Raw genomic sequence first — 45398 nt, 5'->3', positions numbered from 1 at the left:
GTGAGATTGGCGAGGTGGTGGGCCTGCGGTTTTCCGCGGTGAGTAAGGCGGGTTTGCAGATTGAGCGATTGATGGCGGTTGATAAAAAAATAAACTTCTATGTCAAAAAGATAATTTCTAATTTCGAGGGCTGACCCCAATTCCTGTAAAAAAACAGAATAGGTCGCGTATCTCCTTGTAAGGCTTGACAGCGCAATTATTATTGTGGATAATACCTTTAGAATGACGAAGAAACAAAACCAAAAAAATATTTTAGTAATCTCATCATGCTTATTATTATTGTTATTATTCGTGAATAGTTGCCCCCGGCAGACGCCGCCGCGCGAGCGCCTGGTTGAATTTTTAGACTCGCTCATGGCAAAGAATTACCAGTCCGCTTACGACCACTGCGCTTTCAAGGACCGCTACACCAAGAGCGCGGATGAATTCATCGCCGGATTCAAGCAACACGATGACGAGGTTAGTTCAAACGGGATCGAGGGATCCGTCATTTTCTACAACATCGATAGCACGCATGCTCAAAAGGATACTTTTCTGGCTTTTACAAAGATAACCGCGCTGGATCTGGGAGCCAGCCCGTATCGCAATCTGTTTTTTTCGGTGTTATCCGAGCCGATCACGGACAGCGTGAAGAATAGAAAAAGTGCATATGTCTACGCCGTAACCTATGAGGGCGTGATATGTCTGATAAAAGAACACGAAGGCTGGGGGGTTTACGCGCGCTGGGAAGAACAGCGCCTGCGCGATGCCGAGGAATCCCGTGTCCGGGTTGAATATATCAAGAACGGCTTGAAGATCTCAAACAGGAAAATTAGCGTCTATCCGGACGCCAGGGCATACCTGACCGCGGTCCTTAAAAATACCGGCATCAGAACTGTGCTGGACGCGGAACTGATGATCGTCTGCCTTGATAAAGACGGTAAACCCTGCGATATCCTGACCGAGCATCCAGTGAGGAAACACGCCGCGCCATTGCTTCCCGGTAAAACAAGGAAGTTCAAGGTAGACCTGTCATCAGCGCCCGGTGAATGGGCGAAGGCCGTCGACGTGAAGATCGTTAACTGTTTCCTTGGAGAATAGAGAAGGCAGAAATTAGAAATTAGCAGGTAGTATGTAGATAACAGTAAGTAGTAAGTAGTTAAAACTAAAAAGACCAGATCAGGTAGACGCCATCTTTATCGTATGCTCGCTCAGCTTTTTGATTATGTTAAGGTTCACCTTTGATTTTATCTGTTCCATCTGTGACGCGTCCATAACAAAATACTTTAATATGATGTCCACCGCACCCGGTATGAAGCCGCTGGGCGAGACCTGGGGCGAATCGCCGGTTCCCACTGTTTCCGTGATCGCCTCTCTTATCAGGCGAACGGATTTTTCGATGTTTTCGTGCGTTTCGGTGGTTGAGATGTAGACATGGGAAATGACCAGTTTTTTCGGGATCACCGGCTGCTGCATGACCCTGGGTTTTGGTTTGGAGAGCATCCATACCGTGATCAGGTAGAAAATAATACCGCAGAAAAGACTCAGCACCAGGGCTTTCACCAAGTCGATGTACATTAAAATGATGATGATCGTGTAGATGATGCCGATGCCGGCCTGGATCATCCGCGCGCCGCTCGCGGTAAAGCTTTTGACCGTTTTGAGGAGCATTGCCGGCAGGAACTGCGTGAGCAAGACGCCCAGCGTGATGAACAGGATTATGGTCCTGGATGGCTCCAGAGCCATTTTGAGCAGCGAGGGAAAAGACAGGTAATCATAACCGATACCGTACCCGATGCACATGATGAACATGAGTAATGCCGGTGTTAATGCATCAACGATCCAGGATATGCGCGGATTTTTATCTTCGATAATGTTGCTCAGGGAACTGGTGATTACCGATACCATATAGGCCAGAAATATGGCCGCACACTGGATCAAGAAAAAGTATAAACTTCCTGTTGAAAAAAGCTGTTCAAAGGACTTTATCATATCTCCTCCTGTACTTGTTATTCTTCTTAAATTATATCTGAAATTATCAACATGTCAATCCGGAGAACCAAAAACCATAGGCGACATGCATCAAGCAGTCTTCTCGCAATAAAGGTTATTGGATTTCTTCCACATTATTGTAAGGAACAGTTATTTTTTCACCATCATCACAGATAAAAATGGATAACCAGGTTTTGATGCCTGAGCCAGTTTCCCCTTGAAATAGAAGGTCTTTAACTTCGCCGACGCTGCCATAGTATTTACCCCATGTCACCCTGAATTTCTTTTCTCTCTCGTGTAGCTTATGATACTCGCGTGCAGACGGGAAAATTATTTCAGGCCTGACGACACCTGCCCTCAGCCGGGTCGTACCATTCAATATCACATTTCGCCCCAGGCTGGCCTGGATCATAGTTTGGCAATCTTCAGAAATCCGCATTTGGCCAAAACCTTCGATGACCACTAAGGTAATATCATTCTTGAGTAAAATATCAACTTCCTCATAATCAATTGTACCCGTTATGATGCCGGCCGGCCGGTTTTTAATGATTTCCTCAATATCACGGGCTGCTAAATAATCCGCGTAGATAATATTTCCTTTCACGTCACCACTATCGTTTTCTACCAGTTTACCCCAGGAAATTCCACCAATACCATATGCACATTCCAGCACATATCCGCCAAATTCAATATCAATCCCATACCCGGTGATTAATCGCTTAACTTCACCCCAATAAAGCGCTTTCAATTCAACTATCGGCAGGTCCTTCTGTATCCATATTTTCCCTTCGTTATAGTCGATTTTGACAATAGTACCATTACAGGGTGATACAATTTTATTGGTATAAAACGGTATCATTGGCATCACTGGTTTACCGACGATCGTCTCGCCATATTGCACCCTGTCACCTTCTTTTTTGTGAATAAGAGGTTTTAAAATTTTGGTAGTCTTTGGATACTCGCCTTTAATGTCGATAATGACTGGGATCTCAGGTCTTTCCAGCTTTTCTCTAATGATAACCATGCCCAGTTGTGTCTCAATTCTTTCCAATATCCCGTCTACCGGTGATCTGATTTCCTTAGACTCCATAACTAGTTTCTTTTCCGCGATCAATTCTTGCCATTTGATATTTTCGCCTTCTTTTTTAAGCAGATATTCAGTGATTTCCTCCGGTCGTACTTTTAAATGCTCCGCGACATTTATGACGCAAATTCCTCCTAATCTGCAGGTAGTTCGCAGGATGGTTGTATCGGGTTTTACGCTTTCGCCTTCTTTAACAACTATTTCACCTGGAAAAGGAGAGACTCGGGTTTTCCTTATTTGAAGATTATAATATAGTGACATTTTCTTCGAACAATTTAACAGCTAAGGGTTCATCAACTAAAGACAGCACTCCGAGATGAGGAAGCACAAACAGGTTGTCAATGGCGATCGCGGTGCCTGATGCGACAGGCAATGCTTTTTGGATGATTTGTTTTATTCTTTTTTTACTTGGGTGATGCGCGATAAAACCACCGCTGGCGATAATGACGTCGTAGTCCATTTTGATTAGGTTCCGGTGCAAAATAAAGGCCGCATTTATGATATTTTGCGCGATCGCTTCCTCCATTTTTAACTCCCTTTCGGTTTCTGATATTGAGGTTGGTCTGATGAATCTATTACCTAGAAAGTTCAATACTTCTGTTTTGCCATAGGTTTTATCCAAACAAGACATTATTTTTTTCAAACCACAATGGTTCAGAACATAAGGGAGCGAGTAGGTCATACCCAGGTTGGCAGCTACGCTTCGCCTGCAAATATCACCCGCGATCGAAAAACAATCGGTCGTCGCTCCGCCCATATCAAAAGCAAATATTTTCTTCTTTTTGTATTTCGAAAACAACGACAGGGTCTTTTCAACCGCGATCGGCGTGGGTAAAGGCGATAAAAGAGCTCGTTTACTAAGGTTTCCATAACCCGGCGCCGCCGACATTACATGGCTTATGAACAGATTAATAATGGCTTCCTTGGCCGGAGCAAAATTCTCAACGCCTTCAGCAGGGCTGATGTTCGGCACAACCTCTAAAGCGAATTGATCACCCAGTGCTCTTTCAACAAAAGGCAGTGCTTTTGAATTGCCCGCGTAAATAATGGGCAACCTGCCGACTTCAAATTTCGCGTTTATTTTCGACATTTTGATCAACTCTGCCATTTCGACCAATGAATTTATTGCGCCATTCTCAAAACCACCGGCAAATAGTATCAAATCCGGTTTTGCCTGGTCGAGACATTGGAGTCGCTGTAAAGGGGTGCGGCCATCATCAAGGGCAAGGGTATCAATGACGATCGCACCGGCATTCAATGACAGGTTGAAAGCGCTTTTTGCCGTATAGTTATTTGTTATGCCGACGGCTATTATCTGTAAACCGCCCCCAGCACTGCTTGAGAATAGAAAATCGCAGTCATTTACTTCATCTTTGATCTTGTGTTTGATTAAATCGGTTGCTAACCGAACGCCGATCGCCACATCCTCAATCGGTTTTTCAACCGTTGTTTTTGCTTCTTCGCGAGCCACTATTTTACTGTCCTTGATGAATAAAACCTTGGTCGTTGTGCTGCCAACATCCGCAATAAGAAATGTTTTCATTGAATTCTAGCCTCCGATCATTAAACTAGTAAGTATTTATAATAGACAAATCATAAAAAGTCAATAACCATATAAGATCGGAGCATCACCAGCATCTTTTTGCCATCGCCTATTGACAAAGTCTGGAATCGACTTAAAATATAGACGTTGTCTCAATGCTGTTTTGGCAATTTTATTAATCGAAAGAAGGAGGAGTTATGAAAATATTAGCGTTCATTGCAGGCGTATTAGCTGCAGTATGCTTGGTGTTGTCGGTTATCGCCCGCCTGTTTTTTCTGGATAAGGCGATATTTGGTTTGAGCGCGCTTTCCTACCTGAGGTCGGCAAGTACAATGATTCTCTTCGCGATCGCGTTCATGATGTTTGAATTCTTAAAGAAAAAGAAAGAATAATAGGTGGAAAAAATGGGCGGTCGTTCAGACCGCCCATTTTATTATCGGCAGACAGCTATCGACCGCCCTTTGTTTATTTGACGACCAGGAATTTCCTTGTATATTGCCCGCCGGCCTCGAGGCGATAGAAATATATGCCTGATTCAAGCCCCAGCGTGAATGTCCGGCTGTGGGTTCCAGCGTGCATCCTTTCGCTGATCAGTGTTTCGCGTACTTTACCTGAAACGTCCAGGACCGTTAGCTTGACCGGGGTCTCGACGGCGAGAGTGAATTCAACGTTTGCTTTGTCACGGATGATCGCGGGCGCCTTGAATATGTCTCTTCCCGCGGGCATCAGTACCGACCTTTCATTGACGCCGGTTATGTCCTCGGTAACAACCCGGACGCCATAGGCGAAATTATACCCCCATGTGCTGGCCGGCACCCATCCGGTTCCCGGATCATCCATGTCGTTAAGATACATGTGTTCATCGAACAGCATGGTATTGAATGCCAGGTACCAATCAGAACCCGAACCTTGAACAAAGTGATTGTAGCATATTCCAATCCAGAAAGTGTCGGGCAACACGATGCTGGAGTCGGACAGGTCGAAGTAACTCCATACTTCCGCAGCTGGCATTACAGCGTTCATATCTCTGTAAAGGTGGGGCCCCTGGTGCATCGGGTACAGGGTTCCGCTCTCGTTATTCCAGACATAAAGGCGAAAATCATACGAGGGATCATTGATCAAATTGAAATATAACATGATCCCTACGATCTTCTGGTTTACCAGCCCGAACGAGCTGAGGATGAAATGATCCGCAAAGCCATACGCGCTTTCGGGATCGGGATTGACGACGCCGGTGGAGGTATAAAATCCCAGACCGTCGTCAAAAGTTCCGTCATCGTACATCAACGTATCACCCCTTGAAGCCATGGCCAGCGAAACAGCCAATAATAGTATCAACAAATATTGTATTTTCATATATCTCTCCTTTATTAATAATATACTAATTTTTTATAATCTGTCAATATGGCATGTTGACAAGTTCATTAAAATATAGATAATTCAACATGAGCGTGAACGTCGAAGAATACTGGGGCGTTATCGAAAAACCATTTCTAAACACACCGGACACAAAATATATCTTTGAATCGGACGATTTCGTCGAAGCCATGGGCCGGGTTCTTTATAATCTTGAGGAGGTTCGCGGCGGAATAACGATGATCGTCGGCGAGATCGGCTGCGGCAAGACAATTCTCGTCCATGCGCTCCTTGAAAAGCTGCCCAAGACGCGATTTCTGACCCTGCGGTTGATCAACCCCACGCTGTCGCCTAATCAGCTCCTGGCTGCGATGGCATCCGGATTCGGGGTCGAAAATGTGCCGCGCTACCGCAGCCGGCTGCTACTTGCATTATCCGGACTGCTCGTTGAGAAGAACCAGGCCGGGATCATGCCGGTCCTGTTGATCGACGAAGCACAGGCGATGCCGACCAAAGTCCTCGAAGAGATACGATTACTGCTTAATTTCGAGGATGCCAAGAAAAAAATGCTGCAGATCGTGCTTTTCGGCCAACCGGAACTGAAAAAACGGATCAAGGACATCGAACAGTTGAACCAGCGTATCAATATTCGTTATCATCTTAAAGGATTGAACGAACAAGAAACGGTCGCATATATTAAACACCGCTTGTCCATCGCCTTGGCCAAACGCGAGATTTTCTCCAAACCGGCATTGAAGCTGGTGTTTTCGTATTCCCGCGGGATCCCGCGGCTGATCAATACGATCGCCACCAATTCGATGTATGCCGGCTGCATGATGAACAAGACCATTGTTGACGAGGAAGTGGTTGAGGAAGTTTATAAGGATATCGGTGACTGATGACTTTGCGGTACCGGCAGTTTTATAAACCAGAAGAAAAAGAACCGGGCAAAAAACAATTGCCGGATACTGGTACTGATAAAGGCGACAAGGAAACACCGCCCCCGGTAACGCCGCCGGTAGACTCGAACACCGCAGACCGACCGGTGCCGATGCAGGAATCGATCGCGGTCCTGGAACGGGAAGTACGGGTAAAAGATTTCTCGGAGCGCAGTTTCGCGGTATTCACCGTCGGGAAGGAATGGTATGCCGTGGACCTGGACGCGACCCTGGAGATCCTGCATAGTTTCGATGTGGTCGCGGTCCCGCATCTGCCTGAAATATTCAGCGGCGTCACTAACCTTCGCGGCGAATCAGTCCCCGTTGTAGACCTTAAGAAATTGATGGGTGCACAGCAGGCACCGGATAGTATCAACGTCTGCCTGATCATGCTTTTTGGATCGACAAAGATCGGTTTTCTGATCGATTCCGAGGTGGAGATCGTCAATGCCGCACAGGGTAAGTTCTATCCTCTACCCGATTGCTTCACCAAGGACGAAGCGCGATTCCTGGAGGCGGTTTTCTGGATGAACGACCGCTTCATCGGGTTGCTCAAACCGGGACAAGCCCTGGAAGTGCTGACGAAGTGGGAACCTCCCGAAGACACTCAGCACGCGGAAAGCGCGGGCAAAATTGATGCGCCGGGGGGTTGAGAGGAGGACGTGACATGAAAAGGGAAAAAATCATCTGCGCAGTGCTCAGCTTTATTTTAGAGGTCCTGCTGCTGCTGGTAATGACAAGATCGATGGCATTGGACGGTAAGTTCTATGTTTATTATGGTGTCACGCTGTTCCTCGTACTGTTTTATAATGTGTTTCTCGGCCAGGGGGATACCCTGCCTGTATTTTTATCGATCATTTTTTTCAGCACGCTCTTTGCGACGGTCGCGGCCGGCGTCCTGGTCGGCGTCCTTACCGGAAGTCTTGCCTGGTTGTTCCTATACGGCTTCCTGGTCGGCGTGCTGGTTGCCGTCATCATTTACCATTTAAAACATCTGGTTTTCACGGTAGATACGGACAAGGGATTTGACCTGCCGGTAGAACTGGCTTTGACCTTTTTCTCATTGTGCGCCTATTGCGCTATCGCGTATATTCCCCTCAAGATCAATGAGGCCGTCATCACCGTGGTGGGCATGCTCGTGGTATCGTTCGTTGCCGGGATGATGATCGCGATGCCGCTCAAAAAGTCGCTCAGATTACTGAACGATGCCGTTGCCAAGGGGACAGATCCCAAGGATTGGCCGGCGGTGCATACATCGCTCGTCCGCGACTTTTTCACCAACTTAAAGAAAGCCCTGACCGACGTCAAGGGTTCGTACCATGAGATCGGTACCCTGGGCGGTAACATCAAGACTTCGTCCGAGGACCTTTCATCCGCCTCCGAAGAAATGAACGCGTCGCTGGAGGAAGTTTCGTCCACGATCCAGCATATCGCCAAGGGCGCGCAGGAACAATCTGAATCCATAACCGCCATCGCGCACGCCATCGAAGAACTGAACAATCTGACGACATCGATATCATCGCAGGTGAAGATGGCTTCGGTTTCGTCGCGCCGGACGACCGATTCGGCCAAGCAGGGCATGGGTTTCTCGACCAAGGTCGCGAAGAACTTGAAAGAAATATTCGACCAGACAAAATCCATTGAGAAGAAAATGACCGAACTCCGGGACCAGGCCACGGAGATCAAAAAGGTGCTGGATATCATCGGCAGTATTGCCGAACAGACGGACCTGCTGGCGCTTAACGCAGCGATCGAAGCAGCGCGCGTAGGCGAACAGGGTAGAGGGTTTGCCGTGGTCGCCGATGAGATCAGGAATCTTGCCAACGAGACCCAGCGGTCGTCATCGACCGTGGAGAACCTGATCTCGGAGATCAATAAGTCATCGCAGGAGCTAAATAACCTCCTGGATCTGGAACGCGATAAGATCACCGATGCCAATGACCTGGCGACGCAGACCGAAGAGGAGTTTACGGGTATTTCAAAAGCGGTCGAACTTGTGACAGACATGATCATGCGTATCAATGAAGCAGCTTCCAATCAGGCTGCGAATACTAAAGAGCTCGTGAAACAGGTGGAACAGGTGGCCCAGGTCGCCGGTGATACGGCCGCGGCATCGGAGCAGGTGTCGGCGGCGGTCGAGCAGCAAACCGCGTCCATGGAGGAGTTCACTTCGACCGCGCAGGTGCTGGCATCGGTCGTGACCAAGCTGGAAGGGCTTGTCAAGCAAAAGAAGGAACAGGACAAGTGAAATATCTTCTTAAATATACGGTGGGCGGGATCGGATTAGCGACGCCGATCGACGAGGTCAAGGAGATCGTCAGGCCCAAGGCCATAGAGAAGCAGGAGACCGGTGCCAAATATATTATGGGATATTTCAACCTGCGCGACGAAAAAGTGTATTTATACGACCTGCCCGCGTTCCTGGGTATCAGCGCGGACAGCGTTTTCGAGGTAATAATCGCCAACATCGAAGGCAGTAGTATCGGTTTTAAAGTCACCCGGGTGCATGGCATAATAAATACCGAGCAGCTCATGCCTTTCCCGGAGATCGTGAGGGTTAAGGATTATTTCCGCGGCGTGGTCAGGGATAACGGCTCGTTTTTGCAGGTCCTGTCGTTCAAGAAGCTCATGACCGGCTCGCGTCTAACGTCGATCCGCAAATTATTGAAACAGTAAAGGCGGCAGCAGAAGCAGCTTTAAGCTTTAAAAAATGACCAGCCCCGCATGCATCGCGGGGCTGGTTTGTTTCCGGTATTCGCTTTGCTTATTACCTGCCGATTATGACCTTCGCTGATTCGCTTTTGCCGTTAGCTGACAGGCGGAGAAAATAAACGCCCGGCGTCAGGTTGCTTGTGTTCCAGGTCGCGGTGTTCAAACCCGTTTGCTGGTGCGATTCGACCAGCGTCGCTACGCGTGAACCTGCAATATCATAAACCGTCAATGATACTGGACTGGCAGACGGCAACTGGTATGATATGACGCGGTTGCCTCTGCTAAGCATAGTGGCGGCGTTAACAAAACCGAACTCGCCGGCAACCTGCTTCTGTCCTTCCTCGACACCCGGCACGCCATGATCCCTGAGATAGACTGCCGCAACGATGTCATCCGGCGTTCCCTGAACCAGCAGAAACAGCACGTCGGAATTTCGGAAGTTGGAACCATAACACAGACCGCCGGCGATGCCCGCAGTGATCAACGTGAAGTTGGACGGGGCATAGGTAAGGCCGGTGAATGCCATGGTTGCGGGATCCATCTGGGTAAGCTGGTCGGCGAATGTTCCTCCGGCCGGATCCTGACTGTGCCACCAGACCCAGTTCGAATCTGAATCATAAGCGCAGCCGTACATGTTCAGCGTGTTCGCTACGTTCATGAGATTCGAGGAGGTCTTGTTGAACATATAGCAGTCGCTAGCAAAATTGGCGGTGAAGAATACTTCCTGATCATTGTCGTATCCCAGGGCGCGATTCGGGTTCTGCGGTCCGGCAAAACCGCCGTAATAGGTAAGCGCAGCGCCATCAAGACTGAACTTGGCGACATTTCCGTCCACGCTGCCGTACAGCGTATCCATGACACCACCGCCCGGACCATTCACGCCGTCCCAGGCCAGATCACGCCAGCCCCAGCCCGTGGAATAACCAGGCTGGTCATAAGTATGGATGAGCGTGCCCAGAGTGTCCACGACGTAGACTTTATTGGGATCGGTGGCGGTCGCTCCACCGGTAATATAGAAGCACTCGCCATCCCATTCGATCCCCAGCAGCTGATTGTCATTACATATTAGCTGCACGTCGAGTTCATATATCACGTCGCCCGGAGCGCGGGTCCCGGCCGGTTTGTAAGTTTCGTTGCTCACCGGCGTTTTCTGCACTACATCCTGCAGCGGGTTGATCACGTCGGCATCCGGCACCGTGGCCCAGAGGACCGTCGCGCAAAGAATAATACTGCACAGTACTGCATATTTTTTCATTTTATCTCCTTTTTATTTTTTTGTCATTTCTTGCATACTAATCACGACCTCGTTCATTTTTTGTTTTTCCTCCTTCCCCTGGTTTTCCTATGTCTAAATGATAATATGAGACAACAGCGATTATTATCATATTATACACTATATTTTTAGAATGTCAACCCCGTTAGAAGTAACTGCATAACGCTTATGACGACTCCTATATATTTACGGTTGTCCGAGCAATGTCGATCCGATTCTATATCCTGCGGGAATTGCTTCTAACGGGTTCAACCCCGTTAGCGATAGGAAGTGCCTTTGGCTCTTCCGTCGCTAATGTTGATGGTAATCCGATGGTTACAGCATGATGATTTTACATACGAGTGTATATTATTGGTTGTGGTGTGGATCTCTAACTGGGTCAACCCAGTAAAGTGTGTCTGCCGTATATGATCAATTGATTTTTAAGCTAAGACTACTAAGCTGAGTAATTACATGCCTTGCAGAGGTTTTCTCTTTACTGGTATCACTTTATGACGACAAATTTGAATGCGGATTTCCAGTCAAGAGACTCGACCTGCAAAAAATAGACACCGGAGGCCAACGATTCTTTATGGATTCTTTCAGAATGCGAGCCTTTTGAGCGATTAAATTGTCGTTTGGAAACAACTCTTCCCGCGACATCGATCACGGATATTTCTACCGGCGAATCCTTAGATAGACAGTAAGTAAATTCAAAAAATGCTTTTGTATTTTTGACAGCGAGGTTCGGAATTACAGAGATACTCTGCGTTTCCTCAACACTCACACCGTAATATTTGTAAATATGCAGTCCAAGATGCCATTGGGAGACATAAATATAGCCGTTAGCGTAGAATAAACGTAAGGCCCAGTATACTCCTTCCATTGTCGGACAAAAATAATGGCCGGTTTCAGTTGGATTATAGGGATCGGAACAATCGATGACTCGCGCTAATTGATAACCCGAGCGGCTTAAGTAAACCAAATTGTCTTCTGAAAATACGTCATCGGCATTATAAGGATAATATCCAATGAGATGTGGATCTGCTGGATTGCTGACATCGACTATATATAATGAATCATTCCAACTTGCTATGTACACGCGGTCATTACTCAACCATAAATTACCATCGCAAGCACCTTCATAACTGCAAATAAATGGCATATGCGGATCATTAATATTAATGATCCAAAGTTGTGCGCCATGATAATAACTATAACCGGATACGTAAAGATAATTATCACAACCAATTATTTTATAGCTTGATTCGGTGGAATCACAAAAACCAATTTCGTATGGATTTGTTGGATCTGATACATTGATTACCCGTATGCCCACTTGGGGATCGAAAAACGAAACATATGCAAAAGTATCTTTTACAAAAATCCCTCGAGCACCCCAATAACTCGGAAATAAATAATAACCCACTCTGATTGGATTTGCCGGTGCGCTGACATCGACGATATGCATGGCGCCGGAATCGTCGGTTACATACGCGTAGTTGCCCTGTACCCAGATATGCCGGATATCGGTATTAAAAGCCAGCCGGCCGATCTCAGCGCAGTTCTGGGGATCGGACACATCCACAATGGACAGAAATTTCTGGATCCCCGAATATTCGCCCAGATAGGCGTAATTACCTTTAACAAACAGACTGCCGTTACAACCAGAGGTTTGATAATGACTGATTTCATAAACATCCTGAGGATCATACACATCAAAAATCCTGAAACCACCCAGTACCTGCGCCATGTAAACATAACCACCCTTACCGGCGATACCAGCGCTGCTGTAATAATATCCATATCCGGGCAGGAGCACGCTATCGGTTCTTACGGGCGATGCCGGGTTGGATATATCGTAAACGCCCAAGTATATCCTATATAACGCCGGATTGGCAAAAGTCCGATATAAATAATTACCATTGACCGCTACAGAAGCACCGACACCCTCAAGGATATGACCAACATGAGTGGGAAGCCAGGATAGGGAGATATCGTAGATATCGGTGAGGTCATTAAAGTAGTTGGGGATATATAAGTAGTTGCCATAAATCGTTATACTAAAACACTGGCCGACTATCAATTCATAGCAAACAAACGGCTGCTCCGGGTTTTGGACGTTGATGACATACATGGTGCCGCCAAAGCCCGTGCAATAGATGTAATCATCTTTTCCGGCAAGGCAATTGAAATAAGATGTTGTGGCTGTGCTGCAACTGTTTACCTGATAGGGAGCCGTGGGATTGGCGACATCAACAATGCGCAAGATGGGACCATCGATGACATAGGCATAACGGTTTTTGACCCAAACGCCCCATACCGCGTAGGTGCCCCAGTAATCGCCGGTGAATTGTGGTGATTGAGGATTGCTAACATCATAGATCATCAGCCGTTCTTCGGAAGCGACATACAGGTAATTATTGCTGAAAAAAGATTTAGGCCGGTCATTCTGACCGTTGATGCGGGCGATTTCACACGGATTCTGGGCGTTATCTATGTTCATGATGATAATCGAAGCGCCCGAAGTCAGAAAACAGTATTTATGATTGTTAATGACGCCGAGTTCCACGTTATCGGCGCAACCGACGGGCCAGCCGCCAGCCCACCGGACATTCAAGGAATCGCGAGCATAAAGCAGATTCGGGATTATGCATAAACTCAGTGACGTAACGAAACAGAGGAACCATAAAGAATGGGGCTGTTTAATAGCCTTTTTTTGGTTACGGCTAATTCTGTCAAACAGCCCCATGTTAAAATCTCCTTTTTCTTTATTATCGGATGACCACAGCCTTTTTAACCATGGTCGTGTTAGGTGTCTCAAGCTTAATAAAATAGATGCCGCTGGGAACGCGATTGCCTTCTGTATCGCGTGCATTCCATTTATTGTGATAAATGCCAGGTTCACAGGTACCCTGCTCAATGGTTTTAATGAGACTGCCGGTCGAGTTGTAGACGGCTATTTTTATCGGGGATGCGTCCGGTAAATTGTACGTAATGAATGTATTATCGCGTAGAGGGTTCGGTAGACAGGTAATATTGAGGGTTGATGGAATATGTATGGTTTTCATTGACTGGGGACCGCCGCCCGTAGGTTTTGGCGTAGCAAAGAAGAGCATGCCGCCCATTGTCACATTGTCACCATTTGTTGATTCAAGCGCTAGATCAAGCGCGTCGTTTACGATTAATGATTCCGGTATAGTGAAGGTTCGATTGATGATTTGATGCGATGGCAATGTTACTATTATTGGATTTTGCATGCCCAATTTTATCCGGCAGGGAACCGGATGTCCAGCCTCATGATATAGTGATAGTTGAGCCTTCCAATGCGAGCATTTTCCCAGACCATCGATGCGATACTGCAATAGGCCGGAACTCATATCCACTGTTTTTGCGGGTTCCGCACCATACTCGTTAAAACCAGTTCTGGCGATTAGAACTGGTGCTGGCACTGAGTCTCCGAGATCATAGGCAAACGATGCGACGCCATCGCCTTCCCGGGATAGAATGACTTGCCGGTTATAGGCGACGACTTTATTGGTTTGTCCTTGTGTCCATTCGACAAAGGCAAATGGGTGGACCCAAACGATTTGCGGTACTTCATCTGGCAAATAGGAATAGCCGAACAACTTTGCCGGTGGCGACCAGATAATGTCGGGCGCGGTGAGATGGGAGTAGTAGATCTCATGGTCATCGTTGATTTGTTCCTGCCAAACAATCACGTTGTTAGCAATGCAGGGCGATGATGAATTGCCAAGGGTTGTACAGATTCTCTTTGGTTTGCCAAAACCCGTTATACCACCGACTGCATACCAAATATCGCTGCTATTCACATAAGTAAGGTAGGCAGTAGTACCCAATACTTCTAGGCAAGGCATAGTGCCGGTGAAGCTCAATGCCTGGGTGTACCATATACCCAGGTCGCGGTATCCGAAATACTGCGTGCTGCTATTGGGACGGTTCCATGCCACCATAGGCATGTCGTATTTGGTCGTACCGATAGTGGGTGATAACTGGACGCCTGGATTTGGCGTGCCCGCATAACTATCGAGCATGTGCCAGCTGACGCTACCCGGGTTGTCGTATGGGAATTCACCATACCAGAGCTGCCAGTTCTGGTAGTCGTTGTACTGCTTGCCATAGACGATATGAATATGATTGGCCTGATCACATGATATCGCTGGGTATAGATAGCCATTGCCTTGATAGGTTTCCTCTTTGACCATTGTAGGATCGGTCCATTCATTGTAAGAATATTGCGAATACCAGATACGGGATGTTACTTGCGAGCCATTGACCAAATTCTCAAGCCAGCAAACAACTGGCAAGCCGGCAGTTGTCACGCTGGCTGCAGGCCATTTACCACTCCCAAGGTATTCTTGAGACTCACGGTACGTCCAATATTTTCCACTATCTTCGCTCGATGCCATATAGACCATACCATCCTTCTGCCAGAATGCCCATAATTTATCGGCGCCATATACTATGCGCCGAGCATTGTTCTTACCGGTGGCTTGATCATCGACTAATCTGTCCAATGTGCAGACCCACACAAGGGGTGTCCATGGACCACACTTGCCATCTCTGCGCATTGCAGCTACGCGGGCATCAAGATAACGCCCTTTAGCCCAAGGGAGGAGATAATTAGTGCGCATAATGGGCGCTTTATTGGCTATCCATCGTGGATCTTCCGGCGGACATACCCAATAGGCAGCGACTTTGGACACTTCGCTGTTTGCAGGAGGTTGCCAGATCATGCGAAAACCGCCAAAGATAGGATCATCAGGCATTTGGAGATTTAAGCATTGCTGCATATCTGGTAATCCCGTTGGCGAAGGTGGATCCGTTTCTGTACCACCGATATCTGTGGCTTTCATAAACTGGCCCTTAGTGCCTACGGTCCAGCGTTGCACACCTGAAGGCACTTCCAGGGTAAAACCGATACCCGTAAGCCAGTACGTAGAATCATTCGCGTATGGCAGCAGGAGATAACGCTCCCACCATTTCAGTATACCTTGGGGATTATCCGGGTCCCAGCGCAGGATAATACCGTCACCTCCTGAAAAAAAGTAATGCCAACGCTCAGGCGGCGGATCATATAGATAACATTGCCCAGATGTACCAGTGAACCACCACCACTTGCTGTTGACTGTATCGGCATTGGGATTGACATTGTGAATCGTATAATAAGGTGGCGGACCTTCATTCCATTTTGCGATATTACCATAGTTGAACCCGATCATGCCAGCATAGTAAGCCCGGCAGTCATTGTGTGGCACCGAAAGAGGGGTTAGTGCGCCATGGTAGACTCCGTAATCAGTGATATAATAGTCACGGGGAAAGCTATTATCAGGATATGAACTGGGATTCAAGCAGGGTTCCCAAGAAGAGCCGAGATTCGTGGTTCGGTAGATTTTACCCGAATTGTCACCGCAAACCATGAAGCCATCCATAGTCCAAGTACCGTCATACCAGTCAGATTCATCGTCTGGATAGGGATGAGTCTGCGGTGTTATCCACTGCCCTGTTGTCACGTCATAGAACAGGATCATGCCGTTGCCACCGGTAACCATCAGATGGCCTGCAATGTCATCCATGCTGATGGATATTACTGGCGTCGTGGACAAGCCAGGCTGATTATAGGGATAAGGTAGGGAAATTTCATAGAAATCCCCATAGTATGCCGCCCGGTAGCAAAACCTGCCTTTGTATATATCTGGCTGGTTGTTCTTATAGCCACCAAAGTAGACTTTGTTATCGGGATAGTAGCGTGTATTCAGCGCATGCCACAGGTAGTTCTGGTTGAGCACATCAGGTATTGGCCAGATCTCAACCCGGCGTCTTTCGATTCTCCCCTTTGATGTGCTATTATTGAAGCCTACTGACCAGCAGTCATCAAAGTCGTTTGGCGTAAATACTGCGCTATGCCACTCATAATTGGCATTTTGTTCGCCAAAAGGCGTCCACACTTGCGCCCATGAACAAAGTACTAGAGCCTGGATACAGAGCAAATATTTTGTCATTTTACACCTCCTGCACGTATTGATTTTTAGTTTTTAACTTGGAGTTACATCCTTCCAAAACATATATCCTGTTGTGATACTTATTTGCCCCAAGGAAGTCGGACAACCTTCCTCGGGGCATTTCAAACATATCTTATAAAATGGGAATAATGTAAAATTTTATCTGAATTATCAAGATAAGATAAGATAAGATAAGATAAGATAAGACAGTATTCATATATCTATTATTATTATATAATCTTTTGTCATATTGTCAAGGTCAAGGTGTGCAAATCGTTACAAACCCCTTGCAAAAATTTAAATTCTGAGTATACTCGCGGCAATAGGAGGTAAATTGAAAATCCATCTGGGGGTTATAATGGCAGTATTATATGCTGCCATAGTAGTGTTCGCGCACGGTCAGAATCTTTTAGAGAACCCGGGGTTCGAGACCTGGGCAGGGGGTATGCCGTCTTATTGGCTGCGCGACGATTCGATCTTCATTAAGCAGGATAACAATCGGGTGCACTCGGGCACATACAGCGCCCGGGACAGTCTGGTCACGCAGAACCAGGACCGGGCCGACTTTTACCAGGGCGCGTTCGCGGCCAGTTCCAACACGCAATACACTTTTTCAGCGTATGTGTATGACAACGATCTTGCCGGCAGGATCAGGCAAATGGTTTCCTGGCATACGGCCAGCGGGTGGAGCCACGATTTTTCGACCACATACTCGTCGAACGCAGCTGCATGGCAAATGATGAGCATGACCGCCCTCTCGCCGCCCGGGACCGATTCAGCGCTGGTATCATTCAGGGCTTACGACAGTTCAGCCGCCTGGGATGGCCATGCCGTTTTCAATATCGACGATGCATCTTTCACACCCGCCGCCGTACAACCCCCGATAATACTGCGGGCATGGCACAAGCCGACAAATCCGGCATCGGGATCATCAGTGCAAGCCTTTTGTGTGGTATATGACGATGGAACGATCACCAGCGATACATTGTTTTATGGCATCAATGACCTGTCTGTCCTTTACCGGGTCACACATACAGCGGTAAACGGTGACACTTTTAAATACCAGATCCCGGGCCAGCCGGCCGGCGATACGATCCGCTATTTTATCAAATACCGGGACGACGATGCACTAGTCGCCTTTTCGGATACGAACAGCTGTTTGTCAGGCGTGATCAATGTGCGCCTAAATGAGGTTTATTACGACGCGCCTGGCGAGGATTCCGGGTGTTTCATCGAACTGTATGGTCCGGCCGGGTTCAGTCTGGATCATATGACAATTGCCGGTGTCAACGGGACTAACGGCGAGGACTACGCATTGATCTTCCTTGATCTTCATTCCATGCCATCCGATGGGTTCTTCGTTCTCGCCCAAAACCAGTGGGTGCTCAACGCCGACACAGTGACAACGGAAGCTGATCTCCAGAACGGACCTGACAATCTGGTGCTGCGGTGCGGCAGCGTTATTATTGATGCACTCGGGTATGGCGCGCCAGGCGGCTGGGTATTCACCGGTGAGTGGCTGCCAGCGCACGATGTTTCTGAAGGCCATTGCCTTGGTCGTTATCCGGATGGCCACGATACCGATGATAATTCGCTCAATTTCATCGATTATGACACCATCACGCCGGGTTTGCCGAATGCCGCAGCGGGTGTGTTGGAAGCAGAAAATGACAAGGTCAATGGTAATAATGACAGGCCATTATTACGTCAGAGTGTATTTATCCCGGGAAATACAGCTTTGCGTGATCTGATAAATGGCCACGGTTTTTATCCTGTGGAAATTTTTGACTGTCAGGGCAGGTTGGTTATGATCGGCAGCAAACCATCGGATAAGATAAATCTTGAGTCCGGAGTTTATTTTGTGGTTTTAAGTGACCGTAAAAATCCCGGTCTGAAGTTCGTGGTGATCAGATAGAAAGGCATCTGAAATACAAATCCCCCTATATCCCCTTTTTTAAAGGGGCGACATAAAAATGGAAAATTCACCAATAACTGGTGTCCCTATGGGAGAAGAAGGGGGATTATAATTACAAATAGTTACATGTCAAAGGCGTACAGCACGACGCCGGCGCAGAATTTTTTCGCGGCGCTGGTGTAAGCGCCGGCCAGCCGGATACGGTCAAGGACAATATCCAGGCCGGCGTGCCAGTTAAAGTCAACGTCGGTGCAGAAATAAGCCTGGAATTTCTGAGTTGCGCGCAGGGCTCCCCCGAAATAGTACCAGAACGTGTCCTGCACGCCTTCATAGGATACATCTAAACTTAAAAACATGAATTCCTGGTAAGGTTTGATTGTCAGGCCGCTGGTCATGACCTTGCGCTCGCCGCCCAGGTTGGTTTTATACCCGAGCATCAGGGTCTGACTGGGTGCGCAAATGACCCCGACCGTATTGCTCGACGTATCCTTGAACAGGTAGGAATATCCCAGGGCGAACGCGCCGGGCAGTTTGATACCAACATCAACTTCATAGTGTATTACCGAATCAAGCTTGACCACGCCGATACCCAGGCCTCTTAGGGAGATGCCGGCGCGCAGCGTGTCGATATGAAATTCACCCATAAATTCGGGACCTGATTGCAACCCAATACCGGCCGGGTTGGCAAAAACACTGGCTGAACCATGCGCAAGAGATGTAAAATTCGCGTCATAGAACGGGCTGGGCGGACTGATACAGACTACGTACAATGTCATTATAACCGTTGATATCACTTAACCTCCTGTCTTTTAAAAACTCTTACGGGTTAATTCCATTTCTTTGCTTCTCTGCATCTTTTCATCCCTGCATCTTCTCGTCATGGCGGATATCCGACCTTTTCCAGAAAATTGTCACGGTATGATAAGTTGGGGATGAGATAGAAAAACACGGTATTATAAAGACCAAGTTTCTGTGAGACCCAAAGGTTGCGCCGGATTATCGAATCCCAGGAATAGAACCGGTCGCGGAGTAGTTCCATCCAGGTGTATAAATCCTGCGGTTTTACCTGGCCTACTTTCACAACCGGCATCCAGCGGTCGAACATCGACAGATCGCGGGCGATCAAACCCTGTTTTTCGAGCGCCATGAATGATGGTGTGCCGGGAAGTGGAGTTTGAGCTTCAACTTCGATGAGATCGACTTTTATGCCATTGAGAAATCGTGTCAGCTGTTTGTAGAATGATTCGGTTTCGCCTTCGTATCCCAGTCTGATGCGGCAGCAGGCAATCATTCTGTTGCTGTGTATCATGTGGATTTCATGACTTTTTTGCCGTCCGAAATCCTTTGATTGGATATTTTTTACGAGGTCGGCGCCCAGCCAGTCAGGTTTCAGGTAAATGATCCTTACCCCGCATTCGCGCAGATCAGGCAGAATTTGCCGATTATTATACAGATCGCCGGAAGTCTGGATAACCCACATTTTTTTGTAGCGCCAGGTCCTGGACAAAATGGTCATGGCGAAGTTGATATCGATCAAAAAATCATCATCAAGAATGAAAATTGCTTTTCGTCTTATCCGGGCGACTTCTCGTATGATGTGCTCGATTTTCCATTGTTGATGGTTGCGATACATCGCCATTTCAGGGCAATAGTCGTCAAATGGCGGTTTGCAGTAACAGCCATAAGTAGTGCGAAGCTGGGACATGAAGGTGGAAAAACCATACTTATCCTCAAGGCTGCGGCACGTATCGAAATGAACCGGGGTTTCAGATTCATAGCAGGGTTTGACCTGCTTTTTCTCTATATCTTTGATGATGGTTTCAAAAGCAGATACGATATCACCGCGGACCGCGATTTTAGAAAAGTCGTTTGTTTGTTTTGGAAACAGGGTAGGGTATAGTCCGTAACTGATAGTTATCGGTTTATTTCTGGCGCCGCTGTCGCCGCCACCGGACCAGTTCTTGTCCAGCATTGAGCTCACGTATCGGTTCAGATAAAGCGGTACGTTGGTCACCACGATATCAGGTTCGAACTGCGGTTTTTCTTCAATGCGTTCATCATAATAATAAAACTCGTGGTGTTCCTTTGCGACGCTGGCGAGCCTTAGAGCGTCATAGCATGGCCGGCGAAAAAAATCATTGCCTTTTATCGCTTCCGGCAGAGCAAACCTCTTGGGTTGGGCAACAGGGTAGTAAAACAGGATTTTCATACTAACGGATGTCGCGAATGACAGCGAATTGTGCGAATTGTGTTTGCGTGATGCGTGGAGTCATTCGTTTTATTCGCGATTATATTATCTGGTAATGTCATTGAAGGTGACATAGACAATGATCAGCAGGATGATCGCGTAGCCGATCTGCTGTATAACCAGCCTTGTCTTTTGCGAAAATCTTTTTTTGCGCAGCGCTTCCACGATGCCCATTATGATATGACCGCCATCAAAGGCCGGCAGCGGGAACAGGTTCACCAGGCCCAGGTTGATCGAAATGATGCCGATAAGGCTGAGCAGGTTCTCAAAACCCCAGCGTGCTGATTCACCGCTTAATTTAAATATAGCGATGGGGCCGCCCAGCGCCCGGCGCGAAATCTTGCCAATGATCAGCTGCCACAGTGTCCGCAAAGTTAGCCAGAGCAGCTCACCGCTTCTCTGGCAACCCATAAGCACTGCGTACGGTGCGGCGATATGCCGGCGGCTCAGAGGCATCAGCGCACCGATCTGGCCGACGGTATCATTGGCCAGCGGATCATAGAAAGGCAGGGGCGTAATGCTGGCGGTTTTATGTTCGGCACCATGCGTCCACTCGAAGTTCATGGTGACATTCTTGGCAGGTCGGATCCTTTCCACCATTTCGTCCCAGGTTCTGACCGGCTGGTTGTTGATGCTGATAACGATATCGCCGGTTTTCATGCCGGCCTTGTCAGCTGGTCCATCCCGTTTCACGAAACCAAGCGTTGGAGGCACACGCGGCCGCAGGTCGAATGAATCAGGGTCAATTATTATCCTGTTTTCCACCGGCGTTCCCCCACGGAAGAGTTCAAAATTGACTTCTTTGTTCTTGCGCACCTCGACCGCGTTGATAACATCGTCCCAAGATGCCATGGGTGCACCATCCACCGAGATCACTGAATCACCGTCAATAAAGCCCATCCTTGATGCATAACTTTCCGGTTCTACTTGCAGCCTCATGTAGGGATTGACCAGCACGCCATAAACGATAAGCACAAATATAAAAATAATCGCGGCCGACAGGATGTTGAACAACGGCCCGCTGAATACGACCAGGATCCTTTTATAGATCGGCGCGTCGTAGAATCCGGCCTGCTTTGGACCAGCTGCCGGCAAAGCATCTTGTTTTAGAATGGCGTCAGCAGCTTCAGTAGCATCCTTGTATGCGAGGCTGTCCTTGTCAGCGGGGGAGGGCAATTCAGTCTTTTGCTGTACTGGCAGCTGTTTCCCAAAGCCGGGAAGCTCGCCTTCATCATCTCCCGCCATTTTGACATAACCACCAAGGGGGAAATAGGCGATGCGGAAATCGGTTTCGCCGATCTTAATTCTGATCAACGGCGGGCCGAATCCGATGGAAAATTTCTCAACCGGTATGCCGCATATCTTGGCGGCGATGAAATGACCGAATTCATGGATAGTGATCGAAAAGGCAAGGACAAATAGAAACGCGATGATCGTTATCAGCATTGACCAGACCTCCTGTATGCCGCGTGAAAAGCCCATTTTTCAGCATCACGATATTCCTTTATCCCGCCGGCGCGGGGCTGATGGTTTCCCATGACTGTTTCTATGACCGATGGGATCATATCGAATTTTAAACGGCCTTCGAGAAACGACCGAACCGCCGCGGCATTGGCGCCGTTAAGCACGGCGGGCATGCTTTTGCCGATGCGCAGGGCTTCATAGGCAAGACCAAGGCAACGGAATTTTCTTTTGTCCGGCATCCTAAAATGAAGTGCCTTTACCTTCCGGATATCGAGGTATTTCACCGGGCATGGCCATCGCGCCGGCGCAGTGAGCGCGTACTGGATGGGGAGTTTCATGTCCGGACTTGAGACCTGGCAGAGCATGCTGCCGTCGATGAACTGAACCAGCGAGTGGCACAGCGCCTCGGGATGGATCGCGACCTTGATCTTATCAGCCGGGATGCCGAATAGATGGCGGGCTTCGATTATTTCCAGGCCTTTGTTCATCATGGTTGCCGAATCCACGGTTATTTTCGCTCCCATCTTCCACACCGGATGGTTAAGCACGTCGGCTTTTACGACGTTCTTTATGGACCGATCAAGGAAGGGGCCGCCCGATGCGGTCAGGATAATTGCGAGTACTTCAGAAGGCTTTCTTCCTTCCAGGCATTGTGATACCGCCGAATGTTCGCTGTCGATGGGGCTGATCGCGGTCCGGCTCTTCTTGATCTGGCGCATAATGATCTCGCCGTAGGTCACGAGCAATTCCTTGGTCGCCAGGCACAGCTTCATTTTTTTCTCAATCGCGTGCAAGATGCCGTCGATCCCCACGGCGCTCGCGAACGCGGCGACCAATATATCCGCGTCGAGTGCCCGGATCATATCTTTGATCCCTTCCTCGCCGCAGAAAAATTTCATATTTTTGACCGATGACTTGATTTCCTTGTAATGACGGTCACCTGCAATGAGCGCGATCGCCCGGGGTTTGACCGAAGCCGCTTGTTTTAGCAAGGCCGCATGATCTGTATGCGCGGCAATGCCCACGATCTTATAACCCTTCAGGCCGGAAACGACCTTTAGCGTATTCCTGCCGATAGAACCGGTGGAACCCAGGACAATTATTTTTTTCATCGCGATGTTATAAGACGGCGAACCATGTCCAGATCAGCGCGGTCGGTCACCTTGATATTAGTGCGGCTGCCTGGCATGACGTACACAGGTGCTCCATAGGCTTCGATGATCGATGCCTCGTCCGTGAACTCATCGGAGAACTTCACCGCGTTGTAGGCGGTCCTTAAAAGCGCCAGGTCGAAGAACTGCGGCGTTTGTATCTGGAAAAGATTTTCGCGCGGCATCGTCTTGATGACCCTGCCGGTACGGGCGTATTTTATTGTATCGCGCACCGGTACACCAGGTGTGACGCAATGGTATTTCCGGCAAAGAGCAATGCCCTGGTTTATGAGGGCGTTCGATATCAGCGGACGCACGGCGTCATGTACCACGGCGATATCGGCGGTGGTCGTATCGGTATTGGCGCTGAGATAAATCGCCATGATGCCGTTACGGACCGAATCCTGACGCCTTTTCCCGCCGGGTACGATGGCATGGACTTTTGAATATTTGAAACGTCTAACGATATCCCGGGTCCGGGCAATGTCATTTTCCTGAACCACGATGATTACGGACTTTATGTGGTTGTTTTTTTCAAAAACATCCAGGCTGCATGTTAATAAGGGCTTACGGTCAATTAGAACGAACTGCTTTTTCGCTTTGAACCGCTTTCCCTGGCCGGCTGCGACCAGGACCGCATAAACCGACATACGTTATGATAACCAGAAAAGAATAAATGTCAACGCTTTAGAGACCCGGCGCTGATGGTGAAAATATCGGTAAGGCGGTTATTTCACCGAACTATGACCTTGCCGGTGACAGATCCCTTATCCGAAAGCACCCTGTAAAAATAAATGCCGGGGATTACGCGCGTGCCATTCTGGTCGCGGCAGTTCCAGATAGCTGAGCGTCCATCTTTATTGGACGCCGATTTGATCGTAGGAAAAAAGGCAGCTGCCATTAATTGTAAACTTTTACACATTATTTCTTCCGATATTTCAATAGTTATTTTATACTATTAAGCAATGTTGAGATTTTTGTAAACTTTTGACTTGTCATTATAGAAAGATGAGATTGCTTCGTCTCCCGCTTTCTCACTGTAAAAAATCAATGATGCGGGATTCCTCGCAATGACCCCGAGGGGGAGATGGTGAAACGGAAAACCAGTGATTATTTTTTTAAAGGAAATCCCGTATTAGTCTGCGACAATACGGGATGCTGAAATCGGCAGCGCTTCGGCTACGCCTCAGCGGCCGATTTCGCATGTGAGACCGACGCGCTGCTAAGAAGCTAAAAATATATCAAATACTTCACCTTGATCGCCGCGATCTGGTAACGGAGCGCCAGTGACCGGTCGATATCCTCGGAGCGGTAATCGTTGACCGCAATGTATAACCATGACTTGGGGCTGAAGTTCCATGAATAAATGAGACCCCAGCGGTTGCTGACGTATTCCAGGGAATCGAAATCCGCTTCCGGGGCATACATGACGAGCTGGTCAAGTATGGTCAGCGTCATGGTAGGGGACAGGCGGATATCAGTTCTCGGCCTGAGCATGGGCCAGAGCGCGATCACATGATTGTCCGGGTCCCATTCAAGCCATGTATTGACGGTCATCGTGATGCTCCAGGGGGGCAGGATGGAATAACTCGCGGTCAGCCAGTTCGAGCCCTGATAAGCGAGGAACCCGCGCGCGTAGTTCATCGTGTATTCGTAGTAAACGCCGCCGTTCACGTTGTTCCCCCGCAGGTTGCCCCAGAAATTGAAGTTCGCGCTGCGGTAAAAGAAGTTGGTATCGGCTTCGTAGCCGTCAGCCGCATCAAGTTCCCAGTAAGTGCCCCACATATTGCGCAGGCCGATGCTGTTCGACAGCAGTACGCCTTTTGACCAGTCTGAGCTGCCGGGCGATCGCCACAGGAAAAAGCCCGGCTGAACGGTAGTTGTGCGCACAAAGCCCTGGCGGAAATTGAATTGTGGTCCGCATAATGCAATGACCCTTTTCTGGCCGACCCACGGCACAAAGCCGATATCCCGGACGTCGAAACTGTCGTCAATGGCATCCATCGCGATATTGGTACTCAGTATGCCCAAATGGCCGCTGAAAGCCGATGTAACGGCCCATCCTTTTTTAGAACCATAATCGCTGAACGCGCCTTGTACGAGAAGTTGATTGCGTCCATTTCGATACGTTGCATCAGCTCCCAGTGCGTAATTGTAATTGGCAGTGTCGACGAACGATGAACTTAAAAGGATGCCCATGTCGGAAGACGGCATCAACTGGTATTTTGTTCTCAAGACGCCGAACCAGCGGGCTGGTTCATCCAGACCGTACACCTCATTAGTGTATTCGCCCGTATGGGCGCCAAGGAGTCCGCCGCTCCATTTAGATGCCATGGTCGTCAGCTTGACGCCGCCGATGATCGGTACGGCGTCGCCGTCAGCGAGCTTGCCGATCCGCCGGGTGTAGAAGATTTCCAACGGTGTAAAAGGTCCGTTTTCAAGGCTGGAAAGGCGGAAGATATCGGTTCCTTCGATGAAGAATGGCCTGCGTTCCTGCAGATACGTCGGGTAGCGGGAGAGGTTGAGAGTGTAGGGGTCGGATTCGATCTGGGCAAAATCGGGGAACGTGGTGGCATTTATGGACGTCTGGGGGGTGATGTCCCACTTGAAATTAAAGCTGGGACGTGGTTTTATTTTTGTGTCGTAACCGCCGCTGTCGTTTTCGAATTTATCATAGCGCACGAAACCTTCAGGGAAAAATTCGAAATAATACCCGGATGATTTTGGGCTGATATTTTTCAAAGTGCCCCAGTTAGTCATTAGATCCCCGGTCGACTGGGCGGTTTCGGTCCAGAGGTCGTTTTCGTTGGTTACTGCGATATGTCTGAGGAACTGAACGCCCCACTCGTTGAGATCTTTATTATACCGTATCGTATTGAAAGGTATCTTCATCTCGAATTCCAGCCGGTCAGGGTGCATTTTGACATCATGGTACCAGATCCCTTCCCAGGTCAGGTCCTGTTGAGTGCCGCCGTCAAGGATCCACCCGTCCCAGTATAGCTCGCTGGCGTATATAAGGAAAAAGTAACCGGTTGTTTTCGCACCATTTGGATCGACGGAGATAGCCACATAATCCTCATCGCGGGTCAGGCAAGCGACCGGCGGATTTTTTTCCGCGTGGCACTTGAAAGCGACATAAAGGTTCTTATCGTCCTGCAATACATAAACGATAGTCCGTTCTGTCGGTTCGGTCTTTTCATACGGGACAAACTGGACAAAATCGTACGCCGAATCTGCCTGCAGCCAGATATCCTCGATGACGCCGTCGATCTGGGGGGCGGGACCAGTCAGAGTGCGAGCTTCTATCGCTTTCTCGTTTGCGGTAAATATCAGAGCCATGAGTAACAACATTTTATCCTCCTTTTTGCCTTACGATACGATCGTTTCACGTGTATGGATCGCATATCCATTAATGATCGTTTGGCTCAAAATATTATCACATCCATAATCACAGCCATGCCGGGATTTATTAATAGGCAGCCGGTACAAGGTGAACTCCACTTTTTATTATTTATATTTAGGATATCTGTGAAGATTTTTTTTCTGGGCCTGTAATTTCAGCGCTTGAGTGTTTTGCGCTAACATATGGAGGGGTATTGTCTGGACCCGATGCTCCATATGGCTCGTCGGATGTGTGGCGCTGATCCGTGAGATAAGGATCATGATCCAGGTGATCGCGAATACGGCAAGCAGTATATACCCGGCGTGGCGCGCGACGAACCGTGCAGCCAGGGAATAGTTTTTACGCTCCCGTTCATACTGGATGACATTTGGGTCGTTGCCATCGTATTCGAGCCGGTTGCCATAAACGGTCAACAAAGGCAGCCAATCCAATGTGTCGGGTTCGGCATTCACCATGCGGCTTGCTGTAACGACCAGCTCAGGCAGCATACCGACGAACGGGTAGCTATCCTCGTTGAGAGCGACATCGACCGGAGCCGCCTGCAATATGGTGCATAATAAAATTATCATCATGTTTTTCTCCTCGTTATTTATTATCTTGGGCAGCGATGCTTTTTATCCCATTGATATAAAATGTTGCCAGAGTGTCAGCGTATTGGCGGTAGAAATCGTCTTCGGATACACGGCATCCCGCGTTAATTTCCTCTAATTTTGGCAGAAGTTTGGGTTTCGCCGGAGCATTGATTATTAAGTCCCAGGAGTATTTTCCCTCAAAGTGCCCGAAAATGACATTCGTGAGGAAGCTGCGCACAACTGACATCTTGATATCGTCCTTGATATCCAATCCCATTTCCGAGAACAACCGGTTCAGCGAGGCGCGATTTTCTGTCACCCATTTTATTCTGAGGTCGGCGATCTCCGGGATATCGAGCGGCATGGCGCTGATGCCGACGATCGTCAGTTCGGTGTTGAACCTGAAGAAATCGACCATATTCTTCACCAGGGTTTTCATCCTTTGCTCCAATGCCACGCTTTCATCACCAATGCTTAGTATCGTCTCAAAGTACATTCGGTACGTTTCGTTCACGATCTCGCGCAGGATCCCGACTTTGCCTTCGAAATAGTAATTGATCATTGAGATCTGGACTCCAGCAGTCTTGGCGATTTCTCGAATGCCTACAGCGTCATAGCCACGTCTGGCAAATAGATGTATAGCAGTTTGAAATATCTTCTGCTTTGTTTCTTTCTTTGGCGCACCTTTTTCCATTTTAAACTCCTTTCCTTGATTATTATTAAACGTACGATTGTGCTAGTCGTTCGTTTGTTAAGTACAATCGTTCGATTATATTATAATCACATTTTCGGATTTGTCAAGGGGTAAAATGCATGTTAATATTGATTATTTAAAAAAGTTATTATATTTCAGAATATTTATTTGTACTTTCTTCTTTTTTAAGCAGTTATTTTTAATTCTAGGTAGGTTTTTCTTTATTAATAACACCCTTGTAACCATATAAATAGAGGTTAGTCAGGCTATCTGCAAACCTGTTGTACAGATTATCATCTACTTCTTTGATAAATGATTTATATCCGGGAGCCTGTTCTTTGGCATATATAGATTCAAAGAGATTCATTACGGTGAAGATCAGTGGTCTCCTGATGAGTGACATTTGGATTGTGTCAGCAGTGTTGGCTCCCAGCTTATCATAGAAAGGTTTCATGGCCTGTCCGATCCGCTCGTACCATTCAGTACGCAAAGCGATGACTTCCGGATCATCGATCGGATTGGTCGCGAATCCGACCAGTGACAATGCCGTGTTTTCCCTGAAAAATTCTACGATACCATGCACAAGTTTACGGACATGCTCTTCGACCGGACTATCTGGCGGCGCGATACCGGTGAGCATCTGGAGATACTTTTCGTGGCATTCATTGACGATCGTTTTCAGGATCCCCAGTTTGCCTTCGAAATAATAGTGTATCATGGCGATATTTACGCGGGCACTTTTTGCGATCTCCCGTGTGCCCACGCCGTGATAGCCCTTCAACGCAAAAAGGGACACCGCGGTATCGAAAATTCTTTGTTTGGCTTCTTTGGCTTCTTTAGGGTTTTTGGTTTCTTTGTCTTCCATTAAGTTCTTATTATTGTTTTTCTATCATTATATTATACCCATATGGCCGGTAAAATCAAGAAAGAGAACAACGCTATTGACATTGATAGGATTTTGGTTATGATTGACAATGATATTGAAATTTAAGGAGGTGGCATTATGAAAAAGCTCATCGCGCTACTCCTGCTGGCAATTATTTTTGTTGCCTGCGGCCCCAAGTGGGCAAAGAAGGAGACGATGGATGCCTTGAACGAAGCCCGGGCCGCATTATCAGCCGCTGAGGCGAGAATCACTGACCTGGAGAGCGAAAAGGCAGGTTTAGAAGCTCAAAAAGCACAACTGGAAAAGAACATCGCAGACATGACCGCCGAGATCGACGCCCTGCAATCCAAGATCGATTCGCGCTGTAAGAAGCTGAAATAAGGGGGATGAGATGAAGAAACTTATATCAATAGTATTTGTCTTGTTCTTGCTGGCACCGGTCCTCGCGTTGGCTCAGGAAAAGATCACCGAAGAACAGGCGCAGGCCGAGCTTCTGAGCGTGAAAGATAAACTTGCCCAGGCTGAAGCGAAGATCTCAAGCCTGGAGTCCGAGATCGCAACGCTGAAATCTGACATTGCGGCGCTCGAGACGAAACGCAGCGAACTCGAGACCAAACTGGCCGAGCTGAAGGAAACCTGGAAGAAATGCCAGTATGGACGTTATAAGGTTGTCGATGGCGACTGGCTTTCCAAGATTTCCAGCATGCAGAAAGTCTATAATGACGGAAAAAAATGGCCCATGATATACGAAGCGAACAAGGGCCTGATCAAAAATCCGAACATTATATATCCAAACTGGATCTTGCTTATTCCGACTCTGGACGTGTATACAGTAGCGCCCGGAGATTGCATGTGGCTTATCGCCTCATACTTGTCGATATATTCAGACGCCAAGAAATGGCCGGAAGTGTACGAAGCCAATAAGGATAAGATCAAAGATGCTGACATGATCTATCCCAAGCAGCAATTTGTAATACCGCACGAATAAGAGATTACATATCTTAGGGGAGGGGTTCATAGTAACCCCTCCCTATTTTAATTTTCAGACATCTCAATGAAAGCATCGATATCAATAGCCGGTTTAGACCCCACGCTGGTCGCCGGGTTCGAGGATGAACTGATACGCAAGCTCCAGACCACGTTCAACCTTGCCGTCACCATGCGCGGTGATTTCATATATATTAAAGGCGATCAGCAAAAGGTCAGGGAAGCGAAGAGATACATCCAGAACCTGTTAAAGGGCGTCGCTATTGGAGCTGGCACCGCGATCCCAGAGATCGTGGCGCCGGGAGCAACTGAAAATGACGCCCGTTCCGTCGTCACGCCCAAACGTCTGGTCAGGGCAAAGAGTGCCGGACAGGCAGAATATCTGGTTGCGATCGAAGAGAACGATATCGTCATTAGCATCGGACCGGCCGGGACCGGCAAGACATATCTCGGCGTGGCTAAGGCTGTCGCTTATTTGATGTGCAAGAAGGTCGAGAGGATCATCCTGACCCGGCCGGCGGTCGAAGCCGGGGAGTCGCTGGGATTCCTGCCCGGTGCGATCGAGGAGAAAGTCGACCCGTATCTCCGACCGTTATATGACGCCTTGAATGATTTCCTGCCCTATGACAAAGTGCGGAAATACCTGGAAATGAAGGTCATTGAAGTCGCGCCGCTCGCTTATATGCGGGGCCGCACATTGAACGACGCGTTCATAATCCTCGACGAGGCGCAGAATACGACGGGTATGCAAATGAAGATGTTCCTGACCCGTATGGGCTGGCGGTCAAAAGTTGTGGTTACCGGTGATATCACCCAGGTCGACCTGCCGCCCGAAGTGAATTCCGGATTGATCGAGATCCAGAATCTCTTAAAACAGATCAGCGGCATTCGTTTCATTTACCTGAATGATCAGGACGTCGTGAGGCATCATCTCGTGCAATCCATTATCAGGGCCTATGAAAATAAGAGTTCATCATAAACTGATCATTTTCCTCGGCACCATACTGCTATATAACCTGATCTTCATGCCGCCCATTTTCCACCGCAAAACGTTCCTGAAAGAGGGCGATGTCGCACCGGATGATATCATCGCGCCGTACGATTTTTCCGTTCCGCGGAGCGAGCAGGAATTACTGGAAGAGCGTGATGCCATCGAAAAAAGGATCCCGCCGGTCTATAATCTTGACAATACCTTGGTCAAATCCATCCACCGGAAGATCGACGCGATCGGTTCCAGCATCGATTCGCTGAGTACCATCGCCAGTCGCGATTCGCTGGCCCAGATGATCGAGAACGTTTACGGCGTGCCGCGCGATCTGGTCCTTTACATGATAAAGATGAGTTACAAGACCGTGCTCAAGCGGTTGAGCGGCGATATTACGCGGATCTATGCGCCATGGGTGATCGATGACAAACCTTTCTCTTACCGGATCATCACGATCGCGTCCGGCGATAAGGAAACGGTCGAATCGATCGACGCGATCCCGACGGTCGCTGAAGCAGAAAATCTGGTCCTGGGCACGGGGAACGGCTCTTACCGGAAATTGGTCGGTTCTTTCCTTGCACCCAACGTCATTTTCAACCAGGCCAAGACCCAGCAAAGGATCGATGAGGTTTTCAGCAGCGTCCCGCGCGTTAAAAAGGAGATCCTCAAGGGCGAGATCATCATTGAAAAACACAAGCGCGTGACCAAAGAGGGGCTCGAAACCCTGCAGGCGATGGAAATGACTTACACAACCCTGGGAACGTGGGATATCGTGAAAACGGTCATCATCCGCAACATCTTCCTGCTGGCCGTGATCTTCATTCTCTTTCGTTTCAGCGGGCTTACACAGCAGGCCATGTTCCGGGAAAAGAGTCTGTATTTCATCGCGCTTCTCTTCGCGGTATACCTGGTTATCGGCAAGATCGCGTACGAGGCGAACGCGCTGTATCTGCTGCCGATATCGTGTTTTGTTTTCATCCTCGCCATGTACTTCAATTTCTATACCGGCATCTTCTTCACGCTGATCTTCGCTTCCGTGTTCGGGGTGATCCTTAATTCGCTGCCATTCATGATCTACCTTCTGATCAGCGGACTGGTCGCCTGTTTTTCAAGCCAGACCATACGTACACGGCTTTCGCTGTATCGCCCGATGATCTACATAGGCCTGGCTAATATCCTGACCATCCTTTTCATCGACCTTTATATCAATAAAAAGGGAGTCAACTTCCTTTACCTCGGCGAGGGGTTCATGAACAGCGCCATCAGCAGCGTCGCCGTGGGCGTTCTCCTGCCCTTTCTGGAACGGCTATTCGATTTCACGACCGATCTGACGCTGTTGGAACTGGGCAATCTGAACCTGCCTATATTCAAGGAAATGTCGTTGACCAGCCCCGGAACGTTCCACCACTCGGTGGTGGTCGGCAACCTTGCCGAAGCAGGCGCGTCCTCGATTGGGGCGGATCCCGTGCTGGCCAGGGTCGGGGCTTATTATCACGATATCGGCAAGATGAAAAAGGCCGATTATTTCATCGAGAACCAGCTGGGCGCTAAGAACCCCCATGATAACCTCAAACCCCAGATGAGCGTGCTCGTCATCGTATCGCACGTTAAGGAAGGGATAGACATGGCCAAAGCCATGAACCTCCCCCGCAAGCTCATGGATATCATCGCCGAACACCACGGCACGACCCTGGTGGAGCTGTTCTACAAAAGGGCCATGCATCTTGCCGACGGCGTGAAGGAGGACGATTTCCGCTACCCTGGTCCCAAACCCAAGACCCGGGAGGCCGCGATCGTCATGCTTGCCGACAGCGTTGAAGCCGCGGCGCGCAGCGAAAAAAATATCTCGGTGACCAAGATCCAGAAGATCGTCCGGGACAGCTTCGACAAAAAATTCAACGACGGTCAGCTGGACGAGTGCCCGATCAACCGCTACGAGCTCGAACTGGTCAAGACGGCTTTTTTGCCGATCCTTAACGGCATATTTCATCCCCGCGTCGTTTACCAAGACCAGGAAACAGAGGCGGTGCCCGCTGCTCAACCGCCTGAATGAACGTAAAAATATACCGGCTAAAAAAATCGCCGCGGATCAGCTCGAAAGCGGTTACGCGGCTTGTTCGGTCGATCACAGGCCAGGAGGGCTGTGCCTCAAGCCAGGTCAATATCGTACTGGCGGATGACGCTTATCTGCGCTCTCTCAACCGCACTTTTTTCCATAAGAACCGTCCGACCAACGTTATTGCCTTTACATTCGACCACCTCGTTGAAATATACATTTCCCTAGACCAGACGCGGGACCAAGCCGATGCGTACTATTACATTGCGCACGGCCTGCTTCATGTCGCCGGTCATGACCATCTGACAAAGTCGGACGAGCGCCGCATGAACAGAAAATGCCTTGAATATATCGGCAAAGTCATCTGTAAAAGAGGTGCTCGGTGACCATTCAAGTTGTGCTGATAATCCTTTTCCTTTGTGCCAGTGCTTTCTTTTCCGGCATGGAGACCGCGATCTTTTCACTTTCGCGTTTCCGCGTGAGAACGTTGCTCTTTGAAAACAAAAAAGGCGCCAGGCAGCTGGAAGCGATCAAAAAAGAACCCGGCAAAACGCTGGCCTCGTTGCTGCTGTCAAACTTGCTGGTCAACATAGGAGCATCATCGGTGGCAGCCATTATCCTGGTGCAGGTTGTGAACCGGCACCATCTCAACACAGTGCTGTCGTTTATCATTGAGTTCGTGCTTATGACTTCGATCCTGCTCATATGGGGCGAGATCACCCCTAAGGTGCTGGCCTTTTCCAGGGCGGAGTTGCTCGCGCTTCGGTTCAGCGGAGTAATTAAAGTCATCACCAGGGTTTTCACGCCCGTGTTGTGGTTCTCCGAATCACTGATCCGCCGTTTAGCCGCGGAGCGTCCAAAGAACATCATTACCGAGAGCGAGATCCGGTTCATGCTGAACGAAGCCAAGCAAAGCAGTCTCCTCGATGAGAGCGAAGAGCGCATCGGATATCAGATCCTTACGTTCGGCAAAAGGAAAGTAAGCGAGATCATGACGCCCCGGACCAGGGTGATTGGCATCGGCATCGATGACCAGGCCTCGGATGCCCTGCGTCTCGTCCGGAAAACAAGGCACTCAAGGGTCGTCGTTCACGATAACAGAGGAGATGTCTGCGGCGTGCTATACGCCAAGGACCTGCTCGGCCGGTCATCGCTCGAGAGCCTTCCCGTATCCCAACTGGCGCGCGAACCATATTATGTTCCGGAAACGAAATCGCTGGATTCGGTCCTGCTCGAATTCCGGAAAAAGGGCGTTCATTTCGCGGTAGTCGTCGATGAATTCGGCGATTACATGGGGATCGTTACCCTGGAAGATATCCTGGAAACTTTGTTCGGCGAGATCGTTGATGAGTATGACAGCGCCGCCGATATTCCCTACCAGAAGGTGGCTTCCGATGTCTATCAGTTCGACGGCGACATCAGCGTGTCCGAGGTCAATCAAGTTTTCAAAACACGCGCGTTTGGCGAAACGGGCGAGCGTCTGGCGGCCTTGATCCTGAGGACCCTGGGCCGCTTCCCCCGCGAAGACGACACCGTGATCTTCGATGATTACGAATGCACTGTCTCCGAGATACATAATCGCACGATCCGCAAGGTCGTGGTGAGAAAACGATGATCCTTTTTTTCATTCCTTTCATTTTGATCATACTGCAGGGGTTGTTCACGGCGACCGAGACCGCGGTCATGAGCATAGAAAGATCACGCCTGGGCAGAGCAATTCTTGAAAAAAAGCACTGGGCATCAAGAACGCGCAAGTTCCTTGATAAACCGGACCGGTTTTTTTCAACGATCCTGATATGCGAGGATCTACTGCTGGTAGTGGCATCGACTTTTTTCGCGCAATTCTTTATTTTCCGCTGGGGTAGTAATTGGGTCATTCTTTCGACCGTTATTCTGTCCCTGTTCTCGCTCGTGATCGGTCAGTATATTCCTAAAGCGATCGCCCTGACGATCCCGGAGACGGCACTGGTGATGCTGAGCGATCTCATTTATACCCTTGAGTTCGTCCTGACACCGGTGGTCATCGTTTTTTCAGCCATCGCCCGTGGCATCGGACTGATCCTGGGTATAAAAAAACGGACCGACATCATCCGCCATTCGGACATAGTCTTTGCCATGACCGAATATGAAAAGGAGACCAGCAAACTGGCGTCACGGCTGTTCAATTTCTCTCACCGCGTCATTTCCGATGTCATGATACCACTGGATGCTGCGCATATGTGTAAACAGGGCGAGGAAAAAAGCGTGATCTCCGAGAAGCCCGACCGCGTGTTCACGCGCTGGCCCGTATTCAGCGATAAGCCCGGTGATATTATTGGGATCTTCAATATCAAGGATTACATATATACCGATAAGGCGGCAACGCGGCCTCCGTATTATGTGAAAGCGGACGAAAGGTGCATGACCGTTTTCATGACCATGAAAGAAAAGGGTGAACACATGGCAATCGTTCGGGGTTCTGACGGGTCAGTTAACGGTATTGTTACGCTGGAGGATCTGATCGAGGAGTTGGTCGGGGAGATCAGGGATGAGAAATAAGAGAAGCAGGGATGAAAAGATGCGGAGATGAAGAGATGTAGGGATGAAAAGTGGAAGATGCAGGATATGCAGGATCGTTACACTTGCAGGAATCGCAAAGCACGATATTAAAGTAGGGCAAGGTCATGATCCTGCGCAGCGGGGCTTTAGCCTTGCAAAGATATGGAGTTAACTCGTAAGAGTTTTACAAAAGCCTGACGGCTTAAATCCCGGAGTCAGCTCGTTTATTACAGCTGTTTGAGTTTTTCTTCGGCTTCGACCGGCGTGATCCTAGCCTTCTCGAGGTCATTCAGGATTTTCTGCTTGGCCGACCTATGGCTGAAGTCAAAGAATTGCAGAAGCCCCAGGAATATCAGGATCAAGGGCCAGTCTCGGCCAAGGATGAGAACATGCAGGTTCCCGAGCCAAAAGAACAGACCCAAAAAGATGACGGCGATCAGCACTGCCATATGGTTTCAGCTAACGGTCGAACAGCTCCCTGAGTTTCGGAGGAATGTAAATATTGCTGAAGTCGAGCGATCTGAGTTCATTCACAAAGATCTGCTCTTTGGCGTCGTTAGAAAGGCTGTCATTGATGATGAAAAACGGTCTTTCCCTGAGTTTACAATAACCACCGCGGCCGAAGAAGCGGTCATATTTCACCGTAATCGATAGTTTTTCGCAGAGCTCCTCAAGCAAGGTCAGGCTGTCGGTTTTTTTCATTTTCTACCGAAAAATTTACCGAAAAAGCCGCTCTTTTTTTCTTCCAGCCGCGCGATCCCCTTCTGGGCGGCTTCATTTTTCGGGTCCCAGTTCAGGGTTTCGTAAAACGATTTGAGTGCCTCTGTTTTGTCGCCGAGGAATTCATGGGCAAGACCGATGTTGACGTGGACGGTCGGGTTGAACATCATCTGTTTTGCTGCTTCTTTCAGTTTTTCGAAACCTTCGACCTTATACTGCCTCGTATAGACAAGCGCAAGGCCGAGGTAGGACAGGTAAATCGGCTGCGGGTTGTACCGGCAGGCGATACGAAGGAGGTTGACGGCGCGCCAGGGATCGTTCTGTTTTAAGAACGCTATCGCCCGGCTAAAAGCGTTCTTTGCCTGAGTTTCGTGCGCTTCGTCCTGTGGTTTCACGCCCGTTTCCAGGCTTTTATCGTATTCAGCCTTCAGTTTGTCATCGGAAAGAGTGCGGTACGCCGCCGTGATATTGGCGAATTCCTCGTTGGCTTTTTTCTTTTCGTTCTCGTCTATGAACCGGTCAGGGTGGTATTTACGAGCCAGTTTCAGATAGGTGGTTTTGATCTCCCCCGGCGTTGCCGTCTTGGCAACACCGAGAATAGTATAGTAATTCTCCATATTTTATTTGCACCCGATTATACTCATTAATGCCTATGTGTCAAGTCCCGGACGCCGACTACGTTTATATTTTGTACTACACCTCCTGTTATTTTTGTTGCGCCGGTTTGCTCAATTTCGCCTTTATTTCATCCCGGCGGATCTCCGCGTTGGAAAATGCGCCATCAAGCACCAGTGTTTTTTCATACATATCTACTGCTTCGGTAAGTTTCCCGGCACCTTCATAAGCAAGGCCCAGGTAATAATAAACTTCGGGGTCATGCGGGTTCATTTTCAACGCCGCCGCGAACTTGAAGATCGCCTGTTCATATTCTTTGTTCAAGAGATATGTCTGACCCACTTCCAGCAGGACCTCAATTTCTCCGTGTTCCATTCTCCTTTCCTCGTTTTACCGCGCAGAGTGCGCAGATAAATGATAAATTCGCAGATATACGCAGAAAAAAATCGTATCCCCATCCCTGCTTATCCCCAGATCCCCATTTTTTTCATCCCCGCATCTCTTCATCTCTTCTTCTCTTCTTTGCATATCACCGTGTCTTTCAGATACTTATTGTTCTTGTCTTGATATTCGAGCATATAATGCAGTCCCCGCGATTCCTTGCGCAACAGACAGCACTTGATGATCAAGTTAGCGATCTCTACGAGATTTTTAGATTCCGCGTTGATCAGATGGATCCCGTCGTCAAATTGTGACTGATATTCATTGATCCTTGCCTGAGCTTTTATCAGTTCGGTTTCAGACCTCATGACGCCAGCATACGCGCTCATAAGGTCCTTGACCGCAAGTTTGAAATCAGAACCGGTGCGTGCCTCTCTTTTCATGTCAACGGCTCTTTTTGAGTTCAGGTCCGTGATCTTTTTTACCCGGTGAGCTGCTCTTGATGCAAAAACAAGCGCCTCAAGCAGGGAGTTAGAAGCAAGGCGGTTGGCGCCATGAACGCCAGTACATGCGCATTCACCCAGTGCAAAAAGACGGGGGATCGAGGTTTCTGCCCAGGTATTGACCTTGATCCCGCCGCACATATAGTGAGCTGCGGGGACGACCGGGATCGGTTCGCGGGTGATATCGATACCCCATTTGTAACAGGTATCGTATATGGTGGGGAACCGGTTTTTGATGAAATCGGATTTCAGCGGCGTCACATCGAGCAGTACGTAAGGGGAATCAGTTTTATGCATTTCCATAAGGCAGGCACGGGCGACGATATCCCGGGGGGCAAGGTTGCCGAGCGGGTGGTATTTTTTCATGAAAGCTTCGCCGGCGATTGTTTTCAGTATCCCGCCCTCGCCCCGTACCGCTTCGGATATCAGGAACGATCGTCCGTCGATCTTGATGTTGTAGACCGCGGTCGGATGGAACTGCACGAATTCAAGGTTACTGACCTCAGCTCCAGCGCGGTACGCCATAGCAATGCCATCGCCCGTCGCGATCGGAGGATTGGTTGTGTGCAGAAAAACCTGACCGACGCCGCCCGTCGCCAGGATCGTAGCGTTGGCCAGCAGCCTGTCGATCCGCTGAGTGTTAGCGTCAAAGAAATAAATGCCCATACATTCACCGTGGTGGATGATCAGATCCAACACGATATCGTTCTCGCTGATGACGATGTCATGCCGCTTGGCTTCTTCCAGAAGCACGCGCTCGATCTCATAACCGGTGAAATCTTTGGCATGGACGATGCGCCGGCGCGAGTGACCGCCTTCCTGGCCCAGGTCGAACGACCCGTCGCTTTTAGTCGAGAACCGGCAGCCTATGTCGTACAGCTCCTGGACAAGTACAGGTCCTTCACGCGCCATGATCTCTACGGCATTCTTATGTGATAATCCTTCGCCTACGGTAATGGTATCCTTGATGTGAAGATCAATGCTATCGTCCTTGCCAAATACCGACGCGATACCGCCCTGCGCGTAGTTTGTGTTAGAATCAGCCTTTCTTTTTTTGGTGAGCAGCATGACTGAACCGTGCCGGGCAGTCTTGCTCGCGAAGGTAAGTCCTGCAATCCCTGAGCCGACAACCAGGAAATCTACTCGTTTCGGCATTGTTCAATTGTATATAAAACAAGTGGAGTGTCAACCCATAACGGATGGTTAAAAGGTTTTGGGCTGGGAAATTAGAATGGTTCACGGTTTTGGGGTTGTAGTTTGGGTCTAACACCCCAAACAAACAACCTGTTTCTATTCCCGCTTCCAAACCCTAAACCACTGATCTTGTGCATTAATACTAGCAGCTCTGTGGATTTCTAATGGGGTCAATGGTTGTTCAGGTTGACTCGTTAATAAAGTTATATATAATTGATTGATAAATAAAAGAATACCATGACCCTATCGGAAGCAAAAAAAGAGATCGCGCGCCTGAAAAAGGATATTAATTACCATAATTACCGCTACTACGTGCTCAACGACCCCGTGATCACGGATCACGACTACGACCAGCTATATAAAAAATTGCAGGATCTTGAGCAAAAGTTCCCCCGGCTCGCCACGCGGGACTCGCCTACCCGGCGGATTGGCGGCGAACCTTTGAACGGTTTTAAAACGGTCGAGCACAAAATCAAAATGCTGAGCCTGGACAATACCTATTCAGAGGACGAACTCAGGGAATTCGATGATCGGATGGCCAAACTGCTGAGCCGGCCGACCGCCTATGAAGCTACCTTGAAGGTCGACGGTGTGGCCGTGTCACTGCACTACAAAGACGGCGTTTTCGCGCTCGGCGCGACCCGTGGCGATGGCATTCGCGGCGACGACATCACGCAGAACCTGATGACGATCAGGTCGATACCCATGCAGATCCTCGGCGATGAAAAGGATCTGGGTACGATCGAGGTCAGGGGAGAAGTCTATCTGCCAAAGAAGGCGTTCGAGCGCATCAATGATGAACACGAGCGCATGGGCGAGCCGCGGTTCGCCAACCCCCGGAACGCGGCGGCCGGAACATTGAAATTGCTCGATCCCAGGGAAGTCGCAAAAAGAGGGCTTGATATCTTCATTCATACGATAGTAAACGCGCCCGGTGCAAAGTGTCAGCGGCATTCCGAAGTGCTGAAAAGACTGCACGCGATCGGGTTCAAGATCGTCCCCGGCCTGAAGGTGTGCGCGACCATAGATGACGTAATTAAATACGTAAAGGAGTGGGAGGACAAGCGCGACCGGCTTGAGTTCGAAGTAGACGGCCTGGTGGTGAAGGTGGATTATTTCCGTGACCGGGACGTGCTTGGGTACACCATCAAAAGCCCGCGCTGGGCAATCGCTTACAAATATCCGGCGCGCCAGGCGATCACCAGGCTTAACGACATCCACCTGCAGGTCGGCAGGACAGGACGGATCACGCCCGTCGCGGTCCTGGAACCAGTGCCGTTATCCGGTTCGACGATCTCGCGGGCGACCCTGCACAACGAGGACGAGATCAAGCGGAAGGATATCAGGGTTGGCGACCACGTGATCATCGAAAAGGGCGGCGAGGTCATTCCCAAGGTCGTGGGTGTGATCAAGGATCGCCGGACCGGCGGGGAAAGACAATTTCGATTTCCAGCCGAATGCCCGGTCTGCCTTGAGAAATCCTTTCGTCTGCCGGGCGAGGCCGATTGGCGGTGCGTCAACGCTTCATGCCCGGCCCAGATCAAGGGCGCGATCCTGCATTTCGCGTCGCGGCCGGCAATGGACATAGAGGGGCTGGGTTATATGCTGGTCAGCAAACTCGTCGATGCCGGTTTGTTGAGCAACTTTGACGATATTTACAGCAAACTGGACACCACGGCACTTTCCGGTGTGGAGCGGATGGGCGAAAAGAGCGCGCGCAACCTTGTCGAGGCCATCGAGCACAGCAAGGAAAAAGATTTCTCAAACGTGCTGTATGCCTTGGGGATCCCCAACGTGGGTATCAACGCCTCGTCGATCTTGGTGACCAGATTCAGGACCGTGGACGAGATCATGAAGGCCGATGAGGAACAGCTGTCGAACATCATGGGTATCGGTCCGGTCATCGCGGCCGGGATCGTGGATTATTTCCACAACGCGAGAAATAAAAAGCTCATCGAGAATCTGAGGCTCAGGGGTTTGAAATTCAAAAGCGATCAGACAGCGCGCGAAGCGATACTGAAAGGCAAGACCTTCATATTTACCGGCGAATTGACCGCCATGACGCGGGAGGATGCCCAGGCGCTGGTAAGGAAACTGGGCGGGCAACCGTCAACGTCCGTATCCAGGAAGACCGATTTTGTCGTAGCCGGCTCAAACCCGGGTTCAAAATACGACAAAGCGCAGAAACTGGGCGTGAAGACCATCAGTGAAAAGGAATTTTTGCAGTTAATCAAGGAGAAAAAGAAATGAAAGAACAGCCGATCATAAACTATATCGAGAAAATAGTCCGTGATGAGTTCCAAAAATTATGTACTAAAGACAAGACCATCTGCAAATGCGACAACTGCTATCAGGATATCATGACGCTGACGCTCAATAATCTGCCGGCCATGTACGTCACGACCGATGTCGGCCACATCATGACCATGTACAATCTGAACAAGGATCAACTACAGGCGCAGGTCATGGTCGAATTGATCAAGGCGATCGAGAAGGTCAAAAAAACGCCGCGGCACTAATCGAGCCGCAACTGCTGTTTGCTGATCAGGTTTTTCAGGGATTCAATAAGGGGAGTCAAGGGCCGGTCCGTTTCGATGAAAGGGACCAGCTGCCGGACCCGGGTCTTTATTCTTTCAAGACCAGGTGAAGTTTTCAGCGGTTTGAGCAGATCGATCGCCTGGCATGCGCACAGGAGTTCGATCGCCAGCACATAGCGCGTGTTCTGCAGGACCTCAAGTGCTTTCAACCCCGCATTCATTGACATGCTGACATGATCTTCCTGACCGGCGGATGTGGGGATCGAATCCACTGATGCCGGGTGGCAGAGGATCTTGTTCTGTGAGACTAACGCCGCAGCCGTAACCTGCGACATCATGAAACCCGAATTCAAACCTGGTTTTTTCGTGAGAAAAGGATTAAGTCCGCTCAGTTTGGAATCAAGCAGCCGGTAGATCCTGCGTTCGGATATCGATGCGAGCTCGGCGAGCCCGATCGCCATCATGTCGGACGAGAACGCTATTGATTCGCCGTGGAAATTCCCGCCGCTGATAACCGCATTCTGGTCCGCGAAAATTATCGGATTGTCGGTGACCGAATTCATCTCGATCGTTATCGTTTTTCTCGTGTTATCATACAGATCGCGCACTGCGCCGTGCACCTGGGCAAGGCATCTGAGGGAATAGGGATCCTGGACCTTGGGACAGTGCGCATGGGAATGCAGTATTTCGCTGCCCCTAAGCAGGTTGCGGATGTTCCGTGCCGACCGCTGCGCGCCCGGCTGGGGGCGCACCGTAAAGAGCCGGGGGTCGAACGGCGTCACGCTGTTCCGCAGGGCGTCAAGGCTCAACGCACCGCATAGATCGGCGGTATCGCACAGGAATCTGCCTTCAATGTTGACCAGGGCCGCGATCGCGCATGAAAACTGCGTTCCGTTGATCAGTGAAAGCCCTTCCTTTGGCTGCAGGACCAGCGGTTTCATGCCCGCCAGTCGAAGAGCTTTTGATGACGGCATCTGCCTGCCTTTATAAAAGACGCTGCTTTTGCCTACCAGAACCAACCCCAGCGCGGCCATTGGCGCGAGGTCGCCTGATGCTCCCACTGAGCCTTTCATCGGCACTAGCGGTATGATGTCCTTGTTGAGCAGCGCGGTCAGTGACGTGATGAGTTTTCTGGACACGCCGGAGTACCCTTTGATAAGCGTGTTTATTCTCAGTGCGATGGCAGCCCTCACCAGCTCCTTGGCGAACGGGGCGCCCACTCCAGCGTGATGGCTCAGCAGGATGTTGTGCTGGAGTTCGGTCAGGTCCCGGCGATTGATCCTCACCTGGGACAGCGCGCCAAAACCGGTGTTGATACCGTACAGGGCTTTTTTGCTATGCTGGTGATGGCTTACGAAATCTTTAGCTCTGGATACTCCCTTCCATTTTTTCGGATCGATCCTGACCCGCAGACCGCGACGGGCGATATTGGCCAGGGATTCGATCGTCAGGGTGTCGCCGTCAAGCGTTACCATCGGCGGTAAATAAGCAGACTTACCTTGTTGATGTCGGCCTGTACGTCAAACCCGTACATCTTGGCGCTGACATAAGCATCAGCGAGCGAGTAACCGAAAAGAAAGAATCCCCACCAAAGGATGGAATTCCGGGATGCGTATTTAGTAGAATCTTCCTTGGCCTCGGTATGGTATTTGTATGCGAGATAGCCGAGCGCGATCTCACCGCCGGCGATCACCGAGCCCGTTATGTAGTGTTCGGTGTAGAACTGCCCGCCGCCCGGGATGACGCTGAGCAGCATTGCCAGGCTCGCCGACTTTTTCTGGGCAAAAGCCATGCCGGTCATTGCGATCAACATGAAAATTAATATTTTATATGACTTCGTCTTTATTATATCTCCAGTTTCCAAACCCTAGCCCATCTTCTATTATTTAGTGTATTTGTATTCGAATTTTTCGATCGAATCGATTATCGCAATGCAATACATGCTCTGGTATTCGATCTTCTGCTCGTCTAAAAAGCGCAGGATATCCTTGATCCGGGTCAACGCATTCGGTGCCGATATGAAAATTTCGATACCCTTGTAATGCGGGTCGAACCTCCGGATGATCTCCACTTCTGCGTACGCGGTCAGCTTGTCGTCATCAAAGAATCGTTCAGCGGGAAAACTATTGCGATCACCGGTAAGGCCTTTTTCTCCTTTTAAAACATCCTCCCACATGGCGATCTCTTGCTCCAATTTGCTGATACTGGCTTTCAAAGGCACGTACTTTGACTGGTACAGGTAGGCGGCAAAGATCATGGTTATGATAGCAATGATCCATCCAAGATATTTCATTTTTTTATCCCGTTCTATAACCTTTTAATGGCATTCTGGATGCCGTTTCGCTTGTTGATGAAAGTTTCAAGCCGGTCCTGTTCGAGCCGTCTAAATTCATCGCTCAGTTTGTCCATGTGTTCCGGGTTGTTCAGGCGGTACTTGATCTCATCGATCTTGGCGGCCAGAAAACCGATCTCTTTTTCCAATCTCTTTTTTTCTTTAGTGACGTCGATCCCCTTGAGGATCACGTAGCACAAAAGCGAGGGCAGTACGATCGCCGCGGCGGGAACTTTAGGTTCGCTGCCGAACATCAGGATATCGATGCCGGCCAGTTTTTGTATGATCTGCTGGTTATCGCGTAAAAATGCGGTCATATTGTCGGAAGCAACAACGTGGATATCGAGTTTCTCTTTGGGACTGATCGCGAACATGCCCCTGATATTCCTGACCGCCATGATAAAATCAATGAAAGCGCTGATATCGATGTCATGATCATCTTTCGATCTTGACTTGAAAGGTTCTGGCCACCTTTCGGTCAGAATGCTGCGGTCCTTGCCGAACCGTGAAAAAAGTTCGTCCGTAATGAACGGAATATACGGGTGCAGCAGGATGAGGATCTTCCGCGTCAAAGTGACGCTCATATTGTTCTTGTTGTAAGGCGGCAGTTTTATGAATTCCAGGTACCAGTCGCAGTAGGTGTGCCAGATAAAGTCATAGAGTCTACGGGCAATGGCATTGATCTCGTAGGACTGGTAAAACCGCTGGATGTCCTTGAGCATATTGTTGAATTCCTGGCATATCCACTGATCGATCGCATTCCCGGGATCCTCTGCCTGCAAAGACGTCAGGCCGCCCGTGCCGCTGTCCTGCGCATTAAGCCACACGAGCCGGGACGCGTTCCATAGTTTGTTGCAGAATTTCCTGCCGACATCGATCGATTTCTCGGAGAAGAGCACGTCCTGCTCCCGGGGCGTGATGAGCATCATGCCCAGGCGGAGCGCGTCCGCTCCGTACTTTGACACCAGGTCCATGGGGTCGGGTGAATTGCCCAGGCTTTTTGACATTTTTCGTCCCTTTTCATCGCGGACCATGGTGTGGAACACGACGTCGCTGAACGGCTTCTGACCGGTGAATTCGATGCCGGCCATGATCATTCGCGCGACCCACAGGTAAATGATATCCCAGGCGGTAACCAGCGTCTGCGTCGGATAAAAACGCTTCAAGTCAGCCGTTTCGGCAGGCCAGCCCAGGGTGGCAAACGGCCAGAGCCAGGACGAGAACCATGTGTCAAGCACATCCTCATCCTGCTTGATGTCAGTGGAACCGCAGGCGGGGCAGCGGCTGGGTTTTTTCTCGGAGACGATGATGCCCTTGTGCGTGAAGCCGGTCTCGTCT

At 49.2% G+C, this 45398-nt stretch carries 42 protein-coding genes; 16 read left to right on the top strand and 26 right to left on the bottom strand.

The window, feature by feature from the left end:
- Positions 1-291 precede the first annotated feature (291 nt).
- On the top strand, positions 292-1080 hold the full coding sequence (locus VF399_01785) for a hypothetical protein (GenBank protein ID HEX7319070.1): 789 nt from the start codon (positions 292-294) through the stop codon (positions 1078-1080).
- A 78-nt stretch (positions 1081-1158) separates the two neighbouring features.
- Here VF399_01785 and VF399_01780 read toward each other — a convergent pair whose 3' ends face one another.
- From VF399_01780 to VF399_01770, 3 genes are all read right to left on the bottom strand, one after another.
- Complete coding sequence (locus VF399_01780; GenBank protein HEX7319069.1) at positions 1159-1971, bottom strand: hypothetical protein; 813 nt, start codon at positions 1969-1971, stop codon at positions 1159-1161.
- A 115-nt stretch (positions 1972-2086) separates the two neighbouring features.
- The gene (locus VF399_01775) at positions 2087-3316 is read right to left on the bottom strand and encodes a hypothetical protein (GenBank protein ID HEX7319068.1); all 1230 of its coding nucleotides are present in this window, start codon (positions 3314-3316) and stop codon (positions 2087-2089) included.
- The gene (locus tag VF399_01770) at positions 3300-4598 is read right to left on the bottom strand and encodes a glutamate mutase L (GenBank protein HEX7319067.1); all 1299 of its coding nucleotides are present in this window, start codon (positions 4596-4598) and stop codon (positions 3300-3302) included. Before VF399_01770 ends, VF399_01775 begins: the two co-directional genes overlap by 17 nt.
- A 197-nt stretch (positions 4599-4795) precedes the next feature.
- On the opposite strand from VF399_01770, the gene VF399_01765 reads away from it, so the two are divergent.
- On the top strand, positions 4796-4990 hold the full coding sequence (locus VF399_01765; GenBank protein HEX7319066.1) for a hypothetical protein: 195 nt from the start codon (positions 4796-4798) through the stop codon (positions 4988-4990).
- 73 nt (positions 4991-5063) lie between these two features.
- Here the strand turns inward: VF399_01765 and VF399_01760 are convergent, their stop codons facing one another.
- Positions 5064-5954 carry a T9SS type A sorting domain-containing protein gene (locus VF399_01760; GenBank protein HEX7319065.1) on the bottom strand — a complete coding sequence of 297 codons (891 nt, stop codon included), beginning with the start codon at positions 5952-5954 and terminating at the stop codon, positions 5064-5066.
- Between the two features lie 89 nt (positions 5955-6043).
- Here VF399_01760 and VF399_01755 point away from each other — a divergent pair, with 89 nt between their 5' ends.
- From VF399_01755 to VF399_01740, 4 genes are read left to right on the top strand one after another with little or no spacing between them, the layout of a single operon-like run.
- Positions 6044-6853: an AAA family ATPase gene (locus VF399_01755; GenBank protein ID HEX7319064.1), complete on the top strand. Its 810-nt coding sequence runs from the start codon at positions 6044-6046 to the stop codon at positions 6851-6853.
- Positions 6853-7545 (top strand): chemotaxis protein CheW, encoded by a 693-nt coding sequence (locus VF399_01750; GenBank protein ID HEX7319063.1) that lies wholly within the window; start codon positions 6853-6855, stop codon positions 7543-7545. Before VF399_01755 ends, VF399_01750 begins: the two co-directional genes overlap by 1 nt.
- A 14-nt stretch (positions 7546-7559) precedes the next feature.
- The gene (locus VF399_01745) at positions 7560-9140 is read left to right on the top strand and encodes a methyl-accepting chemotaxis protein (GenBank protein ID HEX7319062.1); all 1581 of its coding nucleotides are present in this window, start codon (positions 7560-7562) and stop codon (positions 9138-9140) included.
- On the top strand, positions 9137-9568 hold the full coding sequence (locus VF399_01740) for a chemotaxis protein CheW (GenBank protein HEX7319061.1): 432 nt from the start codon (positions 9137-9139) through the stop codon (positions 9566-9568). The genes VF399_01745 and VF399_01740 overlap by 4 nt, the downstream gene beginning before the upstream one ends.
- 91 nt (positions 9569-9659) lie before the next feature.
- Here the strand turns inward: VF399_01740 and VF399_01735 are convergent, their stop codons facing one another.
- The 3 genes from VF399_01735 to VF399_01725 form a co-directional block, all read right to left on the bottom strand.
- Positions 9660-10859: a T9SS type A sorting domain-containing protein gene (locus tag VF399_01735; protein HEX7319060.1), complete on the bottom strand. Its 1200-nt coding sequence runs from the start codon at positions 10857-10859 to the stop codon at positions 9660-9662.
- Between the two features lie 502 nt (positions 10860-11361).
- Positions 11362-13608: a T9SS type A sorting domain-containing protein gene (locus tag VF399_01730; protein HEX7319059.1), complete on the bottom strand. Its 2247-nt coding sequence runs from the start codon at positions 13606-13608 to the stop codon at positions 11362-11364.
- A 22-nt stretch (positions 13609-13630) separates the two neighbouring features.
- Positions 13631-16879, bottom strand: a complete 3249-nt coding sequence (locus tag VF399_01725) for a FlgD immunoglobulin-like domain containing protein (protein ID HEX7319058.1) — start codon at positions 16877-16879, stop codon at positions 13631-13633.
- 334 nt (positions 16880-17213) lie between these two features.
- Between VF399_01725 and VF399_01720 the strand changes: the two genes are divergently transcribed.
- Positions 17214-18794: a hypothetical protein gene (locus VF399_01720; GenBank protein ID HEX7319057.1), complete on the top strand. Its 1581-nt coding sequence runs from the start codon at positions 17214-17216 to the stop codon at positions 18792-18794.
- A gap of 122 nt (positions 18795-18916) precedes the next feature.
- Here VF399_01720 and VF399_01715 read toward each other — a convergent pair whose 3' ends face one another.
- From VF399_01715 to VF399_01670, 10 genes are all read right to left on the bottom strand, one after another.
- On the bottom strand, positions 18917-19588 hold the full coding sequence (locus VF399_01715; protein HEX7319056.1) for a hypothetical protein: 672 nt from the start codon (positions 19586-19588) through the stop codon (positions 18917-18919).
- 83 nt (positions 19589-19671) lie between these two features.
- Positions 19672-21003, bottom strand: a complete 1332-nt coding sequence (locus VF399_01710; GenBank protein HEX7319055.1) for a hypothetical protein — start codon at positions 21001-21003, stop codon at positions 19672-19674.
- A gap of 84 nt (positions 21004-21087) precedes the next feature.
- Complete coding sequence (gene rseP, locus VF399_01705; GenBank protein ID HEX7319054.1) at positions 21088-22488, bottom strand: RIP metalloprotease RseP; 1401 nt, start codon at positions 22486-22488, stop codon at positions 21088-21090.
- Entirely contained in the window at positions 22482-23618 is a 1137-nt protein-coding gene (dxr, locus tag VF399_01700; GenBank protein ID HEX7319053.1) for a 1-deoxy-D-xylulose-5-phosphate reductoisomerase, read from the bottom strand. The genes rseP and dxr overlap by 7 nt, the downstream gene beginning before the upstream one ends.
- Positions 23615-24307 (bottom strand): 2-C-methyl-D-erythritol 4-phosphate cytidylyltransferase, encoded by a 693-nt coding sequence (ispD, locus tag VF399_01695; GenBank protein ID HEX7319052.1) that lies wholly within the window; start codon positions 24305-24307, stop codon positions 23615-23617. The genes dxr and ispD overlap by 4 nt, the downstream gene beginning before the upstream one ends.
- Before the next feature lie 83 nt (positions 24308-24390).
- Positions 24391-24579, bottom strand: a complete 189-nt coding sequence (locus tag VF399_01690; GenBank protein HEX7319051.1) for a T9SS type A sorting domain-containing protein — start codon at positions 24577-24579, stop codon at positions 24391-24393.
- Between the two features lie 308 nt (positions 24580-24887).
- On the bottom strand, positions 24888-27008 hold the full coding sequence (locus VF399_01685; GenBank protein ID HEX7319050.1) for a DUF5916 domain-containing protein: 2121 nt from the start codon (positions 27006-27008) through the stop codon (positions 24888-24890).
- Between the two features lie 156 nt (positions 27009-27164).
- A complete protein-coding gene (locus VF399_01680) occupies positions 27165-27632 on the bottom strand; it encodes a hypothetical protein (GenBank protein HEX7319049.1) in 468 nt (155 codons plus the stop codon).
- A 13-nt stretch (positions 27633-27645) separates the two neighbouring features.
- Positions 27646-28326, bottom strand: coding sequence for a TetR/AcrR family transcriptional regulator (locus VF399_01675; GenBank protein HEX7319048.1), 681 nt, complete (start codon positions 28324-28326; stop codon positions 27646-27648).
- Positions 28327-28531: 205 nt separating this feature from the next.
- Complete coding sequence (locus VF399_01670; protein ID HEX7319047.1) at positions 28532-29191, bottom strand: TetR family transcriptional regulator; 660 nt, start codon at positions 29189-29191, stop codon at positions 28532-28534.
- A gap of 138 nt (positions 29192-29329) precedes the next feature.
- Here VF399_01670 and VF399_01665 point away from each other — a divergent pair, with 138 nt between their 5' ends.
- The 7 genes from VF399_01665 to VF399_01635 all read left to right on the top strand — a co-directional run bounded on the left by VF399_01665 (position 29330) and on the right by VF399_01635 (position 35778).
- Positions 29330-29593 carry a hypothetical protein gene (locus VF399_01665; protein ID HEX7319046.1) on the top strand — a complete coding sequence of 88 codons (264 nt, stop codon included), beginning with the start codon at positions 29330-29332 and terminating at the stop codon, positions 29591-29593.
- 10 nt (positions 29594-29603) lie between these two features.
- Positions 29604-30200, top strand: coding sequence for a LysM peptidoglycan-binding domain-containing protein (locus VF399_01660; GenBank protein HEX7319045.1), 597 nt, complete (start codon positions 29604-29606; stop codon positions 30198-30200).
- Between the two features lie 66 nt (positions 30201-30266).
- Complete coding sequence (locus VF399_01655; GenBank protein HEX7319044.1) at positions 30267-31178, top strand: PhoH family protein; 912 nt, start codon at positions 30267-30269, stop codon at positions 31176-31178.
- Positions 31156-33237, top strand: a complete 2082-nt coding sequence (locus tag VF399_01650) for an HDIG domain-containing protein (protein HEX7319043.1) — start codon at positions 31156-31158, stop codon at positions 33235-33237. Before VF399_01655 ends, VF399_01650 begins: the two co-directional genes overlap by 23 nt.
- Positions 33234-33626: an rRNA maturation RNase YbeY gene (gene ybeY, locus VF399_01645; GenBank protein ID HEX7319042.1), complete on the top strand. Its 393-nt coding sequence runs from the start codon at positions 33234-33236 to the stop codon at positions 33624-33626. Before VF399_01650 ends, ybeY begins: the two co-directional genes overlap by 4 nt.
- Positions 33623-34855, top strand: coding sequence for a hemolysin family protein (locus tag VF399_01640; protein HEX7319041.1), 1233 nt, complete (start codon positions 33623-33625; stop codon positions 34853-34855). The genes ybeY and VF399_01640 overlap by 4 nt, the downstream gene beginning before the upstream one ends.
- Complete coding sequence (locus tag VF399_01635) at positions 34852-35778, top strand: CNNM domain-containing protein (GenBank protein ID HEX7319040.1); 927 nt, start codon at positions 34852-34854, stop codon at positions 35776-35778. Before VF399_01640 ends, VF399_01635 begins: the two co-directional genes overlap by 4 nt.
- Before the next feature lie 227 nt (positions 35779-36005).
- Here the strand turns inward: VF399_01635 and VF399_01630 are convergent, their stop codons facing one another.
- From VF399_01630 to nadB, 5 genes are all read right to left on the bottom strand, one after another.
- A complete protein-coding gene (locus VF399_01630; GenBank protein HEX7319039.1) occupies positions 36006-36227 on the bottom strand; it encodes a hypothetical protein in 222 nt (73 codons plus the stop codon).
- Positions 36228-36237: 10 nt separating this feature from the next.
- Positions 36238-36480: a hypothetical protein gene (locus VF399_01625; protein HEX7319038.1), complete on the bottom strand. Its 243-nt coding sequence runs from the start codon at positions 36478-36480 to the stop codon at positions 36238-36240.
- Positions 36477-37115, bottom strand: a complete 639-nt coding sequence (locus VF399_01620) for a DnaJ domain-containing protein (GenBank protein ID HEX7319037.1) — start codon at positions 37113-37115, stop codon at positions 36477-36479. Before VF399_01620 ends, VF399_01625 begins: the two co-directional genes overlap by 4 nt.
- A gap of 88 nt (positions 37116-37203) precedes the next feature.
- Positions 37204-37488 carry a tetratricopeptide repeat protein gene (locus tag VF399_01615; protein ID HEX7319036.1) on the bottom strand — a complete coding sequence of 95 codons (285 nt, stop codon included), beginning with the start codon at positions 37486-37488 and terminating at the stop codon, positions 37204-37206.
- 128 nt (positions 37489-37616) lie between these two features.
- The gene (gene nadB, locus VF399_01610; protein ID HEX7319035.1) at positions 37617-39152 is read right to left on the bottom strand and encodes an L-aspartate oxidase; all 1536 of its coding nucleotides are present in this window, start codon (positions 39150-39152) and stop codon (positions 37617-37619) included.
- A 276-nt stretch (positions 39153-39428) separates the two neighbouring features.
- Between nadB and ligA the strand changes: the two genes are divergently transcribed.
- Positions 39429-41441, top strand: coding sequence for an NAD-dependent DNA ligase LigA (gene ligA, locus VF399_01605; protein HEX7319034.1), 2013 nt, complete (start codon positions 39429-39431; stop codon positions 41439-41441).
- Positions 41438-41710 (top strand): late competence development ComFB family protein, encoded by a 273-nt coding sequence (locus VF399_01600; GenBank protein ID HEX7319033.1) that lies wholly within the window; start codon positions 41438-41440, stop codon positions 41708-41710. Before ligA ends, VF399_01600 begins: the two co-directional genes overlap by 4 nt.
- Here the strand turns inward: VF399_01600 and hutH are convergent.
- The 4 genes from hutH to VF399_01580 all read right to left on the bottom strand — a co-directional run.
- The gene (hutH, locus tag VF399_01595; protein HEX7319032.1) at positions 41707-43203 is read right to left on the bottom strand and encodes a histidine ammonia-lyase; all 1497 of its coding nucleotides are present in this window, start codon (positions 43201-43203) and stop codon (positions 41707-41709) included. The two genes, VF399_01600 and hutH, sit on opposite strands and share 4 nt — an antisense overlap.
- Complete coding sequence (locus tag VF399_01590; protein ID HEX7319031.1) at positions 43197-43541, bottom strand: hypothetical protein; 345 nt, start codon at positions 43539-43541, stop codon at positions 43197-43199. The genes hutH and VF399_01590 overlap by 7 nt, the downstream gene beginning before the upstream one ends.
- Positions 43542-43610: 69 nt before the next feature.
- Positions 43611-44021, bottom strand: coding sequence for a hypothetical protein (locus VF399_01585; protein ID HEX7319030.1), 411 nt, complete (start codon positions 44019-44021; stop codon positions 43611-43613).
- A 14-nt stretch (positions 44022-44035) separates the two neighbouring features.
- Positions 44036-45398: class I tRNA ligase family protein (locus VF399_01580; protein HEX7319029.1), on the bottom strand; the 1363-nt coding region annotated here is incomplete at its 5' end.

This window comes from bacterium (assembly GCA_036382775.1).
GTDB lineage: Bacteria > Hydrothermota > Tepidihabitantia > SM23-42 > JAOAFX01 > DASVHD01.
This window is presented reverse-complemented; position numbering and strand designations above follow the sequence as displayed.

What these genes read in the sequence shown, in the direction of transcription:
- VF399_01780 (HEX7319069.1), bottom strand. Translation starts at nt 1,971, where the DNA reads ATGATAAAGTCCTTTGAACAGCTTTTTTCAACAGGAAGTTTATACTTT.
- VF399_01775 (HEX7319068.1), bottom strand. Translation starts at nt 3,316, where the DNA reads ATGTCACTATATTATAATCTTCAAATAAGGAAAACCCGAGTCTCTCCT.
- VF399_01770 (HEX7319067.1), bottom strand. Translation starts at nt 4,598, where the DNA reads ATGAAAACATTTCTTATTGCGGATGTTGGCAGCACAACGACCAAGGTT.
- VF399_01765 (HEX7319066.1), top strand. Translation starts at nt 4,796, where the DNA reads ATGAAAATATTAGCGTTCATTGCAGGCGTATTAGCTGCAGTATGCTTG.
- VF399_01760 (HEX7319065.1), bottom strand. Translation starts at nt 5,954, where the DNA reads ATGAAAATACAATATTTGTTGATACTATTATTGGCTGTTTCGCTGGCC.
- VF399_01755 (HEX7319064.1), top strand. Translation starts at nt 6,044, where the DNA reads ATGAGCGTGAACGTCGAAGAATACTGGGGCGTTATCGAAAAACCATTT.
- VF399_01750 (HEX7319063.1), top strand. Translation starts at nt 6,853, where the DNA reads ATGACTTTGCGGTACCGGCAGTTTTATAAACCAGAAGAAAAAGAACCG.
- VF399_01745 (HEX7319062.1), top strand. Translation starts at nt 7,560, where the DNA reads ATGAAAAGGGAAAAAATCATCTGCGCAGTGCTCAGCTTTATTTTAGAG.
- VF399_01735 (HEX7319060.1), bottom strand. Translation starts at nt 10,859, where the DNA reads ATGAAAAAATATGCAGTACTGTGCAGTATTATTCTTTGCGCGACGGTC.
- VF399_01730 (HEX7319059.1), bottom strand. Translation starts at nt 13,608, where the DNA reads ATGGGGCTGTTTGACAGAATTAGCCGTAACCAAAAAAAGGCTATTAAA.
- VF399_01725 (HEX7319058.1), bottom strand. Translation starts at nt 16,879, where the DNA reads ATGACAAAATATTTGCTCTGTATCCAGGCTCTAGTACTTTGTTCATGG.
- VF399_01710 (HEX7319055.1), bottom strand. Translation starts at nt 21,003, where the DNA reads ATGAAAATCCTGTTTTACTACCCTGTTGCCCAACCCAAGAGGTTTGCT.
- rseP (HEX7319054.1), bottom strand. Translation starts at nt 22,488, where the DNA reads ATGCTGATAACGATCATCGCGTTTCTATTTGTCCTTGCCTTTTCGATC.
- dxr (HEX7319053.1), bottom strand. Translation starts at nt 23,618, where the DNA reads ATGAAAAAAATAATTGTCCTGGGTTCCACCGGTTCTATCGGCAGGAAT.
- ispD (HEX7319052.1), bottom strand. Translation starts at nt 24,307, where the DNA reads ATGTCGGTTTATGCGGTCCTGGTCGCAGCCGGCCAGGGAAAGCGGTTC.
- VF399_01690 (HEX7319051.1), bottom strand. Translation starts at nt 24,579, where the DNA reads ATGTGTAAAAGTTTACAATTAATGGCAGCTGCCTTTTTTCCTACGATC.
- VF399_01685 (HEX7319050.1), bottom strand. Translation starts at nt 27,008, where the DNA reads ATGTTGTTACTCATGGCTCTGATATTTACCGCAAACGAGAAAGCGATA.
- VF399_01680 (HEX7319049.1), bottom strand. Translation starts at nt 27,632, where the DNA reads ATGATGATAATTTTATTATGCACCATATTGCAGGCGGCTCCGGTCGAT.
- VF399_01675 (HEX7319048.1), bottom strand. Translation starts at nt 28,326, where the DNA reads ATGGAAAAAGGTGCGCCAAAGAAAGAAACAAAGCAGAAGATATTTCAA.
- VF399_01670 (HEX7319047.1), bottom strand. Translation starts at nt 29,191, where the DNA reads ATGGAAGACAAAGAAACCAAAAACCCTAAAGAAGCCAAAGAAGCCAAA.
- VF399_01665 (HEX7319046.1), top strand. Translation starts at nt 29,330, where the DNA reads ATGAAAAAGCTCATCGCGCTACTCCTGCTGGCAATTATTTTTGTTGCC.
- VF399_01660 (HEX7319045.1), top strand. Translation starts at nt 29,604, where the DNA reads ATGAAGAAACTTATATCAATAGTATTTGTCTTGTTCTTGCTGGCACCG.
- VF399_01655 (HEX7319044.1), top strand. Translation starts at nt 30,267, where the DNA reads ATGAAAGCATCGATATCAATAGCCGGTTTAGACCCCACGCTGGTCGCC.
- VF399_01650 (HEX7319043.1), top strand. Translation starts at nt 31,156, where the DNA reads ATGAAAATAAGAGTTCATCATAAACTGATCATTTTCCTCGGCACCATA.
- ybeY (HEX7319042.1), top strand. Translation starts at nt 33,234, where the DNA reads ATGAACGTAAAAATATACCGGCTAAAAAAATCGCCGCGGATCAGCTCG.
- VF399_01635 (HEX7319040.1), top strand. Translation starts at nt 34,852, where the DNA reads ATGATCCTTTTTTTCATTCCTTTCATTTTGATCATACTGCAGGGGTTG.
- VF399_01630 (HEX7319039.1), bottom strand. Translation starts at nt 36,227, where the DNA reads ATGGCAGTGCTGATCGCCGTCATCTTTTTGGGTCTGTTCTTTTGGCTC.
- VF399_01625 (HEX7319038.1), bottom strand. Translation starts at nt 36,480, where the DNA reads ATGAAAAAAACCGACAGCCTGACCTTGCTTGAGGAGCTCTGCGAAAAA.
- VF399_01620 (HEX7319037.1), bottom strand. Translation starts at nt 37,115, where the DNA reads ATGGAGAATTACTATACTATTCTCGGTGTTGCCAAGACGGCAACGCCG.
- VF399_01615 (HEX7319036.1), bottom strand. Translation starts at nt 37,488, where the DNA reads ATGGAACACGGAGAAATTGAGGTCCTGCTGGAAGTGGGTCAGACATAT.
- nadB (HEX7319035.1), bottom strand. Translation starts at nt 39,152, where the DNA reads ATGCCGAAACGAGTAGATTTCCTGGTTGTCGGCTCAGGGATTGCAGGA.
- ligA (HEX7319034.1), top strand. Translation starts at nt 39,429, where the DNA reads ATGACCCTATCGGAAGCAAAAAAAGAGATCGCGCGCCTGAAAAAGGAT.
- VF399_01600 (HEX7319033.1), top strand. Translation starts at nt 41,438, where the DNA reads ATGAAAGAACAGCCGATCATAAACTATATCGAGAAAATAGTCCGTGAT.
- hutH (HEX7319032.1), bottom strand. Translation starts at nt 43,203, where the DNA reads ATGGTAACGCTTGACGGCGACACCCTGACGATCGAATCCCTGGCCAAT.
- VF399_01590 (HEX7319031.1), bottom strand. Translation starts at nt 43,541, where the DNA reads ATGTTGATCGCAATGACCGGCATGGCTTTTGCCCAGAAAAAGTCGGCG.
- VF399_01585 (HEX7319030.1), bottom strand. Translation starts at nt 44,021, where the DNA reads ATGAAATATCTTGGATGGATCATTGCTATCATAACCATGATCTTTGCC.